Below are 57,671 nucleotides of genomic sequence, written 5' to 3' on the forward strand. Positions count from 1 at the left end.
ACGGGCGGCGAACTGGAGCGCGGCATTCTGGTGTGCGGCTCGGCCAATGGGGTGTGCATCACGGCCAATAAACACCGTGGCATTCGGGCAGCCATTGCCTGGGAGCCGGAGCTGGCCGAGCTGGCCCGCCAGCACAACGACGCCAACATTATCTGCGTACCAGCGCGCTTTGTAAGCGAAGAGCAGGCCCGCGCCATCGTCAGCCAGTTCCTCAATACCGCCTTCGAAGGCGGCCGCCACCAAAACCGCGTCAACAAGATTGATTGTTAGCAATTTGTCATTGCGAGAACGAAGGATGAGGCAATCTTTCCTCTAAAAAATGTGAGCCCGCATTAAGCAGCAAGCCCTCCAGCGTTAGGTTTGTAACCTACTGCCGGAGGGCTTGTCTGTAAGGGGTGTTTGTCTCACATAGAGGAAGGATTGCGTCGTCCTTCGGCCTCGCAATGACAGCTACTTCAACCGATACACGCGCTGGGTGGCGGTGGGCTGGTAGCGGCCGAACACGGCGGGTATTTTGTACTGCAGCTCCTCTAGGCGGTTGGTCTGGTCGATGAGGACGGTGGGCAGGGCCGGGACCAGGTTGCGGGAGAGCCGGTAGACGGCTGCGTACTGGTTGAGGTGGCCGAAATCAGCCTGGGCCAGGCGCCAGTCGAGGTAAGGAGAGGCCGGCTGGTTGTTGATGTAGGGCCGCAGGTCGGGACCCAGCACCAGCAGGCGCTGGCCGCTCAGCTCGGCATACTTCGGGTGCAGCTGCATGGCGTACGTGCTTTCGGACGGGAAGCGCAGAGCCGTATCGAGCCAGACCAACGTGCGGTAGCGGACGGCTACCACGCCCCCCAGCACCACCAGAAACAGCACTTCCACCACCCAGCGCCGGGGGGCTTTCTGCCACAGAAACAAGCTAAAATATGTGATGGGCGGCAGCACCAAAGCCATTGTGCCCGGTGCCGTACCGCGGCCGGCCGCCACCATCAGGCCCGCTACCAGCAGCCACACCAGCATCAGCTGCTGAAACTTGATCTGGAACACCAGCCCCAGCGACGTAGTGAACGAGCGGGCCAGCGCCAGCAATAGCACCACGCCCGGCAGTACCAGCAGCTTCCACTGCAAATCCAGCGGCAGCCCATCGGCCCCCAGCACCAGGCCGCTCAGCGTGGGGGCCAGGTGGTATTGCCGGAAATAAGGCAGCGCATCGTTGTAGAGCAGGAAGGTAGCCACTGCCGCGTACGGAAACCCAAAGCCACACACCAGCAGCAGAAAGCTCCGGAACGAGTTGGCGGCGAAGATGATAACGGCGAACAGGCCCACCAATAGAAACAGCGCCAGTGGCAGGTAGCACAGGGCCGCCACGCCAATCAGAAACCCGGCCCGAAACAGCCGGCGGTTGTCGTATCCTTCCCGTGAAGTAGGCAGCAATGCACTCAAAGACAGCACAATAAATGTTTGCCCAAGTAGTAGCGGCGAGAGAACATCAAGGTCCGTTGTGACACTGGCCAGCACCATGTACACCAGCGCCGCCACGTAGCCGCGCTCCGGGTGCACATCGGCGCGGTTGAGCACAAAGCTGAAGCGCAGGGCTTGTGTCAGGAGCAGCGCCAGGGCCAGAACTCGGTACAGCCAGAGTGGGCGTGAGGCTACCACATCGAGCAGGCCGAATAGGGCGGCGGCCAGCGGCGCGGTGGCGTCGTACAGGTCGCGGTAGGGCAGGGCGCCGTCGTGCAGCCGCTCGCCCACCAGCAGGGCCCGCAGCTCTACCGCCGACAGCGGAATGCCCCACCAGAGCAGCGGCAGCCGCACGGCCAGCACCAGCAGCAGCAGCGCCAGCAGGCGGGAAGGCAACGGGCTTTTGAAAAATTGAAGCAAGGTGGGGCGTGGGGGCTTAGAGTCTCGGAAGCTTGGGTTGGTAAAGGTATAGCCCGGCGGACATTGTGCACCACCGCCAGTTACGTACCGGCCCCCGAAGCTTTCCTATCGGCAACATCATCTAAGTTCCCAGGACGCCAAGCCCCTAAGCCCCTAACTTCCTATCTTTGCTCGTTCATATGGAAAGCAAACGACAACAAAAAGTATCCAGCCTGCTGCAGCAGGAGCTGGCCGCCGTATTTCAGCGCGACCTGCCGCACCTGTTTCCGGGCTTGGCGCCGGGCATCAGCACTGTGCGCGTTTCGCCCGACTTGGGCGTAGCCCGCGTGTATCTGAGCCAGTTGCTGGCCCGCGAGGGCAGCGGCGAAGCCACCCTGGAGCTGGTGCGCGAAAACCAGAAAATAGTGCGCCAGGCGCTGGCCAAGCGTATTCGCCAGCAGCTGCGCATTGTGCCCGACTTGGTGTTCTTCCTCGACGACTCGGCCGCCTACGCCGCCAAAATGGACCAAGTGCTGGGCACACTCAACATTCCGGCGCCCGAGCCCGAAACCGACGACCAGTCTGAAGCTGCCCCCAAGCGTCCCAAGCTCTTCGCCGACGAAGACGAGTAGAATTTTAGTGCTTAGGAATCAGGGATTGAGGCTTAGGTCGTTTGACGGCTCAAGTCCTTCGCCCTAAGTCCTAAGCCCCAAGCACTAAGCCCTAAAGCACTTGCATTACGACCCGATTAAACGCTCTTTGGGCGAGGTATTTAACCGTACTCCGCTGCTGCGCCGCCTGTTTTATCATCTGCTCGACTTGCTGCTGCTGCGTACCTGGCACGTACACCGCGAACTGCGCGAATGGGCGCGGGGCCGCACCGGCGAGGCGCTCAACATCCTCGATGCCGGCTCCGGCTACGGCCAGTACACCTACTGGCTGACCGGCCAAAGCAAGAAGTGGCAGGTGCTGGCTGTGGATGTGAAAGACGAGCAGGTGGCCGACTCCAACCGCTTCTTCCGCGAAATCGGCCGCACCAATGCCCAGTTTGCGGTGCAGGACCTCGTGCTGTACCAGGAGCCTAACACGTTTGATCTGGCATTGTCCGTTGACGTGATGGAGCACATTCTGGAAGACGTGGAAGTGTTCCGCAACATCCACGCCTCGCTCAAAGATGGCGGCATGCTGCTCATTTCCACGCCCTCCGACCAGGGCGGCTCCGATGTGCACTCCGACGGCGAAACCAGCTTCATTGAGGAGCACGTGCGCGACGGCTACAACATCCACGAGATTCAGCAGAAGCTGCGCACCGCCGGTTTCGAGCGGATTGAGGCCCGCTACAGCTACGGCGAGCCGGGCCAGGTTTCGTGGCGCCTGAGTATGAAATACCCGATTCTGATGCTGGGCCAGTCCAAGCTGTTTTTCCTGCTGCTGCCGTTCTACTACCTCGTCACGTTCCCGCTCTGCCTGCTGCTGAACTGGCTGGATGCCCGCACCCTGCACGACTCTGGCACCGGCCTGATTGTGAAAGCCTGGAAGTAGGACGAGCTTGGCTGCCACCTTTTGGGCCCGGCGGCGTATCTTGGGGCTCTAACCGCATTTCCTCTATTGTCATGGCTGACAAGAATGGTTTCTCTGAAGTTATAGCCGAAATTCTGATTCAGATGGATCGGCAGCAAGAAACGCAGACTGCTATCCTGGAGCGGCTGGATCGTAATGAAGCCGGCTTCAATGCCTTTGCTAATGCCGCATTGGATCATCTGAGCGGCATCCGAACGGGTTTGCAGGGGATGCGCTCCATCAGTGACGAACACGAGGAGCGCCTGCCCCGCCTCGAAGACTCTATGCGCCGCGCCAGCTAATCTTTCCCCCTCCCTCACCACCCCGCCGTTTCACCTCCCACGCCCCGCATGGACGTTCCGTTGCTCATTGCCCGGCGTTACTTTTTCTCGAAGAAGAAGCGCAACATCATCAGCATCATTTCCAACATCTCCATGATTGGCGTGGCGGTGGGCACAATGGCGCTGATTATCGTGCTGTCAGTATTCAACGGTCTCGAGGATCTGGTGCGGACCCTTTACGGCAAGTCAGACCCCGATTTGGTGGTGACAGCCGTGCAGGGTAAGTCATTTGCGGTATCAGAGCCATTGCTGGAAGGTATGCGCCGCATCCGGGGCGTGGGCCTGCTCACGGAGGTAATCGAAGACAACGCCCTGCTGCAGTATCACGACCGCCAGATGGTGGTGAAGATGAAGGGCGTTTCAGAAAACTACTACACCCAAAGCCGCATCGACTCTTCGATTGTGGAAGGCGACCACCGCCTGCGCCGCAATGGCGAGCCATTTGCCTTGCTCGGGGCCGGCGTGCAGCACGAGCTCAGCATTGCTCTCAACAACCGTTTCGCGCCGCTGCATTTGCTATACCCCCGCAACACGGGCAAGAAAACGCTGTCGATGAACCCGGAAAGCGCCTTCACCGAGAAGACCATCACGGCGGGCGGCGTATTCCTGATTGAGCAGCACATCGACGACAGCTATGTATTTGTGCCGCTGGAGTTTGCCGAAGAGCTCCTGCATTATGGCCCCCGCCGCACGGCGCTGGAAGTAAACGTCGGCGACGAGCACGACATTCAGCAGGTGAAAGGCGTCATCAAGAAGTACCTTGGCCCGAAGTTCAAGGTTCTTGACTCCGACGAGCAGCACGTGAGCTTGCTCAAGGCCATCAAGGTGGAGAAGATGTTTGTGTTCATCACCTTCGCCTTTATTCTGCTGATTGCCTCACTGAACATCTTCTTCTCACTGTCGATGCTCGTCATTGACAAGCGCAAGGATGTGGCTATTCTGCTGGCTATGGGAGCCACTCCGCGGCACATTCGCCGCATTTTCCTGCTGGAGGGTGCCATTGTGGCCTTAGTAGGCGCAGTTACAGGTTTGTTTTTAGGTATTAGTATCTGCTGGATACAGCAAACCTTCCATATTGTGAGCATGGGAATGGCCACGAGCGTGGTAGATTCCTACCCGGTAAAAATGCAGTTTTCTGATATTGCGCTTACGGGCCTAGCCATTGTGATTATCACTATTGCTGTGTCTATCCGGCCAGCGTTGAATGCTGCGCGCCTCGACGTGCGAGAAAATCTGTAACAATCTGTACCCGCTGGCAGTAGTTTATCTACCTAGAAGCTACTTCCGGGCGGCTAAATCTTACTGTTCGTCTTTAAAATGTAATTATTTATAGATAATATTTTACTTTTTGATAAATAATATACTATTTAGCATTTGTCCTTACATTCAGCATTGCATTTTGGTCGCTGTTTATCCTCATGAAGGTTTCTACTGCTCTACCTTTTCAAATTGTTTACTCGCTGCTTGAGCACGAATATTTAGGCTATTTATTTGAGAGTTACGTTGTTCAGCGCAACGCCAAAGGACAGCTGACGCTACAGCACCAGACAGTTTCAGCCAAAAATGCCCCCGAATTTGCGGATGGCCTAGATGAGACGGACTTCGAGTTGGTAGCTCTCACCGACCAGATTCAGCAGGACGCTGTTATTAAAGAATTCTGGCCCAAGAAAACCACTCCCGCCGACTTCTTTCTAAAGGTATACGATCCTGAGAAAGGTGATAAAGCGCTGCAGGATGTTATTTGCCAGCATGTGCAGGAGCGGATGGGCCAGATTCTGGCGCGCCTGCCCGGCAAGTATGTGTTCATCATGGGCAAAGACGGCGAACCAACGTGGCGCGAAATAGGTCTGGCTCCAGAAGCTGCCTCCGTGCTATTTCACTTTCGGCGCAACGAAGACAACACCCACTATTTCCCTACCATCCAGTACCAGAACCAACGCCTCGACTTCCAGTACAAGAACGCCGTTATTGTATCGGAGCAGCCGGCCTGGCTTTTGGTAGATGACGTGCTCTACCACTTCCGCAACGAGGTAGACGGCAAGAAAATCAAGCCCTTCCTTAATAAGAAGTTCATCGTTATTCCGCGGCAGGTAGAGGAAAGCTACTTTCTGCGCTTTGTAGCGCCGCTCGTGGAGTCGTTTGATGTGCACGCCCGCGGCTTTGATATCCGGTCGGAACGCTATGTGGCGCGGCCGCAGCTTACGTTTTCGGATGCGCCTACTGCCAAAGTAGTGGAGGACGTGCGGCCTGCCACCCGCCGGGCTACGGCTGAAACAGGCGGGACCACCGTGGCCACGGCCCTTTCCGACCATATTCACTTCGATCTGTCGTTCCGCTACGGCGACCATACCGTGCATAATAGCTACGACAAGCGGGTGTGCGTGAAGCTGGAAAAGAAGCAGGACAACTACATTTTCCACCGCCTCGTGCGCAACCTCGACCGGGAGCAGGAAATCATCCGGGAATTGGCCGACCGGGCTCTGGAAGTGCGCAATGGCCGGGCCGTGCTGGAAAAAGCCACTGCCTTCCGCTGGCTACACCACCACGCCGACGAGCTGGCCCGCCTGGGTTTTACGGTGCAGCAGGGCAGCACCTCCGGCAAAGACTACTTCATTGGGGCGGTGAGTGTGGAAGTGGGCATCACGGAGGCCAACGACTGGTTTGACGTGCGCGGCACCGTACGCTTCGGCGAGTTCGAAATTCCGTTCATCAAGCTGCGCACCTACATTCTGCAGCGCCGCCACGAGTTCCGGCTCCCCAACGGCCAGATTGCCATCATTCCGGAAGAGTGGTTTACGCAGTACCTGGAGTTGTTTGCTTTTGCCGAGGAGCACGCTCAGAGCCTCACGCTGCGCAAACACCACTTGGCGCTGGTATCCGACCTGCAGAACGGCAACCTGGCGACTGTGGTTATCAGCCGGAAACTGGAAAAGCTGCGCGGATTTGAGTCTGTGGAAGACCAGCCTATCCCAGCTGGCTTTCAGGGCGAATTGCGTCCGTATCAGAAGGCCGGCTACAACTGGCTGCACTTCGTGAAGGACTACCATTTTGGCGGCTGCCTTGCCGACGATATGGGGCTCGGGAAAACGGTTCAGACGCTGGCGCTGCTGCTACACCGCAAGGAAAGCGGCGAATCCGGCGGTGCTGCCTCCTTGCTGGCTATGCCCACCTCTCTGGTGTACAATTGGTTGAGCGAGGCCCAGAAATTCACGCCCGCGCTTCGCCTGCTGATCTATACGGGCACTTACCGCGACAAGAACGTAGAGCAGTTTGCCAATTACGACGTGGTGCTGACCAGCTATGGCATTGTGCGGCTCGATGCCGAGCTTCTTAAGACCTACAAGTTCGATTACGTTATTCTGGATGAGTCGCAGGCTATCAAAAACCCTAGCTCCACCACCTCGCACGCGGTGCGCGGTCTGCACTCCCGGCACCGCCTGATTCTGACGGGCACCCCGGTGGAAAACAGCACCATGGACCTTTGGTCGCAGATGTCATTCATCAATCCGGGGTTGCTGGGCACGCAAACTTTTTTCCGCAAGGAGTTTCTTAAGCCCATTGAGAAAGGCAAGGATGAGGGCCGCACGCGCAAACTTCACGCCCTCATCAAGCCGTTTATTCTGCGCCGCCACAAGGCCCAGGTAGCCAAGGAGCTGCCGGAGAAGATTGAAAACCTCAGCTACTGCCCCATGACCGAGGAGCAGCAGCACTGCTACGAGGAAACCAAGAGTTACTACCGCAACAAAATTCTGCAGAATATTGAGGAGCACGGTACGGCCAGCACTCAGTTTATGCTGCTGCAGGGCCTCACCAAGCTGCGCCAGATTGCCAACCACCCACGCATGGCCGACGAGGAGTACGCGCACGAGTCGGGCAAGCTGCGTGAGGTAGTGCGCATGATTAAGAGCGTAGTTTCGGAAGGCCACAAAGTATTGGTATTCAGCCAATTCGTTAAGCACCTGGATATTGTTCGGGCTTCACTGGATGAGCGGGATATCGACTACGCTTACCTGGATGGCAATACCCGCGACCGGCATAAGGTAGTGACTAAGTTCCAGGAGACTGAAGACCTGCGCGTGTTTCTCATCAGTCTGAAAGCCGGCGGCGTGGGTCTCAACCTAACGGCCGCCGACTACGTGTTCATCCTCGACCCGTGGTGGAACCCCGCTGTAGAGGCCCAGGCCATTGACCGGGCCCACCGCATTGGGCAGCAGCGCACGGTGTTCACCTATAAGTTCATCACCCAGAACACAGTAGAAGAGAAAATCCTGGCCCTGCAGCACAAGAAAATCCAGCTGGTCACGGACCTGATTACCACCGACGAAGCCATCATCAAGCGCCTCACCAAAGAGGACATTGAGGAGTTGCTGGGGTAGCATGCCCTGCCATTAACGGCTAAAAGCGGGCCAGAAGTACGAAGCGCCTACACTTCGTACTTCTGGCCCGCTTCTGTAGAGCACTAATCTTATTCGGCTGCAAACGCCTGCACGAGTCCCGCTACCAGCGCTACATCGTCAGCGGTGTGCAGGGCCGAGAGTACCACGCGCGTGATGGGCGCATCGGTGGGTGTGGGGTAAGCAAAACTGGAAATCCAGACGCCCCGCTGCTGCAGATAGGGCGCCAGCGTGTTGGCAGGAGAGTAGAATACCGGGAAGCCATTGAATGATTGAAAAAGCTTCGTGGCAGCCGTGGCTAGAGCGAATTGCTGCGTGTTGGCGGCCAGCTGCTGCCGGGCCTGCGCGTACAGCGCATCGGCTTGCAGAAAGGCATACAGGTAGGCCGGCACTATCGGCGAAGAAGCTGCAAAGAACGCACTGCGCCGCAATGCCGCTATAAAGCCAACATCCGACGACAGCACCAGTCCGCCCGGTACCCCGCAGGCCTTGCCCAACGAGGCCACCACCACCAGCCGCACGGTGGGCGGCACCCGCAGCTGCGCATACACGCCGCTACCCGCCTCGCCCGTTACTCCAAAGCCATGCGAATCATCAACAAGCAAGGTGATGGGCCGGTTGGTGGGTAGCAGGGATACCCAACTAAAGTCGTAGGCACAAACCCGCAGCGGATCCAGCGAGTTGCAGACCACCACCACCGGCACTGGCGCTTCTGCTGCCAGACGCGCCAGCAGCTCTGCAGCCCAGGCAGCGTGCGAAAAAGCAACGGGGGCAGATGTTGGCGCGGCCGTCAGCCAAGCAGCCGGGTGAGTGTCGGGCGCATACTCGAAGCGGCCGGCATCAGCCAATGCCTTCACCGCCATCTGCCCGGCCAGGTAGCCCGACGAAACAGTAAGCGCAGCGGCCGCACCTGTGCGGCAGGCCAGCTGCTCTTCTGCTTCGGCATAGATGCGCAGCCGCAAATTGGAATTGCGGGAGCTACCGTAGTTGGTGCCATAGCGGGCCAGGCCTTCGGTTAACAGCGCAGCAAAAGCCGGGTTGCGCGCCATGCCCAGGTAGCCGGTGCCGCTGCAGTACAGGTAGCGGCGGCCCTGCTGATGCAGCCAGCGGCCCGGCAGCTCATCAGTTTCCCAGAAGGCGTCGTCCATGCAGCTGATTCTGTGCGAGTATACCTGCAAGAAAGCACATTTACGCGGGCAGGCGCAGAATAAATTCCGTGTACTCGCCTTCCTTGGTTTCGCACAGCAGCTGGCCGCCGTGGCCCTGCGTAACGATGTCGTAGCTGATGGAAAGGCCCAGGCCGGAGCCTTCGCCGGTAGGTTTGGTGGTGAAAAACGGCTGGTAGATTTTTTCCAGAATAGCCGCGTCGATTCCAGACCCATTATCGCGCACCCGCAACTCCACTTGCCCGTTGCGGCACGCCGACATGACCTGAAGTAGTGGCCGGTAGCCCAGCTCCCCATTTTGCTGGCGCTTGCGTAGCGCATATAATGCATTGTTAAACAGGTTCAGCAGCACGCGGCCAATATCCTGCGGCGCCACACTGATCAAGCTCATATTGGGCGCGAAATCAGTGTTGATGGCGACGTTGAACTCCTTGTGTTTAGCCCGCATTCCCTGGTATGCCAGACGCAAAAACTGGTCGGCCAGCTCATTGAGGTGGGTAGGTTGCCGCTCGCCGGTGGAATTGCGCGCATGCAGCAGCATGCCTTGCACAATACCACCGGCCCGCTGCCCATGTTGCGTAATACGCTGCAGGTTTTCTTCCAGGCTCTGAAGCAGTTCGGTAGCTGAAGCGGCGTTGGCAGCGGACTGTTTGGTCAGCAGCTCGTCTTTCAGCTCCTGCACCAACTCTACACTCACTTCCGAGAAGTTCAGCACAAAGTTGAGCGGGTTCTGGATTTCATGCGCCACTCCGGCCGTCAACTCCCCGAGAGAAGCCAGCTTTTCGCTTTGAATCAACTGCCGCTGCGTGGCCTGCAAATGGCGCAACGATTGCTGCAGGTCGGCGGTGCGCTGCTGCACTTGTTGTTCCAGCAACTCATTTTGCTGCTCCAGCAGCAAATGTTTTTCGCGCTCCTGCTGCAGCCGGCGCCGCTGCTCCCGCACCAGAATGCCAATAATACCGCCAACCAGCAGCAGCAGCACCGGACCAATCAGCAGGAAGGGCAGTAGCGCGTCGGGCATAGCGAGGACCAGGAATAAAATCCCTACAATATCTTATTTCCCAACAACTTATACGACGGCTTCTTCCAGCGGCTGTAATGCAGCCAGTAGGGGAGGGCCTGTCTTGGATTCACACAAAGCGGGAAGAAGCTGAACATCCAGGCCAGTAACCCCATGTGCACGGCATACAGGAGGGCGTCAGGAGCGCTGATAAGCCGATCAAGCTGTATGGTTGTGGCTTTGTCGTAGCCAGAGTTATAGATGATATTGGAAACTACGTACGTAACAATGGAATACGAAAAATAAAGTAATACAGCAATACTAAAAAAGAATCCAGGTTGCTTATCAAGTAGTAATTCGCTTTGACTTAAGATAAAAATATGATACATAGCTGCAGAAACAAGTATCAAGCTACCAAATCCTTGGGAATAACTGTTGACATTTATAAATATTTTATTTAAAAAAACAGCATCAATTACCGCAATAATCAAAAACACTAAAATCAACATTTTTATAACTTTTTTTATAGTGTCTGAATTAGTACATCTAGCATAGAAATAACCAAATACTACAACTGACGTGACAGTTGTAATGTGAAATATATAAATATTATTCCTTACTGTAGCTCTGCTTATAATATCCAGTACATATAAGCCAACCTTAATGCCAACGTAGTAATAAATCACTCTATACGGCTCGGGTATGTGAGTACGCCGTATGTATCCTGTCATAAAAGGAAGTATTGACGCAGCTTCCAGCGTTCTACCCATCAGATAAATTATATCATTCAGCCCACCCATGCTTCTCTAAGTTTTCACTAGAATTCTACTGCAACTCCAATCAGTCCAGTTCATTCCCTAAGCAGTCGTTGGGACACCTAGTAGGTGAAGTCAGTATATAGTAAATACCTTGCACGTTTTTATCTTTATTCACCAGGTCTTCACCTTTTGCATCGACGGGCGTTAGTATAACCACCGCGTCCTTTTTATCCTTTTCTATTCTTTTACCTTCGTTTTGCTGAGGTGTTTGTGACTGTTGCGCCCTTAAATATTTTTTAGACAACTTATCATCTTGCCCATAATATATTTTCACACCCGCAACGCCAGGCAATCCGAGAAGAGCAATTAACTTCTCCTTATCAAAGGTTGTAGATATACCTTGCTTTCTATTATTAGTATGTATCAACTTAAAATCATTATGCCGATCTATCCACACCCTAGCAGTGTCTATATCTAATCTACGGCTTGCAGGTATTCCAACTCTTTCCGTTTCCTGCGGGGTGGGATTTTGCGACTGAGCAGCGCAGACGCTGCACATCGCAAGAACAAGAATCGGTAAGGCAATCCAACGCTGATAGCTCATCATAAGGAGTTGATTGGTGGTGGAAAATCGACTACAAAGCCAGATAGTTGATATTGGGACCGTGCCTTCACGACTGGCATGCTTTATAATAATAGTAATAAAATATCTTTGAATATCAAAATAATTTATTTAATGGTTGATATAAACACTATCTGGGTAGCCCTTGTACTGCTTCTATGCACCTCTACCTCCGCACCCACGTCGCCGCCGCACCCGCTCAGGTATGGCAAGGATTCACCCGTGACCTGTTTCTGGCTCTGGCGCCGCCGTTCCCGCCTTTTCGGCTGCTGCGCTTCGATGGCTGCCACCGCGGCGACGAGGTGCATATTGAGTTGGGAGCCGGGCCCGCACGCTTCCTTTGGACGTCGCTTATCACCGAGCATGGCACCACGCCCAATGGCACTTACTACTTTGTGGATGAGGGCTGCCAACTACCACCGCCGCTGCGCTACTGGCAGCACCGCCACCTGATGCAGCCCGCTCCGGATGGTGGCTGTTACATCATCGAGGATCTGGAGTTCCGGAGCGGCTCTGGGCTTCTGGACCGGCTGCTGTGGCCTGCCATGTGGGCGCAGTTTGCGTGGCGAAAACCTATCTATCGGCGCTGGTTTGGTCGGCCCGGGAAGGTACCGGCAGCGCTGCCTGCTCATTGAGGCAGCGCGCCGGCCGCCGCCACCGTATACGGCCCAGGCGTCTGGCATACCTTGCGCCGGAACGGCTTTTACCCTCGTCTATGCGCACCACTACTTCTGCTTTTTCCGGATACCGACGTCTGCTTTCCCGTTCATTGAGCGCACTGCTGGTGCTGGGAGCTATGGCCAGTTGCAGCAGCAGCCAGTTGGCTTATCAGTTTCGGCCGGCACCTTCCGGGCAGGTGCAGCAGCCGGTAGCGGCGACTCCGGCAGAACATGCGGCCGTGCAGCCAGCAGCAGCACCGTCGGCCGCACAGCCAACACTAGTGCAGATCCGGAAGCAACAGAAGCATGTGCTTTCCAAAGCCCAGGTACGCCGTTTGGAGCGGCCGGTAGCGGCGCTGGTTCGTGCGACGCTACCCGCCACTTCTGCAACACAGGCTGCCACCAAGCCCCGCATATCTGCACCGGTTAAAGTCCGGCAGGCATTTGCGCCGCAGCAACCCGCCGAAGTAGGGCTGGGCACCACAGTGCTAGGCGTACTCGGGCTGATTGTGTTGCCGCTTTCCTTGCTGGGGCTGCTGATCTGGGGCGGGCCGGTGTGGCTGGTACTGGCCGGGCTGTCGGCGCTGGCCGTGCTGATTGCTTATCTCGACCCGTTTGGGTAAGCCAGCGTTGTTCACTTTGCTGATCCAGCTTCTAGCAGTGAATTCCGCTACCGGCAATTCATCCTCGGCAGGTTAGGCTACCTTTGCAGTCCAATTCATTTCATTGCCCTTATGACTGCTGCCATCGTCACGCTCAAACCCGGAAAAGACCAATCCCTGCGCCGCCGCCATCCGTGGGTGTTTTCGGGCGCTATTGGCCGGATGCAGGGCGAAGTGACGGAAGGTGAAGTGGTGACGGTGCAGGCTGCTAATGGCGAAGTGCTGGGCGTGGGCCACTACGCTCCCGGCTCCATTGCCGTGCGCATGCTCGATTTCGGCCCCGACGCCCAACTGCCCGACGCAGCTTTCTGGGAAGCCCGCCTGCGCAACGCTTACCAGCTGCGCCAGGGCCTCGGCCTGACGGGCACCGGCAACACCGACGTGTACCGCCTCACCCACGCTGAAGGCGACGGCCTGCCCGGCCTCATTATAGACGTGTACGGCGACACAGCTGTGGTGCAGGCCCACAGCGCGGGCATGTATAAGGCGCGGCCCCTCATTGCGGAAGCCCTGCAGGCCGTGGTACCGGGTTTGCGCGCCGTTTATGATAAGAGTGCCGAAACCGTGCCGGCGAAGGCGGCGCCGGGTGCCCAAAACGGCTACCTGTTCGGCAGCAGCAACGGGCAGGAACACGTAGTCCACGAAAACGGCCACCCATTTGCCATCGATTGGGAGACTGGCCAGAAAACTGGTTTTTTCATTGACCAGCGCGACAACCGCAGCTTGCTGGCTCGCTACGCGCCCGGCCGCCGCGTGCTCAATACGTTCTGCTATACCGGCGGCTTCAGCTCCTATGCGCTGCAGGCCGGGGCCGAGCTGGTGCATTCTGTGGATAGCTCGAAGCGCGCCATTGAGCTGACCGAGCGCAACGCCGCCCTCACCGGCCTGGAAAGCAAGCACGCCGCCTATGCCGAGGATGTGTTCAGCTTCATGAAAAACAGCCAGGAAGAATACGACCTCATCGTGCTCGACCCGCCGGCGTTTGCCAAGCACCTATCGGCCCGCCACAACGCCCTGATGGGCTATAAGCGCCTGAATGCAGCGGGCATCCGGCAGATTGCGCCCGGTGGGCTGCTGTTCACGTTTAGCTGCTCGCAGGTGGTTAGCCCCGAGCTGTTTGAGGGAGCCGTGCTAGCCGCTGCCATCGAGGCCGGCCGGCCGGCGCGCATCCTGCACCGCCTCACCCAGCCCGCCGACCACCCCGTGAGTTTGTTCCATCCTGAAGGAGCGTACCTAAAAGGGCTGGTGCTGGCGGTGGAGTAGGCAACTCGCCTTTTTTCTGATATCGGTTGCGTGGCCAGACATTTCGGGCGACGCTTTGTTGTATCGACCGTGACCCGCCCAACTGACTCCACTTCTCTTCCTTCCGCCGCCATCATTGGGGCTGGCATTGGCGGCATTGCTACGGCCGTGCGGCTGGTTGTGGCCGGGCATCGTGTCACGGTGTTTGAGGCGCAGGAAAGCTTTGGGGGCAAAATGCACCAGCTGGAGTTGCCCGGCGGCTACCGCTTCGACGGCGGCCCGTCGTTGTTTACACTGCCTGAGTTGGTAGACGAGCTGTTCACGCTGGCCGGACGCAACCCGCAGGACTACTTCCGCTACCAGCGCCTCGACCCTATCACGCAGTACTTTTTCGCCGATGGCACGCGCCTCACTGCCTGGGCCGACGAAGACAAGTTTGCCGCAGAGGTGGAAGTGAAGCTGGGGGTGCCGGCCGCAGAGGTGCTGGCCTTTCTGCGCCGTAGCGGGCAGGCCTATGATGGCACGGCAGGCACGTTTCTGCACAAGTCTTTGCACAAAGCGGGCACCTACCTCAGCCCCGAAGTGCTGAAGGCCGTGGGGGCGCTGCCGCAGCTGGGCTTGCTCAGCACCATGCACCAGCGTCACACCAGCGCCTTCCCCAACGACCCGCGCCTGGTGCAGCTCTTCGACCGTTTTGCCACCTACAACGGGTCCGACCCCTACCAGGCCCCGGCTACGCTCAGCTTGATTCCGCACCTCGAGCACGGCCGGGGCGCATTCTACCCCGAAGGCGGCATCTACGCCATTGCCCAGAGCCTCGTGCAACTGGCCGAGGAGTTGGGCGTGGAGTTCCGCTACCAGGAGCCAGTGCAGGAAATCCTGACGGAAGCCGGCCGCGTGACAGGCGTGCGCACCTCGCACGACACATATAGCTCGGGGCTGGTAGTCAGCAACATGGACGTGGTACCTACCTACCGCCGCCTGCTGCCCACGCAGCCCGCGCCCGAACGTACGCTGGCGCAGCCCCGCTCGTCCTCGGCCCTGATTTTCTATTGGGGTATTGGCCGGCGCTTTCCGGAACTGGGCGTGCACAACATCTTTTTTTCGCAGGACTACAAGGCTGAGTTCGAGGCCATCTTCCAGCACCAAACCATTGCCACCGACCCCACAGTGTACGTCAACATCACAAGCGGGCACACCCCAAGTGATGCACCCGCGGGCCACGAAAACTGGTTTGTGATGGTGAACGTACCCCACGACCAGGGCCAGGATTGGCCGGCACTGGTGGCGCGCACCCGCACTGCCGTGCTGGCCCGCGTGAGTAAGGCACTGGGCACCGATGTGGGCGCGCTTATCCGGGCCGAGCACGTGTGGGACCCGCCCGGCATTGCAGCCCGCACATCATCGTTTGGCGGTGCGCTCTATGGCAGTTCCAGCAACAACTTGCTGGCGGCGTTTCTGCGGCATCCTAACTTTTCTCGCAAGCTACAAGGACTGTACTTTTGCGGCGGCTCGGTGCATCCCGGCGGCGGTATTCCGCTATGTTTGCTTTCCGCCCGCATTGTTTCTGAGTTAATTAAAAATTGAGGATTAAAAACTAAAAATGACTGCTTGGACGGCTGTGAGATACTCTTATCAACTCAACTGCTCATCCAATTTTTCATTCTTAATTTTTCATTCTTAATTCTCTTCTATGCCCGAATCCATTCAACAACTTCCGGCGGAGGCACTTGCGCAAGGCGCTGTGGCCCGGCAGCGCCGCTTGCGCTGGGCTCAAGGTATTTTGCTGCTGTTCCACGTCACGGGGTTTCTGGGGCTGGGGTTTTCCGAGGACCCGGCCTTTTTCCTGCAGTTTGTTCCCCTCAACCTGCTCCTGACGCTGGGGCTGCTGCTGGCCTTCCAGCCCGATAAAAGCTCTACCTTCTGGTGGTTCTGCCTGGTGACCATGGCCGTGGGCTTCGGCGTGGAGGTAATGGGCATCCGGACCGGACTGTTGTTCGGGTTCTACGAGTACGGCAATACACTGGGGCTGAAATGGCTGGGCGTGCCGCTCATCATCGGGGCCAACTGGCTGATGCTCACGTACACAACCGGCATTCTGGCGCGCTACCTGCCCCTTTCTGATTTTCTGCGGGCCCTGGTAGCCACGCTGCTCATGGTCGGGCTCGATGCTTGCCTAGAGCCTGTGGCCGTTCGGTTCGACTTCTGGCAGTGGCGCTTCGACGTTATTCCGCTGCAGAATTTCAAGGGATGGTTTGCCGTATCACTCATCCTGCAGGTGTTTTTCAACCGCACACAATTCGAAAAGCGCAATCCGCTGGCGGCATTCGTTTACATGCTGCAGCTGCTATTCTTTTTTGGGCTGGGGCTGCTACGCTAAATATATTGGTACTTCGGAATACTTTTTGTTAGGCTACCCATCGTTCTAGCAGTCCTTCCGTCTTTTCCTCTTTTAGCCACTATTCTCTATGGAGCAAGTTGTACTCCATCAATTACTTGAAAAGGCCAACCTTCTGCTGCGCGACATGGGTGTGCGGATGCTGCATGAAGAGCAGCTGGCTGTTGCCCTGGATTTAACGCCCGCCACGTTCCGCACTATTTTCGGGAGCAAGGCTGAAATGCTGCTTCAGGTAACGCGGCATAATATAGCCCGGCAGCGCCAAGAGCAGGAAGAGCTGTTTTCCAATCTGGCCACGCCGGTGGAGTGCCTGCTGGCCTTGCTCCACCACAGCCTGCACGAGCTGCGCCATTCCCACCACGACTACCACATTGTGCGGGAGCAGTTTCCGCTGGTCTGGGACGCTATTCAGGAATACACACAGGAGTATGCCTTTCCGCTGCTCACGCGCCTGATTCAGGAAGGAGTGCAGGAAGGCCAGCTCCGGGCGGCGCTGGATGCTCCCTTCATTGCCCGCATCATCCTGGCGCAGTTCAGCTTGGTGCTGAATGAGCAGTTCTTCCCGCCCGACCAGGTAAATCTGGGTGACGTGTACCGCAACATCTTCTTTCCGTATGTGCGCGGCCTGTGCACCGAGGAAGGCATGCGCCTGACGGCCCCGCACTTTGCCCGCATGTGGGGGTAGGCACCCTGAAGAGTGAAAAGAAAAACCGCCGGTTTTGGCTGCCTATAGGCGCAACCAGAACCGGCGGTTTTTCTTTGCGGTGTTCTTCGCTATCAGCTAATGGACACGCGCACTTTTTTGGTGTATTCGCGCAGGGCGTCTTTGAACTCAGAGCCGTGTTCCTGCATATGGTTCAGGATGAAAATGGCGGCAAACACGTGAGTCAGCTGTTCGCCTTCATCCTCGCCTTCCACCTCAAAAGCGGGGGCTTGTTCTTCCAGCAGCGCTTCTTCGGCCGCTACCAAAGCCTCCAGCGTCTGTGTTTCCACAAGGCGCCTGATGACGGGCATTTTCATGGCGACAGAAGCTAGTTGAGGCGCGAAATGAGGGCGGCTACGGCCTCCTCCTTGCTGGCGGCCACCGTGTCGAGCAGCTCGCCGTTGCGGAATACGGCAAAGAAGGGCAGATTGGTGACGCTGGCCAGCTTGCGCGCTTCGGGGCTGGTTTCGGCATTCACGTCCAGAAACTTGATGCCTTGCTCCTGCATAGCCTCGGCCATGCGCTTGAACTTGGGTGAGAACAGGCGGCAGTTGCCGCACCAGTCGGCGTAGTACTTCACTACTACTTTATCGTTTGCTTCAAGCAGGTCTTGGAAATCAGCGTCGGTTGCTTTCGTAACGGGCATTGCAAGGGGGTTGACAGAAAAATGACTTTTCAGGCAAGAATAATTCTTACCTGCAGCAAAGGTAAAGCCTGATTTCCGCAAAAAAGTTTGTCGGCAACCTATTTCGCCACCAGCCTGTTGCCTTGCCCGACAACTTTCGCGGGGCTGATAGCGGTATAGCATGCAGGGCATCGGTGATGGTGCCTGTCTTAGTTCGCTTGCTCTATGCGTGCTCTTCTGCTTGTTTTTTGTTTGATGCTGGCGGGCTGCAACTCGCCTGACCCGGCGGGCCGCACTGCTGCCCCTGCCTCTCCACCTCCCCGTATGCAAAACCTTGTTTTTTTTGGTAATAGCCTCACGGCCGGCTACCAGCTGCCTGCCAGCGCTGCCTTTCCTACCTTACTTCAGCAGCGCATCGACTCGCTGAACCTGCCTTATAAAGCCTTCAACTACGGCGTGAGCGGCGAAACCACCGCCGGCGGCCGGCAGCGCGTAGCCAGCGTACTGGCCCGGCAGCCCGTAGACGTGTTTGTGCTGGAACTGGGCGCCAACGACGGCCTACGCGGAATTCCGGTGCGCGAAACCACCCAAAACCTGCAGGATATCATCGACCAGGTGCGGCGCAAGTACCCGGAGGCGCGCATTGTACTAGTGGGGCTGGAGTTTCCGTTCGACCTGGGCCCGCTGGGCGGGCACCGCATGGCCCGCTACGCGCTGGAGTTCAAAGCGCTGTTCCGGGAGCTGGCCGAAAAGAACAGCCTGCCCTTCGTGCCGTTTCTGTTGCAGGGCGTCATCGGGCAGCGCGCCCTCAACCTGCCCGACGGCGTACACCCCAACGCCGCCGGCCAGAAGATTCTGGCCGACAACGTGTGGACGGTGCTGAGTGGCGTGCTGAAATAGGGCTTAGGTATTAGGGCCTAGGGCTTAGGAGCCTTTTCTGTATTTCGCAAAACACAAAAAGAGCCTGGGGCTGGGCTGTTCCTTTCCGCATTCAGCAGAAGAAACAGCCTAAGCCCCAGGCCCTATTCGCTAAGCCCTAAACGCTACGCTTTGTACAGCTGCTGGTAGTATTCCGTAGCCATGCGGCCCGACTCGAACTCAGGCTCTACCTCGCGCATGGCGGCTTTGGCTACGGCCAGGTATTTGGCGGGCTCGTTGTAGTAGAGCGGCACGATTTCATTTTCCAGCACGTCCAGCAGGTTGCTGGCTTCGGTGGCATCCTTCACGTGGTCGGGCTGATGGATGTCGGTGTGGGGGATGATGAAGCCGTTTTCGCCGTGGCGCACGAACTCTGGAATCCAGCCGTCGGCAATGCTTAGGCTCAGGCTACCGTTCATGGCGGCGGTCATGCCGCTGGTGCCCGAAGCCTCACGCGGGAAGCGCGGCGTGTTCAGCCACACATCGGAGCCGCGCTTGAGGTAGCCGGACAAGCCCAACTCGTAGCCGGTCAGCACGGCGCAGGTTTTCAGGTGCTTGGTTTTCTGGATAATGTCGTTGAAGAGGCCGATGGCGCCGTAGTCTTTCGGGTATGGCTTGCCGGCCCACAGCACCTGCACTGGCCGGTCGGCGTTATTCACCAAGGCCTGGAACCGCTCGAAATCGTGCAGAATCAGGTCGGCGCGTTTGTAGCCGGCAAAGCGCCGGGCCCACACCACGGTCAGCACCTCGGGGTCAAGGAGCGTGCCGGTCTGGTCGGCCACGATGTCGAACAGCTGCTTCTTGAGCTTGTGTTTGCGCGAGAGCAACGCCTGGTCGTCGTTGGCTTCCAGAGCTTCGTGCAGCTGCTGGTCGCGCCAGTAGCGGCCGTTCTGCGAGTTGGTGATAGGAATGATGGGGCAAATACCTTGGTTGGCACCCCACATTTCGTTGGCCACGGTGCCGTGCACTTTGCTTACGGCGTTGGCCTTGCGTGCGAAACGCAGGGCCGTGAGCGTGTAGTTCAGCGTCTCGTTTTCTACGCGGGCCACGCGGCGGATTTCATCGGCGGGCACCGAGCCGAAGAACGTCATGTCGGTGAGCAGCTTCATGGGGTGCTCCTCGTTGCCGGCCAGCTCGGGCGTGTGCGTCGTAAACACCAAGCGCTTCTGCACCTCCGGAAGGCTGCGGCCGTGCTTTTCGTAGAGGTAGAACGCCAGCGGCAGGCCGTGGCCTTCGTTGAGGTGGTACACGTCCATTTTCACGCCCAGCAGATCGAGCAGCTTGCCGCCGCCCACGCCCAGCAAAATGCTTTGCGCCACGCGGGCCGCCGTATCGGCATCATACAGGTGGTGCGAGATGGTACGCGAGATGTAGTCGTTTTCGGGAATGTCGGTGGTCAGGAAGAACATCGGGGCCGTACCGAACGTGTCGGGGGCCAGGTACATAGCCTTCACCTGCACGGCCGCGCCGTGGATGGTGATAGGGAAAACCAGGCCGGTGTCTTCCAGGAAAGAGTAGTGCTTGTGCCGGAAGTCGCAGCGCATGGTCTGGTCTTCGTTGCGGCCCTGGTCGTAGTAGCCGAAGGTCCAGAGAATGCCGATGCCGATCAGGTTTTGCTTCAGTTCATAGGCCGAGCGCATGTGCGAGCCTGCGAGGAAGCCGAGGCCGCCGGAGTAGGTTTTGAGGGCCTGATCCAAGGCAAATTCCATGGAGAAATACGCCGCCTGGGTGCTGAACTCGGGAGCAGGCGTGTAGGGGTTGAATTCGAAAGGCATAGAGAAAATGTCAGAAAGCGAAAGATGCCGCGCCATCAGGCGGGCGCGGCGGATTCAAATATCGGATTTTCTACCAGCTACGCCACCAATGCAGGCTCAGAAGGCAAAAGCGGCGCTAAACTGGTCAATACACCACCACCCAACGGGTGTTTCGGCATACTGCTGGCTCGTTTCACTAGGGCACTACCCGCTTAGGATATCAACAGGCCATATGATTCGATCCTGGATTTAATCCAACTGGCATCCCCCTCACTGAAAGTCAATTATAATAATATAATCATAATACAGGCGTTGGTAAAGCAAGGCAAACACCCCAGTAGCTTTGCCTGCTTTTCGTTCTCACTTCATCCCCCAACCAACCCTATTTATGAAGTTTTCTGCATTGTGGGCTGCCGCGCTCCTACTGGCCACTTCCTGCGCCAAGCAGGATGTGAATCCGGCAACGCCAGCTGCCACCACGGTTTCGGCCGACGTTAGCGCCGCAGGCTTTCCGGAGGGCTTCGAAACCGGCACCAAAACCGCCTACACCACCGGCTCCGTGACGCTCGGCTCGGGCTCCTGGACGCTCAACGATGCTCTGCTCGGCAACACCACTGCCGACCGCAAGACGGGCACTAAGTCGGTGCGGATACGCAACCTGGGGTCTCTGTCCATGAACTTCAACACCACTACCGGCGCGGGCCTCGTCACGGTGCAACACGCGCTGTATGGTACCGATGCCAGCTCCCAGTGGGAGCTCTGGGCCTCCACCAACAGCGGCAGCTCCTACACCAAAGTGGGCAGCACCGTCACCACCACCAGCACCAGCCTGAGCACGGCCTCTTTCTCGGTTAATCTGGCCGGCACCGTACGGCTGCAAATCCGCAAGACTTCGGGTGGTACCAACCGTCTGAACTTTGATAACGTGACGGTGGAACAATACGGCGGAACCACGCCGCCACCACCGCCCGTGGCTGGCGACAATCAGCACCTGACTATGGGCAACCCCAGCGGGGCTGCGGCCGACATCAGCATGCCCACCAACTACCTGCTCAATAAGCCGCAGTATGCGCTGAGCTACCACCGCGACCGGGGCATTCCTAATTGGGTGAGCTGGCATCTAGATGCCAGCTGGCGCGGCTCCGCCGCCCGCCAAGATGACTTCCGGGCCGATAACACCCTGCCCGCCGGCTGGTATCAGGTACAGGGCACCAGCTACAGTGGCTCCGGCTTCGACCGTGGCCACAACTGCCCCTCAGCGGACCGCACCAGCACCGTGGCCGACAACTCGGCCACGTTCCTGATGACCAACATGATTCCCCAAGCGCCCAACAACAACCAAATCACCTGGGCGGCGCTGGAAAACTACTCCCGCACGCTCATGGACCAGGGTAACGAGCTCTACATTATCATGGGCGTCTATGGCCGCGGCGGCACTGGTTCGGCCGGCTACGCCGAAACCATTGACCAAGGCCGCATCCAGGTACCGGCCCGCGTGTGGAAGGTTCTCGTGGTGCTACCCGTTGGCAGTAACGATGTGAGCCGCGTGTCGACTGCTACCCGCATCATCGCCATCGACACGCCCAATCAGCAGGGGCTGACCAGCAACTGGGGCCAGTATCGCACCAGCGTCGATGCCATTGAGGCTGCCACCGGCCTCGACGTGCTTTCTGCTTTGCCTACCAGCGTGCAGCAGGCGGTGGAAGCTCAGGTCGACAACGGCCCGACCAACTAAGGTTGCCTTGGCCTACCTGCGTGTCCTGATTTTTCTCGCCTGCTGACGGCCCCGCTGCTGCTCACCGGTCTGGCCGCCGTCACCCAAGACTTTAGCACCTTGGCTATCAGCGCCGCGGCTACGTTGCCCGCCGGCTTTCAGCCGGCCGCTGGCTCCAGCCCCATCTGTGGTGCTGCCACCAACACCACGGCCACCACCCACGCCAGCAGCACCTTCGGCACGGGCCGCGTGGTTATTGTTGGCGACTCGTCGCCGGCCGACGACGGCGCTGGTTCGCCCGGCAACACGGTGTATGATGGCTGGAACGAAAACCTGAGCCACGCCCGCCTGCACCTGAACGCCTCGCTGTGGCTGGCGAAGCTGCAATAAGTAGCCCTGGCAACACCAGATTACCCTAGCGGCCCCGCCGTCCGGATTGTCCGGGCGGCGGGGCTTTTGCTTGTGGCCAGAGCGAGGCCTAACGGCAAGTTTACAACGGCATTGCCCGCCTCAAGCGCCTCAACAAGCAGCCTGCGTCAATCCAGCATCGAAAACCCGTCAATCCATCATCATTGCGAGGCCGTTTGGGGGTAGCACCAGACCGGAGGCATCCGTACCTTGGCAGAACTGTTTCTGACTTCCCACCTGCGTATGAACTCCTTCCGCTTTCTGCCTCTGCTGGCTGGCTCCTTGCTGGCCGCCGCCACCTCCTCCGCCGCCCTGGCCGCCCCGGCCCTCGCCGTCACTGAAGCAGCTGCCCCGGCCGCCAAAACCGCCGCCATCCAGCGCATCGACCCCACGTTTTGGTGGGTGGGCATGAAAAACCCCAAGCTGCAGCTGCTGGTGCACGGCCCCGGTATTGCCAACAGCTCGGCCACGCTCAAAGCCTACGAGGGCGTGACCCTGGATGGCGTGCAGAAGCTGGAAAGCCCCAACTACCTACTGCTCAACCTCACTATCAGCCCCGCGGCCAAGCCGGGCAAGCTGCAACTAGAGTTTAAGGGCGCCAAGAAAACCACGTTTGCCTACGAGCTGCGCCAGCGCACCACACCCGGCGACAAGCAGAAAGTGCAGGGCCTCACCCAGCAGGATTTTATCTACTTCCTGATGCCCGACCGGTTTTCGAACGGGGACCCGAAGAACGACTACCTCAAGGACATGCGCGCCCCCAAAGTGGCCCGCGACTCGATGTACGCCCGCCACGGCGGTGACCTGAAGGGTATCGAAAACCACTTCGACTACTTTAAAAGCCTGGGCGTGACGGCACTGTGGCTGACGCCGGTAGTGGAAAACGACATGCCCAAGGCCAGCTACCACGGCTACGCCCTCACCGACTACTACAACACCGACCGGCGCTACGGCACGCTGGAGGAGTACAAGCAGTTTGTGGACAAAGCCCACGCCAACGGCATGAAAGTGGTGCACGACGTGGTGCTCAACCACATGGGCAGCAAGAACTACCTGTTCCTGGATCAGCCCGCCAAAGACTGGTTCAACCAGTGGCCCGGCTTCACGCGCAGCAACTACAACTCCTCGGCCCTCAACGACCCTTACGGCTCAGAGCTGGACCGGAGCCTCTACAACCGGGGCTGGTTTGATACCACCATGCCCGACGTAAACCAGCGCAATCCGCTGGTGGCTACCTACTTGATCCAGAACTTCCTGTGGTGGGTGGAGTACACCGGGCTCGACGCTTACCGCATCGATACCTACCCGTATTCCGACCCCAAATTCCTGATGCAGTGGGGCCAGGCGCTGAACGACGAATTCCCGAACCTGTTCAAGTTTGGCGAGGCCTGGGTGGGCAGCACGGCCCAGCAGGCCTTCTTCGCCCGCAACGTGTTCCAGCCCGTTGATGGGTTTAAGTCCAACCTGGAATCGGTGTTCGATTTCCAGTCGCAGAACGCTATTCACGATGCGCTGCGGGGCGACCAGCCCAACATGAACCGGGTGTACGAGGCGCTACAAGGCGACTGGATGTACGAGGATGCCACCCGTAATGTGACCTTCCTCGACAACCACGACATGAGCCGCTTTTACTCGGTGATTGGGGAGGACTTCGGCAAGTTTAAGCTGGGCGTGGCCTGGCTGCTCACCACCCGCGGCATTCCGCAGTTGTACTACGGCACTGAGGTGCTGATGAAGAATTTCAGCAACCCCGACGGCAAGGTGCGCGAAGACTTTCCCGGCGGCTTCTCCGGCGACAAAATGAACTACTTCACGGCGGCCGGCCGCACGGGCCAGGCCGGCGAGGCCTTCAACTACCTCAGCAAGCTGAGCCTCTACCGCCAGGCCCACCCGGTGCTGGCCACGGGCAAGCTGATGCAGTTCATCCCCCAGGACGGCGTGTACACTTACTTCCGCTACAACGACCAGGGCGAGGCGGTGATGATTATGCTGAATGGCAATGCCGGTGAGAAAACCGTGGACGGCGCGCGGTTCGCGGAGCGGTTCAATGGGTTTACTTCCGGGGTGGAAATCAACTCGGGCGCGGCGGTAACCGACCTCAAGAGCTTCAAGGTTCCCGGGCGTACGGCCTGGGTGGTGGAGCTTCGGAAATAAGTATATTTCGTTCGGGTGTTTTTAGCCCGCAGAGGGCGCAGTGTTTACGCAGAGGACGCAGATGCATGAGAACGATATATCCTTTTTGGTCCGAAAATCTGCTCTTGCTATTCACACGGCGCTGGGGCCGGGGTTGTTGGAGTCAGTGTACGAAACGCTGCTGTGTCATGAGTTGCGCAAGGCAGGTCTAGACGTGAAAACGCAGGTAGCGCTGCCGGTACTGTACGACGGACTCCGACTCGAAAATGGTTTTCGTACAGACCTACTGGTAGAAGGCAAAGTAGTAGTTGAACTCAAATCGGTAGAAATACTACTGGAGGTACACCACATGCAGCTGCTGACTTACCTCAAACTCTCAGACCACAAGCTTGGCCTGCTCATCAATTTCAACGTGCCTTCCATCAAAGCGGGCATCTTTCGAAAAGTTAACGGGTTGTAAGAACACTGCGCCCTCTGCGAAAAACACTGCGTCCTCTGCGGGCTAAAAACACCCAAACGAAAACCCGAAACCGCCATGACCGACCTAACCGACCAAGTAGCCATTGTATCCGGTGCGAGCCGCGGCATTGGCAAAGCCATAGCCCTGCTGCTGGCCATGCAGGGCGCTAAAGTGGTGTGCGTAGCCCGCTCCGCCGAGGAACTGGAAGAGGTAGCACACAAAACCCAGGGCCTCGCTGTGCCCGCCGACGTATCCGATGCCGACGACGCCCAGAACGTAGTGGACCAGGCGCTGCGCCGCTTCGGCCGCCTCGATATTCTGGTGTGCAATGCCGGCGTGGGCTCGTTTGGGCTCTTGGAGCATTTTGATGCCGCCGAGTGGGACCGAATCTTCGACGTGAACGTGAAGGGCACCTTCCTGCTCTGCAAGGCGGCCGTACCGCACTTCAAGGCGCGCCACAAAGGCCACATCGTGGGCATCACCTCCGATGTGGCCCGGCGCACCTTCGAGAACGGCACGGCCTACGGGGCCAGCAAGTTTGCGCAGGATGCCGTGCTGGCCAGCTTGCGCAAGGAAGTTCGTTCACACGGCATCAAGGTCAGCACTATTTTCCCTGGCCTCGTCGATACCTACTTCAACGACTCAACGCCTGGCAGTGCCGACGCCGAAAAAACCCACCTCAAGCCGTCGGATGTGGCCCAGGCTGTGCGCTACGTGCTGGAGGCTCCGGCCCATGTGGTGATTGACGAGCTGATGCTGCACCCGCTCACGCAGGAGTGGTAGGATGTTGATTTGCTGATTATTCGATGTGCTGATTATCTGGTCGTCTTGCCTTCCTAATAGCTCCTGAAGGGGAGACTTATGCTGTTTGCTTGGTTAAAAGCATCTTTTCATCAACACATCAGCTCATCAAACAATCAGCACATTAACCCATATCTTACGCGGTATATGAAGAAACTCCTTCTCCCGGCTGCGGCAGTCGCCCTCACGTTGGCTGCTTTCACTCTTCCTTTCTCGCCTGATTCCACTGCCGTGTCTGACTCCGTTTCCCTGGCGGACCCCAACACCACCGACGAGGTACCCCAGGACAATAAAATCGTCATCTATCAGCTGATGACGCGCCTGTTTGGCAATAAAACCACCCTCAACAAGCCCTATGGAACCGCCCAGGAGAATGGCGTGGGCAAGTTCAACGACATCACCGATAAGGCGCTTCAGGAAATCAAGAAAATGGGCGTCAGCCACGTCTGGTACACCGGCGTGATTGAGCACGCCACCATGACCGACTTCACCAAGGCTGGCGGCCCCGGCCCCGACGATGCCGACGTGGTGAAAGGCCGCGCCGGCTCGCCCTACGCCATTAAGGACTACTATGATGTGGCTCCGGACCTGGCCGTGAACGTGAAAACGCGCATGCTCGAGTACGACGCCCTCATCAAGCGCACCCACCAGAACGGCCTGAAGGTGCTCATGGACTTCATTCCGAACCACGTGGCCCGCAGCTATAAGTCGGATGCCAAGCCAGTGGGCGTAGTGGACCTGGGCGCTACCGACGACAAAACCAAGGCTTTTGCGCCCAACAACAACTTCTACTACCTGCCCGGCCAGGCGCTGGTGGTGCCCAAAGGCGGCAACCCGCTAGGCGCGGCCCTGGGCCCCAGGGAAGACAGCAAGTTCCAGGAAAACCCCGCCAAAGCCACCGGCAACGATGTATTTTCGGCCACGCCGAAAGTAGACGACTGGTACGAAACCGTGAAGCTCAACTACGGCGTCGACTACCAGAACGGCCGCAAGCTGTACCTGCAGCCGGTGCCTGACACCTGGAAGAAAATGCGCGACATCCTGATTTTTTGGGCCAAGAAGGATGTGGACGGCTTCCGCTGCGACATGGCCGAAATGGTGCCCGTGGAGTTCTGGACCTGGGTGATTCCGGAGGTGAAGAAGGTGAAGCCCGGTATCATCTTCATTGCCGAAGCCTACACGCCCAAGGAGTACAGCCGCTACCTCAACGAAGGCAAATTCGACTTCCTCTACGACAAAGTGGGCCTCTACGACGGCCTGCGCCGCCTGATGACGGGCAGCGGCAACACCGACGACATCACCACGGTGTGGCAAAAGGAAAGCCGCGGCTTCTCGTCGAAGATGCTGCGCTTCCTGGAAAACCACGACGAGCAGCGCATTGCCTCCAAGGACTTCGCCACCGACCCGCGCACCGCCATTCCGGCCATGACCGTATCGGCCACGCTGGGCTCGGGCCCGGTGATGCTGTACTCGGGGCAGGAGGTGGGCGAGCCAGCCCTGAAGTCGGAAGGCTTTTCGGGCGAGGACGGCCGCACCACCATCTTCGACTATTGGGGCGTGCCGGAGCACCAAAAATGGATGAACGGCGGCAAGTTTGACGGCGGCAAGCTCGACGACAGCCAGAAGCAGCTGCGCGACTTCTACAGCCGCCTGTTGAACCTGGCCAGCTCCAGCGAGGCCATCCGCAAGGGCAGGTTCTACGAGCTGCAGGACGCCAACAACCTGGGCAAAAACTACGACCAGAAGCACATCTATAGCTACCTGCGCTACACCGACACCCAGCGCCTGCTGATTGTGGTGAACTTCAGCCGCGACAAAACGATGACACCTACCATTGAGATTCCGCGCGAGGTGCGCCAGCGCATGGGCCTCAATCCCGACATCTTCTGCACCTACACCGACCTGCTCAACAACACCCCGCCCACCGAATTCCTCAATCTCACGATGCCGCCGCTGAGCGCCTACGTGTTTGAAATCAAGCCAAAAAAGTGATGAGGTAATTGAGGTAATGAGGTGAATGGTTATGAAGTAGCCTGTTCTAGACTTGTCACTTCATCACCTCATCACTTCATCACTATTCGCCTCATCACTATCCTTCCAAAATTCCCCCAACTTCTTCCCGAATGGCAACCTACGCAGCGGCTGCGCCGAGCATTTCCCGCGAAAAACCCCGCCTGAGCTTCTGGCAAATCTGGAACATGAGCTTCGGCTTCTTGGGCATTCAGTTCGGCTTCGCGCTGCAGAACGCCAACGTAAGCCGCATTTTTGAAACCCTAGGCGGCACCGAAATAGCCCTCTACTGGCTGGCCGCGCCACTTACGGGCATGCTCGTGCAACCGATTATCGGCTACATGTCGGACCGGACGTGGAGTGCGAAGTGGGGGCGGCGGCGGCCGTTCTTCCTGATTGGGGCCATCCTGGCGTCGTTTGCGCTGCTGGTGATGCCCAACGTATCGGCGCTGTGGATGGCCGTGGGCATGCTCTGGATTATGGACTCCAGCATCAACATCAGCATGGAGCCTTTCCGGGCGCTGGTGGGTGATTTGCTGCCCTCGGAGCAGCGCACCACGGGCTTCGCGGCCCAGACCTTTTTTATTGGAGTAGGGGCCGTGGTAGCGTCGTCGTTGCCGTGGATGTTCACCAACTGGTTCGGCATTGCTAACACGGCCCCGGCCGGCCAGATTCCGCCGTCCGTGAAGTACGCTTTCTACATCGGGGGCGTGGTATTTTTCCTGGCTGTGCTCTGGACGGTGATGAACACCAAGGAATATCCGCCCGAAAACATGGCGGAGTTCGAGGAAGAAAAGCGCCGCACAGCCGGCTTCTGGAACGGCATCCGCGAGTCGTTCAGCGGCATCTTCCACATGCCCAAGACTATGGCTCAGTTGGCCATCGTGCAGTTTTTCTCGTGGCTGGCGCTGTTTTCGATGTGGATTTACACCACCCCCGCCGTCACGAGCCACATCTACCACACCACCGACGCTACCTCCAAGCTTTATAACGAAGGCGCCGACTGGGTGGGCATCTGCTTTGCCGTCTACAACGGTGTGTCGGCTATTGCAGCGCTGCTGCTACCGGCCATTGCCCGCGCCGCCAGCCGCCGCGTCACGCACATGCTGTGCCTAGTAGCCGGCGGGCTGGGGCTGATTTCGATTTACTTTATCCAGGACCCCAAGCTGCTGCTGCTCTCGATGGTGGGCGTAGGCATTGCCTGGGCTTCTATTCTGAGCGTGCCGTATGCCATGCTGGCTGGCGCGCTGCCGGCCAACAAAATGGGCTACTACATGGGCGTTTTCAACTTTTTCATTGTTATTCCGCAGGTAGTAGCGGGCCTGATTCTGGGCTTCTTCACCAAGTCGGTGTTCGGTGGCGAGTCGGTGTACACGCTGGTGCTGGGCGGCTGCTCCATGATTATCTCCGGGCTGCTCACGTTGCGCGTCAACGATGCTGACGACATCCGGTTGCCGGCTAACGCTACCGACGCGCCAGTCAGCCCGGCCTATGATGCGCCGGTGCAAACAGACCCGCGCGTGTGAGCTAGCACCTGATTTCGCATGAAAAAGCCCCATCTAACGCATCAGGTGGGGCTTTTTTTTGGGGTTTGATTTCGGCTTGAGTTAGCGGCCCTGCAGCCAGTTTTGAGCGGCCTGCTCTTCGGTGAAAACGCGGACCGCAACGCTTTCGAGCGTATCGGTAGCCATTTCATCGGCCAGCCGGGCATTGATCAGGTCGGCGTGGTAGGGCGCTACGAGGTAGGCCAGCCGGGGCCGGGTGCCAGGTAGAGCCGCCGCCAACGATGCCCGAAAGTTGTGCATCAGCCACCGGAAGTCAGCCGCGTTGGCCAAGCCGCGGCTGCGCAGATCAATCAGCCAACGGGCCACCTTCTCACGCTCAGCCAGCGTCAGGGCTACCTGGTACCCGTCGCGGTGCTCGGCCGACGTCGCCGGCCGCGTCCAGCGCAACACCAACTGGCCAAGATCGAGGCGGTGGGTGAGGAGCAGATAGTCGAGGTTGGCAACGAGCATAGAGTGGGGTAAGAGCACTACAAAGGTACACACTGCAGCGGGCCAAACGTAGCGGGCTCAGATGAATAATGGATGAAGTTCCGGCTATTATTCGGGGGGCTCCTTCTATCTTAGGAGCAGCCTCGCCGCCGCGGCGTTGCATCCATCCTGTTTTTTTCCATCCCACCCTTCTTCTTATGTTTACACGCTACGCATACCAGTATTTCACGTGCTGGGCGCATGGCCTCACGCTGGCGGCACTGCTGCTGCTGGGAGCTACTGCTCAGGCCCAAACGCTTTCCGCCCCGCCCAAACGCGAGCTGCGGGCCGCCTGGGTAACTCATGTGTTCAACCTCGACTGGCCCAGCCGCAAAACCCTGACGCCGGCCCAGCAGCGGCAGGAGTTTGAAGCTATTCTGGACAGCCACCGGCAAAACGGCATGAACGCCGTGGTGGTGCAGGTGCGGTCTGCCGCCGACGCCCTGTACCCCAGCACGCTGGAACCCTGGAGCGAGTGGCTGACCGGCACCCAGGGCCAGGCGCCCAGCCCGCCCTACGACCCGCTGGCCTTTATGGTGCGCGAAAGCCACCGCCGCGAGCTGGAGTTTCATGCCTGGCTGAACCCCTACCGGGCCCTCACCAACGCCAATTCAACCAGTGTGGTAGCACCCAACCACGTTACGGTGCTACACCCCGACTGGGTGGTGCCCTACGGCACGCTGCGGGTGCTCAACCCCGGTCTGCCGGCCGTGCGCCAGTACCTGACCCGCGTGGTGATGGACCTGGTGCGCCGCTATGATGTGGACGCCATTCATTTCGACGATTACTTCTACCCGGCCCCGCAAACCGGCGTGGTGTTCAACGACGATGCCGCCTTTGCCGCCGACCCGCGCGGCTTCGCGGCTACCACGGCGGGCCGCGCCAACTGGCGCCGTAGCAACGTGGACATCTTCGTGAAAATGATTTCCGACAGCATCCAGAGCGTGAAGCCGTGGGTGAAGTTCGGCATCTCGCCGCCCGGCGTGTGGCGCAACGGTACCAGCGTGGGCGGCACCGCCACCACGGCTTTTCAGAGCTACTCCGACATCTTCGCCGACTCGCGCAAGTGGCTGCGCCGCGGCTGGGTTGATTACCTGGCCCCGCAGGTGTACTTCGCCATCGGGCAGACGGCGGCCAACTACAGCTTGATTGTGCCGTGGTGGAGCCAGCAGGTGAACCCCGACACCGTGCGCCACGTCTATATCGGCCAGGGCGTGTACCGCATCAGCGCCACAGCCACCGAGCCAGGCTTCCGCTCGCCCAGCCAGCTGCCTAGCCAGATCCGGCTCTTGCGGCAGCAGCCCAACGTGCAGGGCAGCATGTTCTACAAAACCACTGAGCTGCGCGCCAACCCGCTGGGCTTCGCCGACTCGTTGCGCACTAATTTCTACCGCCACCCGGCGCTGGTGCCCACCATGCCCTGGAAAGACAATGTGCCGCCCACGGCCCCCATGCAGGCCAGCATCAGCAGCAACCCCACTACCGGCCGCGTAGACCTGCGCTGGCAGCCCGGCCCCGCCGCCACCGATGGCCAGCTGGCCCGGCAGTACGTGGTGTACCGCCTGCCCGGCGGCGCCGGCCCCGTCACGGCCGCCGACCTGGCTGATCCGGCCACTATCCGCACCATCACCGATTCCACGGCCTTCCAGGACGTAGCGTCGATTGTTCCCACGCGCTACGTTCTCACGGCCCTGGACCGCCTCTACAACGAAAGCGCGCCAACCACTTTCCAGGTGCTAGCGACCGTGGCGGGCAGCAGCCGGGCAGTATTGCTGGAGCCTGCCTTCCCAAACCCCTTCAGCCTGGAAACCCACCTCGCCTTCACGCTGCCCACGGCCGGAACCGCCGACCTGCAACTGCTGGACCTGGCGGGCCGCACCGTGCAGGTGCTCAGCCGTGGCCCGCACGCTGCCGGCCGCCACGAGGTAACGCTGCGCGCCGCCGACCTGCCCGCGGGCCTGTATGTGGTGGTGCTGCGCACTGCCGATGGCACTGCGCGGCAACGGCTCGTTCTGGCGCGGTAGGGGGGTGAGGCCCATGCAGCCTCTGAGTTGCGCAAGAGTCTATTGCGCGTATTTTCACGCCTTCATCTACCTATTCCTTCCCCAATGACCTTTAAACCACTTTGGCTGCTGAGCTTGGGTCTGGCCCTGACTGCCCAACCGGTGGCTGCCCAGCAAAAAACGGCGGCCAAACCTGCTACGGCCTCGGCCACCGGCACCCGCCTCGTAGAGAAAGTGACCCGCAAGGGCTCTGAGCTGGTAATTCCGTACGAAAAATACGTGCTACCCAACGGCCTCACGCTGCTCATCCACGAAGACCACTCCGACCCGCTGGCCCACATAGACGTGACCTACCACGTAGGCTCAGCCCGCGAAACTATTGGCAAGTCGGGCTTTGCCCACTTCTTCGAGCACATGATGTTCCAGGGCTCCGACCACGTAGCCGACGAGCAGCACTTCAAGCTCGTGACGTCGTCGGGCGGCACGCTGAACGGTACCACCAACCGCGACCGAACCAACTACTTTGAAACCGTGCCCAGCAACCAGCTGGAAACCGCGCTGTGGCTGGAGTCGGACCGCATGGGCTTCCTATTGGATGCCGTGACGCAGCAGAAGTTTGAGGTGCAGCGCTCCACCGTGAAAAACGAGCGGGGCCAGAACTACGACAACCGCCCTTACGGTCTGGCCTCCGAAAACGTGTCCAAGACGCTGTACCCATATGGCCACCCGTATTCGTGGATGACCATCGGCTACCTCGAAGACCTGGACCGTTCCAACGTCGACGACCTGAAGAACTTCTTTTTGCGCTGGTACGGCCCCAACAACGCCACCGTAACGGTGGGCGGCGACGTGAAGCCGGCCGAAGTGGTGAAGCTGGTGGAGAAATACTTCGGCAGCATCCAGCGGGGCCCGGCCGTGCAGAACATGAAGCTGCCCGCGCCCGTGCTGACCCAGGACCGCTACGTGAGCTACCAGGACAACGTGCGCTTCCCGATGCTGCAGATGGTGTTCCCGACCGTGCCGCAGTACCACCCCGACGAGGTGGCCCTGGACGCGCTGGCCGACATCATCGGTGGCGGTAAAACGTCGTTGCTCTACAAGAACCTAATCAAAACCCAGAAGGCCGTGCAAACGCAGGCCTACCACCCCAGCTCCGAGCTGGCCGGGGAGTTTACGATGGTGGCCCTCAGCCTGCCCGGCAAAGGTCTCGACAGCACCGAAGCCATTGTGCGCAAAACGCTGGTGGAGTTCGAGAAGCGCGGCGTGACTGACGACGACGTGGCCCGCTTCAAGGCCTCGCGGGAGGCCAGCGTGGTGAACGGCCTAGCCAGCGTGAGCGGCAAGGTGAGCCAGCTGGCCGCCTACCAGACCTACGTGGGCAACCCCAACCGCCTGCCTCAGGAGCTGCAGCGCATCCGCAGCCTCACCAAAGCCGATGTCCAGCGCGTGTACAACCAGTACATCAAAGGCAAGAAAGCCGTGGTCCTGAGCGTGATACCAAAAGGCAGCAACGCTCTGGTAGCCAAGGCCGACAACTACACCGTGAGCAAGGAAGGCTACAAAGCCCCCGCTACCGATGAGTACGCTAACCTGAAATACGTGAAGGCCACCGACAGCTTTGACCGGGCCGTGCAGCCGAAAGGCGGCGCCAACCCCGTAGTGCAGGTGCCCACCGTGTGGCGGACGGATTTCGACAACGGCCTGCGCATCATCGGCAACCGCAACGCCGAAATTCCAACCGTGACCATGCTGCTCAACATCAGCGGCGGCCACCGCCTGGAGCAGCAGAACCCCAACAAAGCCGGCATTGCCTCGCTCACAGCTTCTATGCTGGAAGAGGGCACCCAGAAATACACCGGCGAGCAGTTTGCCGGCGCCCTGGAGAAGCTGGGCAGCGACGTGCAGACCTACGCCGGCGACGACAACACAACTGTTGTAATCCGGAGCCTCACCAAAAACCTGCCCGCCACGCTGGCGCTGGTAGAAGAAATGCTGCTGCGTCCGCGCTTCGCTCAGGCTGATTTCGACCGCCTCAAGAAGCAGACCTTGGAAGGCATTGCCAACCAGAGTACGCAGCCGGTAGCAATTGCCAACAACACCTATGCCCGCTTGCTCTACGGCCCCGGCAGCGTGATGAGCGTGCCGACTTCGGGCTCGACTACCTCGGTGCAGGGCATCACGCTCGATGAGGTGAAGCAGTTCTACCAGCAGAACTACGCGCCCAACGTGAGCTACCTGACCGTGGTAGGCGACGTGGACCAGAAGGACTTGCTGCCGCGCCTGAACTTCCTGAAAACCTGGGGCCGCAAGGCCGTGACCATCCCGGCCGGCCCCGCCGCCGAGCAGCCCGACAAGACGCGCATCTACTTCGTAAACAAGGACGGCGCCGCGCAGTCGGAAATCCGGGTGGGCTACCTCACGCCGCTCACCTACGATGCCACCGGCGACTACTACCGCGCTTACCTGGCCAACTACATCCTGGGCGGCGCCTTCAACTCGCGCATCAACCTGAACCTGCGCGAAGACAAAGGCTACACCTACGGTGCCCGCTCGGGCTTCCAGGGCAGCCGCTTCGTGGGCCCCTATACGGCCCAGGCCGGCGTACGTGCCGATGCCACGGCGGCTTCGGTGAAGGAGTTCGTGAAGGAAATCAAGAACTACCGCGACGGTGCCACCGACGAAGAACTGCAGTTCCTGCAGGCTTCCGTGGGCCAGAGCGACGCCCTGAAGTATGAAACCGGCCAGCAGAAGGCCGCCTTCCTAGGCCGCCTGTTGGAATACGATCTGCCCACCAACTACGTGAGCAAGCAAAGCGAAATCCTGAAGGCCCTGAAAAAGGAAGACCTGCAGGCCAGCGCCCAGAAGTACCTGCCCATCGACCAGATGTACATCGTGGTAGTCGGCGACCGGGCCAAGGCTTTCCCGGGCCTCTCGGAACTGGGCTACGAAGTAGTGGAGCTGGATTTGAACGGTAACCGCGTGGCTACTACGCCAGCCCCCGCTGCTGCTGCAACACCCACGCCCGCAGCTGGCGCCCCGGTGGTACCGGCCGGCACCGAGAAGGTGAAAACCGTGAAGAAAGGCAAGGAAGGCAAAGAGAAGCGCAAGCAGAAAACCTCTGCCGACGGCACCGCCGGTAAAGGCGAGTAACGCTCTTTAAATTCCAGAAAAAAAGCCCGATTTCAGCTGGAATCGGGCTTTTTTATTATTTCTCATCCGCGGGAACTTCGCGCTGTGGGGTGGGGTTGTCGCGGGCCTGCAGGCTACACTTAGTTTCGTTTCTATGCTCCCAACTTCTCCGCCCAATCACCTGCATACTCTGGATGAGCATGATGTTGCAGCGTCTCAGTCGCAGCGGCGCATCGTCCCCATTGTAGGCTATATACTCCTGCTACTGCTGCTACTGTATGTGCTGTACAACAGCAGTATACAGGAACCGGTATCAAACGGAAAACCCGCTAAAAAGCTCTGGCACATCAGCCAGGGCTTTTTTTATGCCTGATGCTGACTGCTGGTCTGACGGCGGTGGCTGTCCGATTGGTTACCATATGGGCCGCTATTTCCGGAACCGGTGCGCACCAAACCCGGTTGTAGCGGCGGTGGGCGTGCAGCCCGCGCTGCTTAATCCGTATCTTTCCCCGGAGGCCAATAGAGGCCGTTGGATATGCCTGTGTCGCAAGAATCGTCTGCTACTACATCTGCCTTGCGTGAAGTGCTGGCCCGGCTGGAGGCCTTCAAGCGCAAATTCTACCTGAGCTTGCTGGTGCGTGGGGCCCTGGTGGCCGGCGCGCTGCTGCTGAGCTTGTTCTTGGTGCTCAACCTGCTCGAATACTTCCTGTACCTGCCTACCTGGGTGCGGGGCGGGCTGCTGTTTGGGTTTCTGGGGCTGGTGGTATACACGTTTATGCGCTGGATCTGGCAGCCGCTGGCCGCCCTCACCAACCTACGCCGTTTGCTCAGCGACGAGCAGGCCGCCCAGCGCGTGGGGGAGTTGTTTCCGGATGTGCAGGACAAGTTGCTGAACGCGCTGCAACTCCAGGATCAGGCCAAAGGCAACGCCCTGATTGCGGCCAGCTTGGAGCAACGCGCCGGCCAGCTGGCGGGCGTACAGTTCGAAAATGGCATCAATATCCGGCAGCAAACCCGGCCGCTGTGGAAGTACGTGGCCGTGCCGGCCCTCGTGATTATGGCCGTGCTGCTGGTGTACCCGGCGTTTTTCGTGCAGGGCACGGCCCGCATACTCAACTACCGCCAGAAATACGCGCCACCGGCCCCGTTCCGATTCATCATTGAAAACAAAGTCCTTACCGCTTTCAAAGGCGAAGATTTCAAGCTACAGGTGGCGGTGGAAGGCGAGGCGCTGCCCAACGACGTCACGATTGAGTACGGCGGCCGGGAGCGGCATCTGGTGCAGGACCGGCCTGGCCACTTCAGCTACCAGTTTCAGCAGCTGCAGCAGGACGTGGCGTTTCAGCTGGCCGCCGCTGATGTTACGTCCGAGGACTACGACCTGCGCTTGCGCCAGCGTCCCAACCTGCGCGACTTTCAGGTGGACGTGACGTATCCGGCCTACCTGGGCAAGCCCACCGAAACCATCCGCAACACCGGCAACCTCACTGTGCCCGAGGGCAGCACCGTGCGCTGGCGCTTTGCTACGCAGGCCACCGAGCAGCTACAGCTGCTGTTCCAGAACCCCGACGTGACGCTGAATGCCGCCCGCGACGAAGACGCCTTCACGGCTACGCGGGTGGTGAGCCGCACCCAGAATTACGCTGTGCGTTTGCGCAACCCGGCCAGCCTCAACCGTGACCCAATCGAGTACCAGCTCACGGCCATTGCCGACCAGGGCCCGGAAATTAGTCTGGAGTCTTTCCCCGACACCACCTCGCTGCGCTACCTGGCCCTCGGCGGCAACCTGCGCGACGACTACGGCCTCTCGCGGTTGCAGCTGCATTACCGCCTCACCAGCAAGGCCCGACCCAACGCGGCGTATCAGGCGCGGGCGTTGCCGCTGGCGCGCGGGCCGGTGCAGGCCTACGCCTACCAGTGGGATTTGCGCTCCTTGAAAATGCAGCCCGGCGACCGGCTAGAGTACTTCGTGCAGGTCTGGGACAACGACGGCGTGCACGGCCCCAAGTCGGCGCGCACGCGGGCGGCGGAGTTCCGGCTGCCCAGCCGCACCGAGCTGCGCGAACAGCTGAACTCGCAGGCCGAGTCGGTGCAGAGCCAGCTCAGCAAAGCCAGCGAGCAAAGCAAGAAGCTGGAGCGCGAGCTGGCCAAAAGTCAGGACAAGCTCAAGACCAAGCGCGACCTGAATTTCCAGGACCGCAAGCAGCTGCAGGATATGCTGGAACAGAAGCAGCAGATGGACCAGCAGATGCAGGACATGAAAAAGCTGTTTGACGAGCTGACGCAGAAGCAGGACGAGCTAGACCCCAAAAGCCAGGAGCTGGCCGAGAAAGCCCAGGAGCTGCAGAAGCTGATGGAAAGCCTGCTCGACCCGGAAACCAAGAAGCTTTACGACGAGTTGCAGAAGCTGCTGGAAAAGCAGCAGGACATGACCCAGCCCGACATGCAGAAACTGCTGCAGCAACTCGAAAACAAGGAAAATACCTTGCAGAAAGAGCTGGAGCGCGCCCTCGAAATGTTCAAGCAGCTGCAGTTCGAGCAGAAGCAGGAAGCCGCCCTCGACAAGCTGGAGCAGCTAGCCAAAGACGAGCAGAAGCTGGCCGACGACACCCAGAAAAACGACAAGCAGAACCCCGACAACAAGCTCAACAATGAGCAGCAAAAGGCCAAAAACGACCAGCTTCAGAAAGAGCAGCAGCAAAAGCAGCAGGAGTTCAATGAGCTGAAGAAAGACCTGCAGGACCTCAAGAAGATGGACGACCAACTCGGCAACGAAAACGGCGCCGACGAAATGAAGCCCGAGCAGGAGCAGGTAGATGAGCAGATGCAGGAAGGCGAGCAGCAGCTAGGCAAAAACCAGAACCAGAAAGCCAGCCAGAGCCAGAAGCAGGCCGCCCAGAAGATGCAGCAGATGGCCCAGAAGATGAAGCAGCAGATGAGCGAGGAGGAGCAGGACCAGCAGCAGGAAAACATCGACGACCTGCGCGACATCCTCGAAAACCTGCTCAAGCTCAGCTTCGACCAGGAGGCCCTGGCCAAGGACTTCCGCCGCGTCGACCAGAGCGACCCGCGCTTCGTGCAGCTCAGCCAAACCCAGCGCAAGCTCAAAGACGACGCCCGCGTGGTGCAGGACTCCTTGTATGCGCTGGCCAAGCGCGCCTTCCCGATTCAGAGCTTTATCACGCGGGAAGTGGGCGAGATGAATGGCCGCATGGACGAAAGCCTCGACCACATCCGGCAGCGCGACGTGGGCCGCGCCACCGCCAGCCAGCAGCAAGCCATGACCAGCATGAACAACTTGGCCCTGATGCTGAACTCGGCGTTGCAGCAGATGCAGCAGGACCAGCGCGAAAGCCAGAGCCAGCAGCAGCAGGGGGGAGGCAAGCCCGGCAAAAAGAAGAAAAAAGGCAGCAGCGCCGGCGAAGGCCAGCTCGGCAAGATGCAGCAGCAGCTCAACCAACAGATTCAGCAGCTGCAGCAAAGCGGCAAAACCGGCCGCGCCCTGAGCGAGGACCTGGCGAAGCTGGCGGCCCAGCAGCAGATGCTGCGCCAAGCGCTGCAGGAGTTGGAAAAACAGCAAAAAGGCAGCAAGCCCGGCCAAAAAGATGGCAAAGGGGAAGCCGGCGGTGGCGGCACCGGCGAGGCGAAAAAATTAATGGAACAAACCGAAACCGACCTCGTAAACAAGCGGCTGACGGAGCAGACTGTTCTGCGTCAGCGTCAAATCCTTACCCGTTTGCTGGAGGCCGAGAAATCGGCCCGGGAGCGGGACCAGGAAGAGAAGCGTGAAGCCCAGACTGCTCAGAATCGTCCACCTGTGTTTCCACCTGCCTTTAATCAGTACAAACGCCAGAAAGATCGTCAGACCGAGCTGCTGCGCACCGTGCCACCGGCCCTCACGCCCTACTATCAGCGGGAGGTAAGTGAATATTTTCAGAAAATGAAATAACCACTCGCTAAGTTTGCGCCCCGCCGCTCCCTCAACACTACCTAATGAAGCAAGTTAAAATCCAGATTCCTTCCCTCGTTGAGAACATCCGCGTAGTGGAAAGCTTTATCGACAATTCGAAAGATGCCTTCCAGATCGAAGACGACATCTACGGCAACATCATGGTTGCCGTCACGGAGGCAGTTAATAATGCTATCCGCCACGGCAACAAGTTCGATAAAGACAAAAACGTATACCTCTCGCTGTACGCCGACCACACCAAAGTGCGCTTTGAAGTAGAGGACGAAGGGCAAGGCTTTGACTATACCAACCTGATTGACCCCACGGCGCCCGAAAACCTGGAAAACCCTGGTGGCCGCGGCATCTTTTTGATTCGCCACCTCGCCGACGAAGTGGAGTTCCAAAAAGACGGCCGCAATGTGCAGCTCACGTTCTTGCTGCCCGCGCCTTCCACCGATTCTGATTCGGCCGTCAACGGCTCTGAAATACACTCTCACTAACCAGCCAGCCGCGGCAATGAGTGAAATGCCAGCCCCACACAACGACCAGGACGACGATGATTTCGGCCGCGACGAAGGTGCGGGCATCGAGTTTTTGGTGGAGGATGTCGATTTTAAAGTCGCCGACGCCGAGGAGTTAACGTCCTGGATTGAGCGGGTGGCGGAAGTGCACGAGTATGAAATCGTGCAGCTCACCTACATTTTCTGCTCCGACGAATACCTGCACAAAGTGAACGTGGAGTACCTCGACCACGACACCTACACCGACGTCATCACCTTCGACAACGCCGACGACGCCGACATCATCGAGGGCGACATCTTCATTTCGGTGGACCGGGTGCGTGAAAACGCCGTGACTCACGGCGTCACGTTCCGCGACGAGCTGCACCGCGTCATGATTCATGGAGTGCTGCACCTGCTCGGTTATGCCGATAAGGACCTACTCAGCCAGACCGCCATGCGTAAAAAGGAAGACGACTGCCTCTCATTGCGCACGTTCTAAGCTGTATTGCTTTAAGTACATAGAAACGCCCGCCATTAGGTGGGCGTTTTTTGTTGATTGGTTTATGTATTGATTACCAGTTAATAAAAGAACGTCATGCTGAGCTTGCCAAAGCATCTCTACTGAGGGTAATCAATTGCTACCGCAACGAAGCGGGAGAGATGCTTCGGCAAGCTCAGCATGACGTTCTTTTGTATTCTGATTGCCCCAAATGCCCCCAACTATCTTGGCTACTCTGCTATGTCTGCTACCTCACATCCTATCCGCATCATTCCCGGCCCAGCGCTGGACTACTACTTGGGGCAGGGGTATTACCGGATGCACCAGGACCTGTTTACCTGCCGGTTCCTACCCATCGAAAACGAGCTGTACACAGTGCACTGGCTGCGGCTGGAGCTGGCCCGCGTGCACTACGGCCCCGAGCAGCGCCGCCTGCTGCGCCTGGCCGAGCGGTTCACGGTAGTGCGACGGCCGTTTCGGCTCACGGCGGAGTTGGAGGAACTGTACGCCGCCTACCGCCAGTCCATCACCTTTGATGCCCCGCCCACGGTAGAGGCTTTTCTGCTGGCCGGCTCCACCCACAACGTGTTCAGCACGGAGGTGCTGGAAATCCGGGACGGGGCGCGGCTGGTGGCGGCCGGCATCTTCGATAACGGGGCCCGCACGCTGGCCGGCATCATGAACTTCTACCACCCCGAGTACCGCAAATTCAGTTTGGGCAAGGTGCTGATGCTGCTAAAGCTGGAACACGCCAAGGCGCTGGGTCACTTCTATTACTATCCCGGTTACGTGGTCCACAACTACCCCAAGTTCGACTACAAGCTGTTCCCCTGCCCGGCCGCCACGGAGGTGTTCGACTGCCTGACCGGGCAATGGCTGCCGTTTTCCTGGCCAGAAGTAAACCGCCAAGCGGCGGAGTTGATGACTGATTGGAACGAGGACGACTTCGCGCCCGACGACGAAGCGTAAGTGCCGGGCCGCGCAAAAACGCGCCGTTCTGCGTATCTTTGCGCACGTTTTGAGCGTGTTGCGTAGGGCATTCGGCCACGGTTTTCCTGACAAAGCGCCTGCCACCTGCGGGCGTTTTCTGTTTAACCGTAGCGCGAACTTTCCCCCCGGTGCAGTCTGTTTCCTGCAAACGGTCTGCGCAACGCAGCAACGGCCAGCCGCATTGGTTGGCTGCCAGCAACACGCCGCTCAAACCGCCCAGTTAGCTTAAATCCGCGAATTCATGTTTCAGCAAGAAGAATACGACGTCATTGTAGTAGGAGCCGGGCACGCCGGCTGTGAGGCCGCCGCCGCGGCCGCCAACATGGGCTCCAAGGTCCTGCTGGTGACGATGAACATGAACACCATCGCGCAGATGTCGTGCAACCCGGCCATGGGCGGGGTGGCCAAGGGACAGATTGTGCGCGAGGTGGACGCGCTGGGCGGCCAGTCGGGCATCATCACCGACAAAACCATGATTCAGTTCCGGATGCTGAACCGCTCCAAAGGCCCCGCCATGTGGAGCCCCCGGGCGCAGTCGGACCGCATGCGCTTTGCCGAGGAGTGGCGCCTGACGCTGGAGCAGACCCCCAACGTAGATTTCTGGCAGGAAGCCGTGACGGGTCTCGTGGTGGAAGACGGCGTGTGCGTGGGCGTAAAAACCCAGCTTGGCATTGAGTTCCGCGGCAAGTCGGTGGTGCTCACCAACGGCACGTTCCTGAACGGCCTCATCCACATCGGGGAGAAGCAGTTTGGCGGTGGCCGCGCCGCCGAGAAAGGCAGCACCGGTATCACCGAGCAGCTGCTAGAGCTGGGCTTCGAGGCCGGACGCATGAAAACCGGCACCCCGCCCCGCGTAGACGGCCGCAGCCTCGATTACAGCAAAATGGAAGAACAGGCCGGCGACGAAGTACCCAGCAAGTTTTCCTACCTCGATACGCCCGCGCTGCGCAACCAGCGCCCGTGCTACATCACCTACACCAACTCCGAAGTCCACGAAATCCTGAAGGAAGGCTTTGAGAAGTCGCCGATGTTCCAGGGCCGCATCAAGGGCCTGGGGCCGCGCTACTGCCCCTCGGTGGAGGACAAAATCAACCGCTTCGCCGATAAGGACCGCCACCAGATTTTCGTGGAGCCCGAGGGTTGGAGCACGGTGGAAGTGTACGTGAACGGCTTTTCGAGCAGCCTGCCCGAGGACGTGCAGTACCGCGCGCTGCGCAAGATTGCCGGCTTCGAAAACGCCAAGATGTTCCGGCCCGGCTACGCCATCGAGTACGACTTCTTCCCGCCGACGCAGCTCCAACTCACCCTGGAAACCAAGCGGATCCAGAACCTGTATTTCGCGGGCCAGATCAACGGCACCACAGGCTACGAGGAGGCCGCCTGCCAGGGTTTGATGGCCGGCATCAACGCCCACAACAAGGTGCACGGCAAGGCGCCATTCGTGCTCAAGCGCAGCGAGGCTTACATTGGCGTGCTCATCGACGACCTCGTGAACAAGGGCACCGACGAGCCCTACCGCATGTTCACGAGCCGCGCCGAGCACCGCCTGCTGCTGCGCCAGGACAACGCCGACCTACGCCTCACGCCGCTGGGCTACGAATTGGGTCTGGCCTCGGAGGAGCGCATGCAGCTGGTGCGCGAAAAGGAGCAGCAGACCAAGGAAGTAGCCAAGCTGCTGAAGAACTTCGGCATCGAGGCTGCGGACATCAACCCCTGGCTCACGGAAATCGGCTCGGCCGTCATCAGCGAGAAAACTCGCGCCGTAAACTTGCTGCGCCGCCCCGGCATCGAGCTGCCGGCCCTGGCCCGCGTACTGCCCGAGCTCACGCTGGCCCTGGCCCCGTACCGCCCCGACGCGCTGGAGCAGGCCGAAATTCTGGTGAAGTACGAGGCCTACCTGGAGAAGGAACACCAGCAGGCCGCCCGCGTGCAGGAGCTGGAAAACTTCGTCATCCAGGGCCGCCTCGACTACACCGCTATGCCCGCCCTCTCGCACGAAGCCCGCGAGAAGTTGCTCAAAGTCCAGCCCGAAACCTTGGGCCAGGCCAGCCGCATCAGCGGCGTAAGCCCAGCCGACGTGTCGGTGCTGATGGTATATTTGGGACGGTAGTTCTTGTCATCCTGAGCGGAGCGAAGGACATTATCACGTCAGCACGACGAAAGAACGAGTCGTTCCAATGTGATAAGGTCCTTCGCTCCGCTCAGGATGACAGAAGCACAAAACCAAAGCGGCCGGCTTCTTTGCGCAGGTTGGTCGTCGCAATCAGCGGAATCAACATAATCAGCGAGCATCTGTGATTTACGAGCGTTTGGAGAAGTGCCCGGTTTGCGGCAAAACGGAGTTTCGCAACAAGCTGGTGGTCGAGGATAAGTCAGTCAGCAAGGAGAGTTTCGCCATTCAGCAGTGCGAGGCGTGCACATTCCAGTTCACCAACCCCCGGCCCGACGCCGCCCATATCGGCCGCTATTACGAGTCGGACGAGTATGTGTCGCACAACAGCGGGGCAGGAGGGGTGATCAACCAGGCCTACAAAGTAGCGCGCTTCTTCACGATGCGCCGTAAAGTGGGGCTGCTCAACAAGCTGGCCCCGCGCAAAGGCCGCCTCTTCGACTACGGCTGCGGCACGGGGCACTTTCTGGCCGCCGCCAAGGCCGATGGCTGGCAGGTGGCCGGCTGGGAGCCCAATGCCCGGGCCCGGGAGGATGCTACCGAGCGGGTAGGGCAGCCAGTAGGCACCGAGAGTCTGGTGACGTATCAGGCGGGTTCGTTCGATGCCATTACGCTCTGGCACGTGCTCGAACACGTTCATAGCCTGAACGAAACCCTCACCCAGCTCATCAGCTTGTTGAAGCCCGACGGCGTGCTGCTGATTGCGGTACCGAACGTGGACAGCCTCGACGCGCAGCACTACCGCCAGGACTGGGCCGCTTACGATGTGCCGCGCCACCTCTACCATTTCAGCTCCAAAACCATGACCCAGCTGCTCAAAAAGCATAAAATGCAGGTGATGGAAACGCTGCCGATGGCCCTGGATGCCTACTACGTGAGCATGCTCAGCGAAAAGCACCGCGCCGAGCGCAACGGCGGCATGCTGGCCGTGCTGAAGGCCGGCTACAAGTCCAACCAGTATGCCGAGCAGCACGAAGGGCAGTATTCGAGCCTGATTTACGTGGCCACCAAACGTTGAGTCTATGCGCACGCCGGCAGCCCTGGTACTCGGACTCCTGCTGGCCGCCGGGCCATTGCCCGGCCGGGGAGGCAGGGTAGGGGAGGGGCTACCGCGCTGGCTTTCAACTACCGGGCCGCTGCCACTGCCGGCGCATACGGCCCGGCCCCCATCCGGCGTTATGGCGGCCACGCATCTGCCCGATACTAGCCGGCGCCCTCCGGCCGACACGCTTCGGCAGCGCCCTGCCCTGGTGCCCGACCCGCCTTCGTCGGTGACTGACGACGACAAGCCGACCCGCAAGACGGCGCTTTTTGCCGCCCTTGCGTTGGCCGTACTTACTGTTTCCACGCTTCTGCTCTACAATGTCCGCTCGCGCTAGTTTCCTGTTCCTGCTTTCGGCCGCGGCTGGTCTGGCCGGTTGCGCTTCCATCAGCTCACCGCAGGGTGGCCCGCGCGACATTCTGCCGCCCAAGCTGGTGCGCTCGGTGCCAGCCGATGGGGCCCGCAATGCCCGCACTCAGGTGGTACGGCTGGAGTTTTCGGAAGCTGTGCAGCTCAAGGATCTGCAGAAGAACCTCATCATTGCGCCCACCATCCCCGACGACAACAAGTACAAGGTGCGTGAGGAGCGCAACGCCATTTCGCTGGTGTTCGACAAGCCTCTCGACGAAAACACTACCTACTCGTTCAACTTCGGCAACGCCATCAGCGACATCACCGAAAGCCTGCCCGCTACTGATGCCCGCGTGAGCTTCAGCACCGGGGCCGTGCTGGATTCTGGGGCTGTGCAGGGCACCGTGCGCACCCTGCTCACGCAGCAACCCGCCGATGCTGCCTCCGTGCTGCTTTACCCCGAAGCCGACACGGCCGGCCTGCGCCGCGGCAAGCCTTATTACCTGGCCCGCACCGACAAAAGCGGCGTGTACAGCCTCCGTAACCTCAAGGCTGGCCGCTACCGCATCTATGCGCTGCTCGACAAAAACCAAAACACCCGCTACGACGACGGCGAGAAGATTGCCTACTTGCCCCAGCCCATTACCATTGATGCCCGGCCCGATACCGTGCGTCTGGAGCTGGTGCGCCCCGATGCCCGCCGCCCCGTAGTGAGCGGCCAGCAGGCAGCTCCAGCGCAGTTTAAGGTGAGCTACAATGAGGGTTTGCGCACGGCTACGCTGGCTTCTCTGGGTGCCGCCGCTACACCGGCGCTGGCTGAGGCCACCCAATTGCAGGAGCAGGGCCGGGCTGTGGCGCTCTTTCGCACCGCCGCCCTTACGGAAGGCCGCTACCTGCTGGCTGCCACCGACAGCGCCGGTAACACCAGCCGCGACACTATCAATGTGAAGTTCCAAGGCACGGCTCCTACCCGTCGCCCGCCGGTGTATTCGGTGGAAGGCAGCCCGCGCGAGGTGTACCGGCAGGGCGAGGTGCGCTTTGTATTCACAGAGCCGATCCGGGTGGCGGCCGGCAAACCTGCCGTGCTGCTGCAGGAAGACTCTCTCACGCGTAGGGCGCTGCCACTGGGTGCCGAGGTGAAGCTCAGCCCGGACCGCTCCCGCCTCACAGTGCTGCTCAACACCAAAGCCAAAACCACCGTCACGCTCCGTCTCGATACCGTAAACGTCACCACCATTTCGGGGCAGCGGCTGGGGGCCCGGCCGCTGCGGCTGCGCGTTACCGAGCAGTCGGGCACGGGCAGCGTGGCCGGCACCATCCAAACTAAGTATACGCGCTACGAAGTGCAACTGCTCGATGCTCAGGGCGCCGTGGCAGCCACCCTGGAAAACCCGCGCAATACATTCCGCTTCGACCGGATGGCCCCGGGCCCCTATACTATTCGGGTGCTGGTTGATGCCAACGCCGATGGCCGCTGGAGTGGTGCAGATCCGCAGTTGCTGTTGCCCGCTGAGCCGGTGTACCTGCTGCCCCAGCCCGTGCAAATCCGCGCCAACTGGGAAGTGGAAGATTTGCGCCTATCGTTTTAGCGCCTCATTCGGCAAAGTAGCCGCCCCGCAGCGTCAGGTTCTCCAGCAGACCTGTCGCCGCGGGGCGGCTTTTTCGTTGGCTTGGCTCTCATTTGTCTGCACTTCACGGCCATTGGTTTCCTCCGCCAACTCAATTTGCAGCTGCCTTACGAGTTGCCGTTTCTCTATCGAGCCCGGAGGTATGTCCGCCCTAATGGCGCATTGGAGTGGCATTGGTTAAGACAGCAGTTGCCACACTCAGCTAAGACCATGCTACTGCACTTATTGAGCGTTGCGAATGGCATATGGAACTGTTCAGAAGCGTGGAACGTGTTTTCAGGTTACTTCTTGCAGGGCATAATCTACTGTTGCGACCTATATGGCCGCTTTTCGCCATTTAATGTTCCACGGGCTGCCTGCGTTATTCACCCGGCAAAGCGCCGATTTGCTGGCTACCAGCCCCCATTGTGGCGCTATCCACATCCTAAACTGGCGTTTTCCAGCTACTGAGCCCCTTTTCCAGCCCTTGTCCACAGGTTTTACACAGCCTTATCCACTTCCAATTCAAGAAGTGGCTTAATCTGTGGATAATACTACCGCAACCTGGGGATAACGCGTGGAGAAAATTAGGATAAGTTTTTTTGCGTTTCTGGCGGCCCGTGCACCCCTGTTTCGCTATCCACAGCCGGTGGATAAGCGTGGACAACTCGCCCGGGTTTACACCACAATCCACACACCCTACAAGCTGTGGATTGTGGATTAGTGGATAAGGTGTGTGGATTGTTAAAAAGACAGTTATAATTCTTATTATCAGAGTTTTACTATCAACACACCCTGTTGACAGACGGTGCATAAACCCGAAGCTGTACACAAGTTATTCGCGCTGTGGATTACTAGTTCTGCTTGTCCACTTATAAACAGCCCTAACGATGGAGATTAAAAAGATTTCTTAAAATTTCTTCTTTTAAAAAGTTATTAACCTTGTGGACAACCCGGCCGGCCCTCAAAAAAAAGAGGCTTCCGGTTCGGCGTTTCAAATGGCAAGGCCGAAACCAAATCGGGCGCGCCGGAAACTCCGACAGCGGCGGCAGCCGTATACAGCGGGCAACTCCTTCCGCCATGCCTTTCAACTACGACCAGGATTTCAAGCACCTCAACCTGCGCGAGCAACCTGAACTGTACCGCGTGGGCAAGGGCGAGCAGGGCGTGCTGCTGGTAGAACCTTACAAAAGCGAAATTCTGCCCCACTGGCGCTTCCGCACACCAGAAGTGGCCCGCGAATCATCGGAGGTAATTTACGGGCTGTTCGAGGCGTATCTGAAGGCCCATGATTTTGTGGGAGCCGACATGGCGCGAAAGTTCCTGCAGATGGGCTTCACGCGCGCCCGGCGCTACGCCAATCACCAGGGTGGTAAAAAGTATGCGGGGCCTGTGCCGGCCGATAAGAAGGGCCAGAGCGGGGCCCACGGACGCGCCGAGCTACCCCGCACGCCCGAGGATCCGGAAAAAGCCGAAGCCGCCGCCATCTTCAAGCGCAAGTGGGACCAGGCCAAACTCCACCCCGACTACGTGCAGCAGCGCGCCGACTTCGAAGCCCGGTATGGCAAATAAGGTGTTAGTTGCTGATTGTCGGTTGTTGATTGCTAGCCGTCATCTGCCCAGGCTGAATACCAATCAGCAATCAACAACTGTCAGCCAACAACTGCCCACCAACAACTACCTTTACCACTCTTCAACCATAGCGCTATGACTCCCACAAACGCAACACCCCAGAGCCTCGACGAAAACGAAATTACGCTGGGCACCGGCATGGGGCCGCTCCGCTTCGGCGCAACCATGGATGAGGTGCGCGCCCTGATGGGTGAGCCCGAAGAAATCGAAGAGTCGGAAGACGACGACGAGTTCGAGCACCAAGCCTGGAACTACCTCGAGGAAGGCTACTCGCTGTACTTCGACCGCGAAGACGACTTCCGCCTGAGCTGCATCGAAACCGACCACCCCGGCATGCGCCTTTACGGCGAGAACATCCATGGCAAAACACCCGAAGAAATCCAGGCCCTGATGAGCCGCCACGGCCACGAAGCCAGTGAGACCGAGAAGATGGACACCGGTGAAATGCGCATTTCCTACGAGAAGGAAATGATTGACCTTTACTTTGATGAGAACGAGCTGCAGTTCGTCAACTTTGGCGTGTTTATCTCCGAAGACCTTGACGTACAGTGGCCTGCCTAAGGCGAGGTTATCCACAAAATCAGGCAGAAAACGTGTTGATAAGTGGATAAGTGGCTGATTGTGTAAGTATTTAGCATAGCTTATACTACTTACAGCTTGGAGTTATCCTCATTTCAGGTGTTACTAAAGTAGACGCCATAAAAAAAGCCGCTCTCTTTTGAGAGCGGCTTTTTTGTATTAAGCGAAGAAACGAGACAGGGTATTAACCCTTGTTACTAACCGAGAATTGCGCGGAACAGCAGGAACAAACCGCCTGACAGCGCCATCGTTACGGGCAGCGTGAGCACCCAGGCCAAGGCAATATTGCGTACCATCTGGGGGTTGAGGTTCTTGATGCCGCGGTTGGCCACCATCGAGCCGGCAATAGCCGACGACAACACGTGCGTGGTAGAGGCCGGCAAACCGTAGGCGGTGTTCACGCCAATCATGGCGGCAGCCACCAGCTCCGAAGAAGCGCCCTGCGCGTAAGTCAGGTGCTCCTTGCCAATCCGCTCACCGATGGTTTTCACGATGCGCTGCCAGCCGATCATGGTGCCACAGGCCAACGACAGCGACACGGCCAGCAACACCCAGAAGGGTGCGTAGTCGGTGAAGGATTTCATGTCGGCAATGGCGCCGTCGTAGGTGGCGCGATCCGCGGTGCTAAGGCTCACCCGCTCGCTGCCGAGCAGCTTCTTGGCGCGGTTGGAGGTGAGCAGAATGCCTTTGCGAATCTGAAAGCGGGCGTCCTGCGGCAGCTGAGCCACGCTGGTTTTGCCGGCGAAGATGGCATCGAGCGTGTCGGTTTGGGTTTTGATTTCAGCCAGCATCTTCTGGTCGGCGGGGCTCAACTCGGCGGGGTTCACTTTGCCCATCACCTGCTCAATCTTCACCAGCGAGTCGCGCATGTCCAGCGGGTTCTTGCCGTTGTCGAGGGCAAAATAAGTGGGCACAATGCCAATGAGGATCAGCATGATCAGGCCTACGCCTTTCTGGCCGTCGTTGGAGCCGTGGAAAAAGCTTACCAGCGTGCAGGTCGCAATCAGAATGAGGCGAATCCAGATGGGCGGCGGCTTGTGCTTGTTAGGCTCCTTAAAGATGGATTTGTTGCGCACAAAGCGCTTCAGCAAAAACATCATGATGATGGTGAGCGAAAAGCCAAATAGTGGGCCGGTAAGCAGGGCCACGCCGGTTTCGCCGGCCTTGCTCCAGTTTACAGCCGCGTTTTGCGAGCCAGGCAGCAAACTAAAGGCTATGCCCACCCCCAGAATAGAGCCAATCAGGGCGTGCGACGACGACGACGGCAGCCCGTAGTACCAGGTGCCGACATTCCAGATAATGGCTCCTAAGATCAGGGCGCCCACCATGGCAATGCCGTGGTACACGTTTTGATCGACGAGGCTCTCGACGGGCAGCAGGTACACGATGCCCATAGCCACGGCAATGCCGCCGGAAAACACCCCGATGAAATTCCAGAAGGCCGACCAGATAACGGCCACCCAGGGCCGCAGGGCATTGGTGTAGATAACCGTGGCCACGGCGTTGGCCGTGTCGTGAAAGCCATTGACAAATTCGAACGCGCAGGCTGCTACCAGACAGATGGCGAGTAGCAGTAGCACGTGAGGCTCTAAGCCAAACATAAGAAGGGAATTGGTGAAAAGACGGTTTTCATCATCCAAAGGTAGATGTACCCTTAGGGGCGGCAAGATTATGAAATTGTTACGGTACTGCCCGGCTTGCCACCAGTTGAGGCGCTAAACGCAGGAAGTTGCCCGGGGTTAGCGCGAAATATTCAACAACCGCTAAATTGTTGATTGGCAATCCGGCAACGTCTCTTCTGCCGCTGTGGCTAGGCTACAAGCGTAGGCTTTCCCTACTTTTGCCCGGAGCGGCTGTAATTCCGACGAAGGAGGCATGACAGCCGACGCCTCTCACTTCTCCATACAGCATGAGCAACGAGCAAAAAAACGCCGCCACCACCGAAAGCACCCTGGCCAACATCGTGTCGCACGCCAAGGAATACGGCTTTGTCTTTCCGTCTTCGGAAATCTACGACGGCCTAGCCGCCGTGTACGACTACGGCCCCAACGGCGTGGAGCTCAAGAACAACCTCAAGCAGCTCTGGTGGAAGGCCATGACGCAGCTCAACCAGAATGTGGTGGGCATCGACGCGGCCATCTTCATGCACCCGCTCACCTGGAAAGCCTCCGGCCACGTCGACGGCTTTTCGGACCCCATGATTGACAACCTCGACAGCAAGAAGCGCTACCGCGCCGACGTGCTGCTCGAAGACAAAGCCGCCGAATATGAGAAGAACGGCGAGCTGGCCCGCGCCGAAACCCTGCTGGCTGAAATGGGCCGCCTGCTCACGGCCGAGGACCTAGCCGGCGTCAAGCAGCTCATCATCGACGAAAAAATTCAGTGCCCCATCAGCAAAACCAGCAACTGGACCGACGTGCGCCAGTTCAACCTGATGTTCTCGACGCAGATTGGGGCCGTAGCCGAAGACTCCAGCAAGATCTACCTGCGCCCCGAAACCGCTCAGGGCATCTTCGTAAACTTCCTGAACGTGCAGAAGTCGGCGCGGCAGAAGGTGCCGTTCGGCATTGCCCAGATCGGCAAAGCCTTCCGCAATGAGATTGTAGCCCGCCAGTTCATCTTCCGCATGCGGGAGTTCGAGCAGATGGAAATGCAGTTCTTCGTTAGACCAGGAACCGAAGGCGAATGGTACGACACCTGGAAGGCCACCCGCCGCCGCTGGCACGAAGCCCTGGGCCTGCCCGCCGCCAAGCTCCGCTTCCACGACCACGACAAGCTGGCCCACTACGCCAAAGCCGCCGTGGATATTGAGTACGAATTCCCGTTTGGCTTCAAGGAAATCGAGGGTATCCACTCCCGCTCCGACTTCGATTTGATGCAGCACCAGGCGCTGTCCAAGAAAAAGCAGCAGTACTTCGACGCCGACCTCGACCCCGAAACCGGCAAGCCCTACGGCAACTACGTGCCCTATGTGGTGGAAACCAGCGTGGGCGCCGACCGCCTGTTCCTGGCTACGCTCTGCCAGGCCTACACCGAGGAAACCATTACGGAAGGCGAAGGCGAGAAAGAGCAAACCAAGACGCGCACGTTCCTGAAGCTGCACCCGGCTGTGGCGCCCATTAAGGCTGCCATTTTCCCGCTGGTGAAAAAGGACGGCATGCCCGAGAAGGCCGAGGAAATCTTCAATGCCCTGCGCCATGATTTCCGGGTGGTAATGGAAGAGCGCGACGCCATCGGCAAGCGCTACACCCGCCAGGACCTTATCGGCACGCCGTTCTGCATTGTGGTGGATGGCCAGACGCTGGAAGACAACACCGTGACGGTGCGCCACCGCGACTCGCGCGAGCAGACCCGCATGCCTATCTCGGAGCTCCACAGCTACATTGGACAGGCCGTAAGTCTGTCGCGCATTTTCGAGCAGCTGTAGAAGCAGTTGAATATTATTCGGGCATAAAAAACCCGCGCTGTGTGTTCAGCGCGGGTTTTTTATGCCCGAATAATATGGCTGCAAGGGCAGCTTCGGCCAGTTAGGTTCTCATTTACAGTTGGATAAGTTGAAATTTTTCCTGTAAAATAGCTACTGGTTTGTCGGCATTCGGAAAGAATATCACTTACTTGGGAGAAGTTCTTTTACCAATTGTTTTTGCTTGCCCTCTATGTGGGGCTGCCGGCCAGCAGTTGGTTTTCAGCTTGTTTCATTGTCTTTCATTCAACACATACATCTGGTAGATGGGAATTTTTACTATTTCGAAGTACCCTTCCTCTGCATTTCAGGGCCTGTTGGCTGTCTTGGGCGTGTTGGCCGTGGCTCCGGCTGTGGCAGCAGAAGATCCAGGCAGAGTAGCAGCTCCCACCGAAGGACGCCACCTGCAGTTTGTGGCCAACCGCAACCAGTGGGCCCGGCCCGTGCTGTTTGCCACCGACGTGCCCGGCGGACGCTTATACCTGGAGCGGGGCCGGCTGTTGCAAACCCTCTACGACACTAAAGCCGTGGAAGAGCTCCACCACCATAAGCCCGACGGGCGCGACCACCGCATTAAGGCGCACGCCTATTCCGTGTCGTTTGTGGGCGGCAACATGCAGGCCCAGGTGAAGGGCGGCGACGAAACCGGCGAGGTAACCAACTACTTCCTGGGTGCAGACCGCAGCAAGTGGGCCAGCAATGTGCCTTCCTACAACGAAGTGCGCTACCAGGAGCTGTATCCGGGCACCAACCTGCGCTTTTACACCCACGACGAGCAGCTGGAGTACGACTTTGAGCTGGCTCCCGGGGCAGATGCCCGCCGCATTCAGTTGCGCTACGAAGGCCAGCAGAAACTCGCTATTGTGAAAGGTGCGTTGCAGGTGACTACCTCGGTGGGAACCGTAGTGGAACAAAGCCCGGTAGCTTATCAGCTGCAGAACGGCCGGAAAACGCCGGTTGCCTGCCGCTACGTGCTAAGCGCCGGCAATACCCTGTCATTTGCTTTCCCACAGGACTACAACCACGCGCTGCCGCTGGTTATCGACCCTGTTCTGGTGTACTCGTCCTATACCGGCTCTACGGGCAGCAACTACGGCTACACCGCCACCTACGACGCGCAAGGCAACCTGTATGCCGGCGGAGTGGTGTTTGCCGCCGGCTACCCCACCACCACCGGGGCCTACGACGTGAGCTTTGCCGGCAGCCAGGACTACGGCATCATGAAATTCAACCCATCGGCTACTACCCGGGGCGCTTCGCGCATCTACGGCACTTATGTGGGCGGCGCTTCCACCGACCATCCGCACAGTATGGTGGTAGACCCCGCCGGGAACCTCGTTATCCTGGGTACTACCAGCTCCTCCGACTTTCCAACTACCGCCAATGCCTTCGACGTGAGCTTCAATACCGGGGCTGACATTGTGGTGTCGAAGCTAAGTCCTGACGGCCGGCAACTGCTGGCTTCCACGTTTTTCGGCGGCTCGGGCGTTGATGGCCAGATCAGCGGCACACTCGACAAAAATTACAACGACACCTACCGGGGCGACGTCACCACCGACCCCCAGGGCAATATTTACCTGGCAACCGTGAGTTCGTCGGCTAACCTGCCGATAATCAATGGCTTCCAGCAAACCAAAGGCAACAACTCGGACGCTGTGGTAGCCAAATTCAGCTCCAGCCTCAATAGCCTGACGTGGAGCACGTTTCTGGGTGGCTCGGGCGAAGACGCGGCCTATTCGGTGCAGGTGGATAGCACCGGTACCGTGTTTGTAAGCGGCGGTACTACCAGCACCAACTTTCCGGGCACCGCGGGCGGCCTCAACCCGCAGTATCGGGGCGGTAGCGCCGACGGCTTTGTGGCCCGTATTGTGCCGGCCGGCAACGACCTGTTTCAGGCTTCTTATATCGGTACGCCTGGCTACGACCAAGCTTATTTCCTGCAGCTTGACCGCCAGGGTGAGGTATACCTGTTCGGGCAGACTGATGGCGCTTACCCTGTATCGGCGGGCGTATATTCCAACCCCAACAGCCTGCAGTTTCTCCACAAAATCAACCGCCTGCTGACTACCACGCGCTTCTCTACGGTGGTAGGCAACGGCAACTCAGGCTCTACCAATATTTCGCCAACGGCCTTTCTGGTAGATAACTGCGGGCAGATTCTGCTTTCCGGGTTTGGGGGCAACATCGCCAACATGCCCGTGACCCCCAATGCCATTCAGACGTCGTCGTCGGGGGCTTCGGGCAGCTTCGGCTACTTCTACATCATGCAGCTGGCGGCCAATGCCAGCGGCCTTGTGTATGGCACCTACTTCGGCAACGGCAGCTGCCACGTAGATGGTGGCACCTCGCGCTTCGACAAAAAAGGCATTATCTACCAGTCGATGTGCGTAGGCAGTGGCTCGACGCCGCTGCCCGTCACGCCCAATGGCTTCTCGGCCACCAACAACTCCAGCTGGAACAATGCCGCCTTCAAGATTGACGTGCTGCAGCTGGATGCCTCTTTCACGCCATCGGCCACCCCCGGCGGGTCACGGATCCGTACGGGCTGCGCGCCGCTCACGGTGTTCTTCACCCGGCCTTCAGTGAGTGGTACGTCTACGAACTGGACTTTCGGCAACGGCCTGAGCTCCAGCAATGCTACCACCACGGTAAGCACCGTTTACAGCACTCCGGGTACCTATATTGCCCGTCTCACCGTCACGGACCCTTCCAACTGCATCCAAAGCGCCACGGCCACCGATACGATTGTGGTGTATGGCCTGCCGCCGGCTGCTGCTGGTCCCGACCGTACTATCTGCGAGGGCGGCTCTGTAACGCTTTCTGTGCCAGATGCCGGCCCCGGCGTTACGTACGCGTGGTTTCCGCCAATAGGCCTCAATACCACCACAGGCCGCACGGTAGTGGCTTCGCCTACGGCCAGCACGTTCTACATTCTCACTACCACCACGCCCAACAACTGCACCGGCAAAGACACCGTGCTGGTATCGGTGGCTCGGCGGCCACAGATTACGGCGGCAGTTGGGGTAGTCAATGAGTTTACGGGCGTGCCCGTGTCGTTTAGCAGCACGACCACTGCCGCCGTCGGCAGCTATGTCTGGGACTTCGGCGACGGCACTTTCGGTAGTGGAGCCGCCCCGAGCCACACCTACACCCGCCCCGGTATCTATCAGGTTCGTCTGGTGGCCCGCTACGGCTTGAATGGCCAGTGCGAGGAGTCCAGAGTGGTGACGGTGAATATCTTCCAGGAAGAAAAGCCCAACGTTATTACCCCCAACGGCGACGGCCTCAACGATACGTTCAAGCCCTTCGTGACGCTGCAGCCGGTTGATATCCAGATTTTTAACCGCTGGGGCAAAAAGGTGTTCGAGCAAAACAACTACAGCCAGGGCTGGGGCCAGGACAACGTGCCCGGCGGCGTGTATTTCTACCAGCTCAAAAGCACCACCGGCGAAAGCTGGAAAGGCTGGCTGGAAGTGGTCCGGTAGTATTGAATACCTCACCGCTCATAGAAACGCCGCCCCGGATTAGCTTTCGGGGCGGCGTTTTTTATGAGCGGTGGAACGCTGCATCAGTTTTCACTTAGCCACTGTGTTGCATCGCGGCGAGAGGTGAAATAGTTGAACTCCACTTGGTCTGGGGGCGGGACAGAGGACGCCAGAAAACTGCCAACCTGGTGCCGATACTGCCCTTCCGATACAACAGCCGCAATAAACAACGGCCGGGAGGCGCGTCCGGCCAAGGCCTTCGTGAGTGGAAGCAGCAGGTCAGTATCGGCGTCGGTGGGTGGGGCAGGGCGCTTCAGATCCAGCAGCAGCTTCCCCACGCTTCGGTCCAGCATAGCTTCCAGCGCTTGGTGGTAGGCTAGGCCAAACGACGCAGACAGCCTGGTAGCACTGCAACTCAGTAGTAACGTGTCAGACTCCTCATGATAAGTAAGGGAGGCTTCCGGAGAATTAAATAAGGTCATGACACTGGCAAAGCACTACAGGCAGAGCGAAGTGATTCGTGAATACGCCAGGCCCTTAATGATGTATCTACTTACGTTTTTTGGTTTGCAAAACGTTCCGTGCGGTTGAGGTAAATAACGGCAGCACAGGCAGTCGGGCTAGTGGGCCCCTAACGTAAGTCAGTCGTTCACCGTTTGGTGCCCGCCGCTTTGCTGCCCGGGGTTGCGTACCTTTGCTGCATTTTACCGGCCTATGTGGAGAAACCTTGCCCTGTTCGTCATCAAAAACCGTCGCCTGCTGGTGGGGTTGCTGGCCGTTATTACGGTGTTCATGGGCTGGCAGGCCCGCAAAATCGAAATGACCTACGATTTTGCGCAGGTGGTAAGTCCTACTGACCCGGACATGGTGTATTTCCAGCGCTTCAAGCAGCGGTTCGGAGAAGACGGCAACGTGCTGGTGCTGGGCATGCAGGATAGTTCGGTGTACCAGCTGGGCAACTTCAATGAGCTGCGCTTGCTAACCGATACCCTCAGCCAAGTGCGCGGTGTGAACGGGGTGCTGGGCGTTACGCGTTTGCCACGGCTGGTGAAAGACACCACGTCGCGCACGTTTCGGGCCGAGCCTATCTTCCGCAATTTCCCTCAGACCCAGCCCGAGCTTGACTCGCTGATGCGGGTAGTGAATGTGCAGGAATTCTACAAAGGCCAACTGATTTCACCTACCACCGGGGCCACGCTGCTGGCCCTCACCATGGACCCCAAGTACCTGAACTCCAGCCGGCGCGAGGCGGTGATGCAGGAGATTCTGGGGCACGCCGAGCGGTTTCAGCAGAAGACGGGCATCAAGATGCACTATGCCGGCCTGCCCTACGTGCGAGCTACCATGACCACCAAGGTAGCCTCCGAAATGAAGCTGTTCGTGGGGCTCACCATCGTCATGATGGCCCTCACACTGCTCATGTTCTTCCGAACCTGGTCGGCGGTGGTGTTCCCGCTGCTGATTGTGCTGATTGTAGTGACGTGGTGCATCGGGAGCATGGTGCTGATGGGCTACAAAATCAACCTGCTCACGGGTTTGATACCGAGTATTATCATCGTTATCGGCATTCCAAACTGCACCTACCTGCTCTCACGCTACCACTACGACTACCGCAAATCGGGCAACCAGGTACTGGCTATGGCCCGGGTGGTGCGCAAAATCGGCTTGGTCACGCTCATGAACAACACCACCACGGCCATCGGCTTTGTGGTGTTCTGCTTCACCAACATTGCCATTCTGTTCCAGTTTGGGGCCGTGGCCACGGTCAACATCTTCGTGGCCTTTGCGGTGTCGTTTATCTTGATGCCGATTGTGTTCACCATTCTGCCGCCGCCCACGCCCAAGCAGCTGGAACACCTGGAAGCCAAGCCGCTGATGAAGCTGCTGGAATTCTTCGATTACCTGGTGCTGGAGCGCCGCCGCACGGTGTATCTGGCGGCCGCTGTGCTGGTGGTGCTGGCGTCGTTCGGGGTGGCCAAGGTGAAGTCGGTGAGCTACATGGTAGATGATTTGCCCAAAGATTCGTCGGTGAATTCCGACCTTAAGTTCTTCGAGCAGCACTTCAA

General features: G+C 58.9%; 46 protein-coding genes (2 of these 46 running past the window's edge). 35 read left to right on the plus strand and 11 right to left on the minus strand.

Annotated features, from left to right (window positions below):
• Positions 1–270, plus strand: the 3' portion of a protein-coding gene (gene rpiB / locus H8B14_RS17915; protein ID WP_187317038.1) for a ribose 5-phosphate isomerase B. Its footprint begins 171 nt before the window's first position; 270 of the gene's 441 nt are visible here — the last part of the coding sequence; its start codon lies off the left edge, out of view; its stop codon occupies positions 268–270.
• Between the two features lie 180 nt (positions 271–450).
• Here the strand turns inward: rpiB and H8B14_RS17920 are convergent, their stop codons facing one another.
• The gene (locus H8B14_RS17920; protein ID WP_187317039.1) at positions 451–1,839 is read right to left on the minus strand and encodes a hypothetical protein; all 1,389 of its coding nucleotides are present in this window, start codon (positions 1,837–1,839) and stop codon (positions 451–453) included.
• Between the two features lie 203 nt (positions 1,840–2,042).
• Between H8B14_RS17920 and rbfA the strand changes: the two genes are divergently transcribed.
• The 5 genes from rbfA (at position 2,043) to H8B14_RS17945 (ending at position 8,119) form a co-directional block, all read left to right on the plus strand.
• A complete protein-coding gene (gene rbfA / locus H8B14_RS17925; RefSeq protein ID WP_187317040.1) occupies positions 2,043–2,474 on the plus strand; it encodes a 30S ribosome-binding factor RbfA in 432 nt (143 codons plus the stop codon).
• Positions 2,475–2,574: 100 nt separating this feature from the next.
• The gene (locus H8B14_RS17930) at positions 2,575–3,384 is read left to right on the plus strand and encodes a class I SAM-dependent methyltransferase (RefSeq protein ID WP_187317041.1); all 810 of its coding nucleotides are present in this window, start codon (positions 2,575–2,577) and stop codon (positions 3,382–3,384) included.
• Positions 3,385–3,455: 71 nt separating this feature from the next.
• Positions 3,456–3,704, plus strand: coding sequence for a hypothetical protein (locus H8B14_RS17935; protein WP_187317042.1), 249 nt, complete (start codon positions 3,456–3,458; stop codon positions 3,702–3,704).
• A 48-nt stretch (positions 3,705–3,752) separates the two neighbouring features.
• The gene (locus H8B14_RS17940; RefSeq protein ID WP_187317043.1) at positions 3,753–4,982 is read left to right on the plus strand and encodes an ABC transporter permease; all 1,230 of its coding nucleotides are present in this window, start codon (positions 3,753–3,755) and stop codon (positions 4,980–4,982) included.
• A 179-nt stretch (positions 4,983–5,161) separates the two neighbouring features.
• The gene (locus tag H8B14_RS17945) at positions 5,162–8,119 is read left to right on the plus strand and encodes a DEAD/DEAH box helicase (RefSeq protein WP_187317044.1); all 2,958 of its coding nucleotides are present in this window, start codon (positions 5,162–5,164) and stop codon (positions 8,117–8,119) included.
• Between the two features lie 89 nt (positions 8,120–8,208).
• On the opposite strand, the gene H8B14_RS17950 is transcribed toward H8B14_RS17945, so the two are convergent.
• From H8B14_RS17950 to H8B14_RS17965, 4 genes are read right to left on the minus strand one after another with little or no spacing between them, the layout of a single operon-like run.
• A complete protein-coding gene (locus H8B14_RS17950; protein WP_187317045.1) occupies positions 8,209–9,285 on the minus strand; it encodes an aminotransferase class I/II-fold pyridoxal phosphate-dependent enzyme in 1,077 nt (358 codons plus the stop codon).
• 40 nt (positions 9,286–9,325) lie between these two features.
• Positions 9,326–10,324 (minus strand): sensor histidine kinase, encoded by a 999-nt coding sequence (locus tag H8B14_RS17955; RefSeq protein ID WP_187317046.1) that lies wholly within the window; start codon positions 10,322–10,324, stop codon positions 9,326–9,328.
• 23 nt (positions 10,325–10,347) lie between these two features.
• On the minus strand, positions 10,348–11,103 hold the full coding sequence (locus H8B14_RS17960) for a hypothetical protein (RefSeq protein ID WP_187317047.1): 756 nt from the start codon (positions 11,101–11,103) through the stop codon (positions 10,348–10,350).
• A gap of 40 nt (positions 11,104–11,143) precedes the next feature.
• Entirely contained in the window at positions 11,144–11,668 is a 525-nt protein-coding gene (locus tag H8B14_RS17965; RefSeq protein ID WP_187317048.1) for a hypothetical protein, read from the minus strand.
• A 173-nt stretch (positions 11,669–11,841) separates the two neighbouring features.
• On the opposite strand from H8B14_RS17965, the gene H8B14_RS17970 reads away from it, so the two are divergent.
• The 6 genes from H8B14_RS17970 to H8B14_RS17995 all read left to right on the plus strand — a co-directional run bounded on the left by H8B14_RS17970 (position 11,842) and on the right by H8B14_RS17995 (position 17,329).
• Complete coding sequence (locus tag H8B14_RS17970) at positions 11,842–12,318, plus strand: SRPBCC family protein (protein ID WP_187317049.1); 477 nt, start codon at positions 11,842–11,844, stop codon at positions 12,316–12,318.
• Between the two features lie 134 nt (positions 12,319–12,452).
• Complete coding sequence (locus H8B14_RS17975) at positions 12,453–12,965, plus strand: hypothetical protein (protein WP_187317050.1); 513 nt, start codon at positions 12,453–12,455, stop codon at positions 12,963–12,965.
• Between the two features lie 111 nt (positions 12,966–13,076).
• Positions 13,077–14,267, plus strand: a complete 1,191-nt coding sequence (locus H8B14_RS17980; RefSeq protein WP_187317051.1) for a class I SAM-dependent rRNA methyltransferase — start codon at positions 13,077–13,079, stop codon at positions 14,265–14,267.
• Positions 14,268–14,336: 69 nt separating this feature from the next.
• Positions 14,337–15,833 (plus strand): 1-hydroxycarotenoid 3,4-desaturase CrtD, encoded by a 1,497-nt coding sequence (gene crtD, locus H8B14_RS17985; protein ID WP_187317052.1) that lies wholly within the window; start codon positions 14,337–14,339, stop codon positions 15,831–15,833.
• Between the two features lie 106 nt (positions 15,834–15,939).
• A complete protein-coding gene (locus H8B14_RS17990; protein WP_187317053.1) occupies positions 15,940–16,626 on the plus strand; it encodes a carotenoid biosynthesis protein in 687 nt (228 codons plus the stop codon).
• An 88-nt stretch (positions 16,627–16,714) separates the two neighbouring features.
• On the plus strand, positions 16,715–17,329 hold the full coding sequence (locus H8B14_RS17995) for a TetR/AcrR family transcriptional regulator (RefSeq protein ID WP_187317054.1): 615 nt from the start codon (positions 16,715–16,717) through the stop codon (positions 17,327–17,329).
• 92 nt (positions 17,330–17,421) lie between these two features.
• Here H8B14_RS17995 and H8B14_RS18000 read toward each other — a convergent pair whose 3' ends face one another.
• Complete coding sequence (locus tag H8B14_RS18000) at positions 17,422–17,664, minus strand: DUF6952 family protein (RefSeq protein WP_187317055.1); 243 nt, start codon at positions 17,662–17,664, stop codon at positions 17,422–17,424.
• 11 nt (positions 17,665–17,675) lie between these two features.
• Positions 17,676–17,993 (minus strand): thioredoxin family protein, encoded by a 318-nt coding sequence (locus H8B14_RS18005; protein WP_187317056.1) that lies wholly within the window; start codon positions 17,991–17,993, stop codon positions 17,676–17,678.
• 303 nt (positions 17,994–18,296) lie between these two features.
• Between H8B14_RS18005 and H8B14_RS18010 the strand changes: the two genes are divergently transcribed.
• Positions 18,297–18,872, plus strand: coding sequence for an arylesterase (locus H8B14_RS18010; protein WP_187317057.1), 576 nt, complete (start codon positions 18,297–18,299; stop codon positions 18,870–18,872).
• 143 nt (positions 18,873–19,015) lie between these two features.
• Here H8B14_RS18010 and glgP read toward each other — a convergent pair whose 3' ends face one another.
• Positions 19,016–20,665, minus strand: coding sequence for an alpha-glucan family phosphorylase (gene glgP / locus H8B14_RS18015; RefSeq protein ID WP_187317058.1), 1,650 nt, complete (start codon positions 20,663–20,665; stop codon positions 19,016–19,018).
• A 367-nt stretch (positions 20,666–21,032) separates the two neighbouring features.
• On the opposite strand from glgP, the gene H8B14_RS21195 reads away from it, so the two are divergent.
• The 7 genes from H8B14_RS21195 (at position 21,033) to H8B14_RS18050 (ending at position 29,696) form a co-directional block, all read left to right on the plus strand.
• Positions 21,033–22,379: a DNA/RNA non-specific endonuclease gene (locus H8B14_RS21195; protein WP_187317059.1), complete on the plus strand. Its 1,347-nt coding sequence runs from the start codon at positions 21,033–21,035 to the stop codon at positions 22,377–22,379.
• A gap of 99 nt (positions 22,380–22,478) precedes the next feature.
• The gene (locus H8B14_RS18025) at positions 22,479–22,748 is read left to right on the plus strand and encodes a hypothetical protein (protein ID WP_187317060.1); all 270 of its coding nucleotides are present in this window, start codon (positions 22,479–22,481) and stop codon (positions 22,746–22,748) included.
• Positions 22,749–23,009: 261 nt separating this feature from the next.
• Complete coding sequence (locus H8B14_RS18030; protein ID WP_187317061.1) at positions 23,010–24,920, plus strand: glycoside hydrolase family 13 protein; 1,911 nt, start codon at positions 23,010–23,012, stop codon at positions 24,918–24,920.
• Between the two features lie 61 nt (positions 24,921–24,981).
• Positions 24,982–25,359, plus strand: coding sequence for a GxxExxY protein (locus H8B14_RS18035; RefSeq protein WP_187317062.1), 378 nt, complete (start codon positions 24,982–24,984; stop codon positions 25,357–25,359).
• A gap of 75 nt (positions 25,360–25,434) precedes the next feature.
• Positions 25,435–26,142: an SDR family oxidoreductase gene (locus tag H8B14_RS18040; RefSeq protein WP_187317063.1), complete on the plus strand. Its 708-nt coding sequence runs from the start codon at positions 25,435–25,437 to the stop codon at positions 26,140–26,142.
• 165 nt (positions 26,143–26,307) lie between these two features.
• The gene (locus H8B14_RS18045; protein WP_187317064.1) at positions 26,308–28,152 is read left to right on the plus strand and encodes an alpha-amylase family glycosyl hydrolase; all 1,845 of its coding nucleotides are present in this window, start codon (positions 26,308–26,310) and stop codon (positions 28,150–28,152) included.
• Positions 28,153–28,283: 131 nt separating this feature from the next.
• Positions 28,284–29,696, plus strand: a complete 1,413-nt coding sequence (locus H8B14_RS18050) for an MFS transporter (RefSeq protein WP_261990085.1) — start codon at positions 28,284–28,286, stop codon at positions 29,694–29,696.
• An 81-nt stretch (positions 29,697–29,777) separates the two neighbouring features.
• Here the strand turns inward: H8B14_RS18050 and H8B14_RS18055 are convergent, their stop codons facing one another.
• Positions 29,778–30,185: a hypothetical protein gene (locus tag H8B14_RS18055; protein ID WP_187317065.1), complete on the minus strand. Its 408-nt coding sequence runs from the start codon at positions 30,183–30,185 to the stop codon at positions 29,778–29,780.
• A gap of 176 nt (positions 30,186–30,361) precedes the next feature.
• Here H8B14_RS18055 and H8B14_RS18060 point away from each other — a divergent pair, with 176 nt between their 5' ends.
• The 12 genes from H8B14_RS18060 to H8B14_RS18115 all read left to right on the plus strand — a co-directional run bounded on the left by H8B14_RS18060 (position 30,362) and on the right by H8B14_RS18115 (position 48,639).
• Positions 30,362–32,227: a family 10 glycosylhydrolase gene (locus H8B14_RS18060; protein ID WP_187317066.1), complete on the plus strand. Its 1,866-nt coding sequence runs from the start codon at positions 30,362–30,364 to the stop codon at positions 32,225–32,227.
• Positions 32,228–32,311: 84 nt separating this feature from the next.
• A complete protein-coding gene (locus H8B14_RS18065) occupies positions 32,312–35,356 on the plus strand; it encodes a M16 family metallopeptidase (protein ID WP_187317067.1) in 3,045 nt (1,014 codons plus the stop codon).
• 514 nt (positions 35,357–35,870) lie between these two features.
• Positions 35,871–39,284, plus strand: coding sequence for a DUF4175 family protein (locus H8B14_RS18070; protein ID WP_187317068.1), 3,414 nt, complete (start codon positions 35,871–35,873; stop codon positions 39,282–39,284).
• Between the two features lie 44 nt (positions 39,285–39,328).
• Positions 39,329–39,784: an ATP-binding protein gene (locus H8B14_RS18075; protein ID WP_187317069.1), complete on the plus strand. Its 456-nt coding sequence runs from the start codon at positions 39,329–39,331 to the stop codon at positions 39,782–39,784.
• A gap of 25 nt (positions 39,785–39,809) precedes the next feature.
• Entirely contained in the window at positions 39,810–40,286 is a 477-nt protein-coding gene (gene ybeY, locus H8B14_RS18080) for an rRNA maturation RNase YbeY (protein WP_410054465.1), read from the plus strand.
• Positions 40,287–40,526: 240 nt separating this feature from the next.
• Entirely contained in the window at positions 40,527–41,255 is a 729-nt protein-coding gene (locus H8B14_RS18085; RefSeq protein ID WP_187317071.1) for a GNAT family N-acetyltransferase, read from the plus strand.
• Between the two features lie 262 nt (positions 41,256–41,517).
• On the plus strand, positions 41,518–43,386 hold the full coding sequence (gene mnmG / locus H8B14_RS18090; protein WP_187317072.1) for a tRNA uridine-5-carboxymethylaminomethyl(34) synthesis enzyme MnmG: 1,869 nt from the start codon (positions 41,518–41,520) through the stop codon (positions 43,384–43,386).
• A 184-nt stretch (positions 43,387–43,570) separates the two neighbouring features.
• Positions 43,571–44,464, plus strand: a complete 894-nt coding sequence (locus H8B14_RS18095) for a class I SAM-dependent methyltransferase (protein WP_187317073.1) — start codon at positions 43,571–43,573, stop codon at positions 44,462–44,464.
• A gap of 4 nt (positions 44,465–44,468) precedes the next feature.
• Entirely contained in the window at positions 44,469–44,825 is a 357-nt protein-coding gene (locus H8B14_RS18100; protein ID WP_187317074.1) for a hypothetical protein, read from the plus strand.
• Entirely contained in the window at positions 44,809–46,428 is a 1,620-nt protein-coding gene (locus tag H8B14_RS18105; protein ID WP_187317075.1) for an Ig-like domain-containing domain, read from the plus strand. The genes H8B14_RS18100 and H8B14_RS18105 overlap by 17 nt, the downstream gene beginning before the upstream one ends.
• A gap of 1,098 nt (positions 46,429–47,526) precedes the next feature.
• Positions 47,527–48,018, plus strand: a complete 492-nt coding sequence (locus tag H8B14_RS18110; RefSeq protein ID WP_187317076.1) for a DUF4385 domain-containing protein — start codon at positions 47,527–47,529, stop codon at positions 48,016–48,018.
• A gap of 135 nt (positions 48,019–48,153) precedes the next feature.
• Positions 48,154–48,639 carry a hypothetical protein gene (locus tag H8B14_RS18115; RefSeq protein ID WP_187317077.1) on the plus strand — a complete coding sequence of 162 codons (486 nt, stop codon included), beginning with the start codon at positions 48,154–48,156 and terminating at the stop codon, positions 48,637–48,639.
• Between the two features lie 215 nt (positions 48,640–48,854).
• On the opposite strand, the gene H8B14_RS18120 is transcribed toward H8B14_RS18115, so the two are convergent.
• Entirely contained in the window at positions 48,855–50,258 is a 1,404-nt protein-coding gene (locus H8B14_RS18120) for an inorganic phosphate transporter (RefSeq protein WP_187317078.1), read from the minus strand.
• A 308-nt stretch (positions 50,259–50,566) separates the two neighbouring features.
• Between H8B14_RS18120 and H8B14_RS18125 the strand changes: the two genes are divergently transcribed.
• Entirely contained in the window at positions 50,567–52,084 is a 1,518-nt protein-coding gene (locus H8B14_RS18125; protein WP_187317079.1) for a glycine--tRNA ligase, read from the plus strand.
• Positions 52,085–52,386: 302 nt separating this feature from the next.
• Positions 52,387–55,605, plus strand: coding sequence for a DUF7948 domain-containing protein (locus tag H8B14_RS18130; protein ID WP_187317080.1), 3,219 nt, complete (start codon positions 52,387–52,389; stop codon positions 55,603–55,605).
• A gap of 83 nt (positions 55,606–55,688) precedes the next feature.
• Here H8B14_RS18130 and H8B14_RS18135 read toward each other — a convergent pair whose 3' ends face one another.
• The gene (locus H8B14_RS18135) at positions 55,689–55,958 is read right to left on the minus strand and encodes a hypothetical protein (RefSeq protein WP_187317081.1); all 270 of its coding nucleotides are present in this window, start codon (positions 55,956–55,958) and stop codon (positions 55,689–55,691) included.
• Between the two features lie 361 nt (positions 55,959–56,319).
• On the opposite strand from H8B14_RS18135, the gene H8B14_RS18140 reads away from it, so the two are divergent.
• On the plus strand, positions 56,320–57,671 hold the 5' portion of the coding sequence (locus tag H8B14_RS18140) for an efflux RND transporter permease subunit (protein ID WP_187317082.1). Its footprint extends 1,090 nt past the window's final position; 1,352 of the gene's 2,442 nt are visible here — the first part of the coding sequence; it begins with the start codon at positions 56,320–56,322; the stop codon falls past the right edge of the window.

It is taken from the genome of Hymenobacter puniceus, assembly GCF_014333525.1.
Classification (GTDB): domain Bacteria; phylum Bacteroidota; class Bacteroidia; order Cytophagales; family Hymenobacteraceae; genus Hymenobacter.

What these genes read in the sequence shown, in the direction of transcription:
- H8B14_RS18130 (WP_187317080.1), top strand. Translation starts at nt 52,387, where the DNA reads ATGGGAATTTTTACTATTTCGAAGTACCCTTCCTCTGCATTTCAGGGC.
- H8B14_RS17965 (WP_187317048.1), bottom strand. Translation starts at nt 11,668, where the DNA reads ATGATGAGCTATCAGCGTTGGATTGCCTTACCGATTCTTGTTCTTGCG.
- H8B14_RS18010 (WP_187317057.1), top strand. Translation starts at nt 18,297, where the DNA reads ATGCAAAACCTTGTTTTTTTTGGTAATAGCCTCACGGCCGGCTACCAG.
- H8B14_RS18005 (WP_187317056.1), bottom strand. Translation starts at nt 17,993, where the DNA reads ATGCCCGTTACGAAAGCAACCGACGCTGATTTCCAAGACCTGCTTGAA.
- H8B14_RS18035 (WP_187317062.1), top strand. Translation starts at nt 24,982, where the DNA reads ATGCATGAGAACGATATATCCTTTTTGGTCCGAAAATCTGCTCTTGCT.
- H8B14_RS18055 (WP_187317065.1), bottom strand. Translation starts at nt 30,185, where the DNA reads ATGCTCGTTGCCAACCTCGACTATCTGCTCCTCACCCACCGCCTCGAT.
- H8B14_RS17990 (WP_187317053.1), top strand. Translation starts at nt 15,940, where the DNA reads ATGCCCGAATCCATTCAACAACTTCCGGCGGAGGCACTTGCGCAAGGC.
- H8B14_RS18125 (WP_187317079.1), top strand. Translation starts at nt 50,567, where the DNA reads ATGAGCAACGAGCAAAAAAACGCCGCCACCACCGAAAGCACCCTGGCC.
- H8B14_RS18110 (WP_187317076.1), top strand. Translation starts at nt 47,527, where the DNA reads ATGCCTTTCAACTACGACCAGGATTTCAAGCACCTCAACCTGCGCGAG.
- H8B14_RS17950 (WP_187317045.1), bottom strand. Translation starts at nt 9,285, where the DNA reads ATGGACGACGCCTTCTGGGAAACTGATGAGCTGCCGGGCCGCTGGCTG.
- ybeY (WP_410054465.1), top strand. Translation starts at nt 39,810, where the DNA reads ATGCCAGCCCCACACAACGACCAGGACGACGATGATTTCGGCCGCGAC.
- H8B14_RS18030 (WP_187317061.1), top strand. Translation starts at nt 23,010, where the DNA reads ATGAACTCCTTCCGCTTTCTGCCTCTGCTGGCTGGCTCCTTGCTGGCC.
- H8B14_RS17980 (WP_187317051.1), top strand. Translation starts at nt 13,077, where the DNA reads ATGACTGCTGCCATCGTCACGCTCAAACCCGGAAAAGACCAATCCCTG.
- mnmG (WP_187317072.1), top strand. Translation starts at nt 41,518, where the DNA reads ATGTTTCAGCAAGAAGAATACGACGTCATTGTAGTAGGAGCCGGGCAC.
- H8B14_RS17945 (WP_187317044.1), top strand. Translation starts at nt 5,162, where the DNA reads ATGAAGGTTTCTACTGCTCTACCTTTTCAAATTGTTTACTCGCTGCTT.
- H8B14_RS18065 (WP_187317067.1), top strand. Translation starts at nt 32,312, where the DNA reads ATGACCTTTAAACCACTTTGGCTGCTGAGCTTGGGTCTGGCCCTGACT.
- H8B14_RS18100 (WP_187317074.1), top strand. Translation starts at nt 44,469, where the DNA reads ATGCGCACGCCGGCAGCCCTGGTACTCGGACTCCTGCTGGCCGCCGGG.
- H8B14_RS18085 (WP_187317071.1), top strand. Translation starts at nt 40,527, where the DNA reads ATGTCTGCTACCTCACATCCTATCCGCATCATTCCCGGCCCAGCGCTG.
- H8B14_RS21195 (WP_187317059.1), top strand. Translation starts at nt 21,033, where the DNA reads ATGAAGTTTTCTGCATTGTGGGCTGCCGCGCTCCTACTGGCCACTTCC.
- H8B14_RS17995 (WP_187317054.1), top strand. Translation starts at nt 16,715, where the DNA reads ATGGAGCAAGTTGTACTCCATCAATTACTTGAAAAGGCCAACCTTCTG.
- H8B14_RS18135 (WP_187317081.1), bottom strand. Translation starts at nt 55,958, where the DNA reads ATGCTGGACCGAAGCGTGGGGAAGCTGCTGCTGGATCTGAAGCGCCCT.
- glgP (WP_187317058.1), bottom strand. Translation starts at nt 20,665, where the DNA reads ATGCCTTTCGAATTCAACCCCTACACGCCTGCTCCCGAGTTCAGCACC.
- H8B14_RS18000 (WP_187317055.1), bottom strand. Translation starts at nt 17,664, where the DNA reads ATGAAAATGCCCGTCATCAGGCGCCTTGTGGAAACACAGACGCTGGAG.
- H8B14_RS18045 (WP_187317064.1), top strand. Translation starts at nt 26,308, where the DNA reads ATGAAGAAACTCCTTCTCCCGGCTGCGGCAGTCGCCCTCACGTTGGCT.
- rbfA (WP_187317040.1), top strand. Translation starts at nt 2,043, where the DNA reads ATGGAAAGCAAACGACAACAAAAAGTATCCAGCCTGCTGCAGCAGGAG.
- H8B14_RS18115 (WP_187317077.1), top strand. Translation starts at nt 48,154, where the DNA reads ATGACTCCCACAAACGCAACACCCCAGAGCCTCGACGAAAACGAAATT.
- H8B14_RS18075 (WP_187317069.1), top strand. Translation starts at nt 39,329, where the DNA reads ATGAAGCAAGTTAAAATCCAGATTCCTTCCCTCGTTGAGAACATCCGC.
- H8B14_RS17935 (WP_187317042.1), top strand. Translation starts at nt 3,456, where the DNA reads ATGGCTGACAAGAATGGTTTCTCTGAAGTTATAGCCGAAATTCTGATT.
- H8B14_RS17955 (WP_187317046.1), bottom strand. Translation starts at nt 10,324, where the DNA reads ATGCCCGACGCGCTACTGCCCTTCCTGCTGATTGGTCCGGTGCTGCTG.
- H8B14_RS18105 (WP_187317075.1), top strand. Translation starts at nt 44,809, where the DNA reads ATGTCCGCTCGCGCTAGTTTCCTGTTCCTGCTTTCGGCCGCGGCTGGT.
- H8B14_RS18050 (WP_261990085.1), top strand. Translation starts at nt 28,284, where the DNA reads ATGGCAACCTACGCAGCGGCTGCGCCGAGCATTTCCCGCGAAAAACCC.
- H8B14_RS17970 (WP_187317049.1), top strand. Translation starts at nt 11,842, where the DNA reads ATGCACCTCTACCTCCGCACCCACGTCGCCGCCGCACCCGCTCAGGTA.
- H8B14_RS17960 (WP_187317047.1), bottom strand. Translation starts at nt 11,103, where the DNA reads ATGGGTGGGCTGAATGATATAATTTATCTGATGGGTAGAACGCTGGAA.
- H8B14_RS18040 (WP_187317063.1), top strand. Translation starts at nt 25,435, where the DNA reads ATGACCGACCTAACCGACCAAGTAGCCATTGTATCCGGTGCGAGCCGC.
- H8B14_RS18120 (WP_187317078.1), bottom strand. Translation starts at nt 50,258, where the DNA reads ATGTTTGGCTTAGAGCCTCACGTGCTACTGCTACTCGCCATCTGTCTG.
- H8B14_RS18060 (WP_187317066.1), top strand. Translation starts at nt 30,362, where the DNA reads ATGTTTACACGCTACGCATACCAGTATTTCACGTGCTGGGCGCATGGC.
- H8B14_RS18070 (WP_187317068.1), top strand. Translation starts at nt 35,871, where the DNA reads ATGCCTGTGTCGCAAGAATCGTCTGCTACTACATCTGCCTTGCGTGAA.
- H8B14_RS17940 (WP_187317043.1), top strand. Translation starts at nt 3,753, where the DNA reads ATGGACGTTCCGTTGCTCATTGCCCGGCGTTACTTTTTCTCGAAGAAG.